This window comes from Aeromonas sp. PI_26 (genome assembly GCF_027854445.1).
Taxonomy (GTDB): Bacteria; Pseudomonadota; Gammaproteobacteria; order Enterobacterales; family Aeromonadaceae; genus Aeromonas; species Aeromonas veronii.
This window is the reverse complement of record NZ_JAJNOE010000001.1, coordinates 114377-172047: the sequence shown is the minus strand read 5'-3', so window position 1 is coordinate 172047 and position 57671 is coordinate 114377. Positions and strand designations below refer to the sequence as shown.

Annotated in this window: 48 protein-coding genes (1 of these 48 cut by a window edge); 17 read left to right on the top strand and 31 right to left on the bottom strand. The window is 59.8% G+C overall.

Annotated features, from left to right (window positions below):
• The 3 genes from LRL22_RS00760 to LRL22_RS00750 form a co-directional block, all read left to right on the top strand.
• Window positions 1-1045 carry the 3' portion of a methyl-accepting chemotaxis protein gene (locus tag LRL22_RS00760; protein WP_270904472.1) on the top strand. The gene continues 578 nt to the left of window position 1, outside the view, so 1045 of the gene's 1623 nt are visible here — the last part of the coding sequence; its start codon lies beyond the left edge, outside the window; it ends in the stop codon at window positions 1043-1045.
• Between the two features lie 175 nt (window positions 1046-1220).
• Window positions 1221-1751 carry a DUF1523 family protein gene (locus LRL22_RS00755; RefSeq protein WP_005350438.1) on the top strand — a complete coding sequence of 177 codons (531 nt, stop codon included), beginning with the start codon at window positions 1221-1223 and terminating at the stop codon, window positions 1749-1751.
• Complete coding sequence (locus LRL22_RS00750; protein WP_005344341.1) at window positions 1748-2044, top strand: winged helix-turn-helix domain-containing protein; 297 nt, start codon at window positions 1748-1750, stop codon at window positions 2042-2044. The genes LRL22_RS00755 and LRL22_RS00750 overlap by 4 nt, the downstream gene beginning before the upstream one ends.
• A gap of 185 nt (window positions 2045-2229) precedes the next feature.
• On the opposite strand, the gene LRL22_RS00745 is transcribed toward LRL22_RS00750, so the two are convergent.
• Together LRL22_RS00745 and rihA are read right to left on the bottom strand one after the other, a co-directional pair.
• The gene (locus LRL22_RS00745; RefSeq protein ID WP_270904471.1) at window positions 2230-2697 is read right to left on the bottom strand and encodes a hypothetical protein; all 468 of its coding nucleotides are present in this window, start codon (window positions 2695-2697) and stop codon (window positions 2230-2232) included.
• 34 nt (window positions 2698-2731) lie between these two features.
• Window positions 2732-3667, bottom strand: a complete 936-nt coding sequence (gene rihA, locus LRL22_RS00740; RefSeq protein WP_270904470.1) for a pyrimidine-specific ribonucleoside hydrolase RihA — start codon at window positions 3665-3667, stop codon at window positions 2732-2734.
• Window positions 3668-3889: 222 nt separating this feature from the next.
• On the opposite strand from rihA, the gene LRL22_RS00735 reads away from it, so the two are divergent.
• Entirely contained in the window at window positions 3890-4654 is a 765-nt protein-coding gene (locus tag LRL22_RS00735) for an RluA family pseudouridine synthase (RefSeq protein WP_270904469.1), read from the top strand.
• Window positions 4655-4771: 117 nt separating this feature from the next.
• Here LRL22_RS00735 and udp read toward each other — a convergent pair whose 3' ends face one another.
• Entirely contained in the window at window positions 4772-5527 is a 756-nt protein-coding gene (udp, locus tag LRL22_RS00730; protein ID WP_005337975.1) for a uridine phosphorylase, read from the bottom strand.
• Between the two features lie 382 nt (window positions 5528-5909).
• On the opposite strand from udp, the gene yiaY reads away from it, so the two are divergent.
• From yiaY to LRL22_RS00715, 3 genes are all read left to right on the top strand, one after another.
• Entirely contained in the window at window positions 5910-7061 is a 1152-nt protein-coding gene (yiaY, locus tag LRL22_RS00725; protein ID WP_058058016.1) for an L-threonine dehydrogenase, read from the top strand.
• A gap of 136 nt (window positions 7062-7197) precedes the next feature.
• On the top strand, window positions 7198-7536 hold the full coding sequence (gene bamE, locus LRL22_RS00720; protein ID WP_005337980.1) for an outer membrane protein assembly factor BamE: 339 nt from the start codon (window positions 7198-7200) through the stop codon (window positions 7534-7536).
• Window positions 7537-7707: 171 nt separating this feature from the next.
• Window positions 7708-8337, top strand: coding sequence for an NAD(P)H-binding protein (locus LRL22_RS00715; RefSeq protein ID WP_270904468.1), 630 nt, complete (start codon window positions 7708-7710; stop codon window positions 8335-8337).
• 157 nt (window positions 8338-8494) lie between these two features.
• Here the strand turns inward: LRL22_RS00715 and LRL22_RS00710 are convergent, their stop codons facing one another.
• Both LRL22_RS00710 and LRL22_RS00705 read right to left on the bottom strand, forming a co-directional pair.
• Window positions 8495-10189 carry a pyridoxal phosphate-dependent decarboxylase family protein gene (locus LRL22_RS00710; protein WP_270904467.1) on the bottom strand — a complete coding sequence of 565 codons (1695 nt, stop codon included), beginning with the start codon at window positions 10187-10189 and terminating at the stop codon, window positions 8495-8497.
• A 224-nt stretch (window positions 10190-10413) separates the two neighbouring features.
• A complete protein-coding gene (locus tag LRL22_RS00705; protein WP_270904466.1) occupies window positions 10414-11430 on the bottom strand; it encodes a lipoate--protein ligase A in 1017 nt (338 codons plus the stop codon).
• 430 nt (window positions 11431-11860) lie between these two features.
• Here LRL22_RS00705 and LRL22_RS00700 point away from each other — a divergent pair, with 430 nt between their 5' ends.
• A complete protein-coding gene (locus LRL22_RS00700; RefSeq protein WP_425292783.1) occupies window positions 11861-14323 on the top strand; it encodes a diguanylate cyclase domain-containing protein in 2463 nt (820 codons plus the stop codon).
• A gap of 50 nt (window positions 14324-14373) precedes the next feature.
• Here LRL22_RS00700 and LRL22_RS00695 read toward each other — a convergent pair whose 3' ends face one another.
• Genes LRL22_RS00695 through LRL22_RS00655 form a run of 9 tightly spaced genes read right to left on the bottom strand, consistent with a single transcriptional unit; the run spans window position 14374 to window position 24081 of the window.
• Window positions 14374-15573: an ABC transporter permease gene (locus LRL22_RS00695; RefSeq protein ID WP_270904464.1), complete on the bottom strand. Its 1200-nt coding sequence runs from the start codon at window positions 15571-15573 to the stop codon at window positions 14374-14376.
• A complete protein-coding gene (locus LRL22_RS00690) occupies window positions 15573-16787 on the bottom strand; it encodes an ABC transporter permease (protein WP_270904463.1) in 1215 nt (404 codons plus the stop codon). Before LRL22_RS00690 ends, LRL22_RS00695 begins: the two co-directional genes overlap by 1 nt.
• The gene (locus LRL22_RS00685) at window positions 16788-17477 is read right to left on the bottom strand and encodes an ABC transporter ATP-binding protein (RefSeq protein WP_216948278.1); all 690 of its coding nucleotides are present in this window, start codon (window positions 17475-17477) and stop codon (window positions 16788-16790) included.
• Entirely contained in the window at window positions 17470-18609 is a 1140-nt protein-coding gene (locus tag LRL22_RS00680; RefSeq protein ID WP_270904462.1) for an efflux RND transporter periplasmic adaptor subunit, read from the bottom strand. Before LRL22_RS00680 ends, LRL22_RS00685 begins: the two co-directional genes overlap by 8 nt.
• Before the next feature lie 27 nt (window positions 18610-18636).
• Entirely contained in the window at window positions 18637-21801 is a 3165-nt protein-coding gene (locus LRL22_RS00675) for an efflux RND transporter permease subunit (RefSeq protein WP_270904461.1), read from the bottom strand.
• Window positions 21794-22828 carry an efflux RND transporter periplasmic adaptor subunit gene (locus LRL22_RS00670; RefSeq protein WP_270904632.1) on the bottom strand — a complete coding sequence of 345 codons (1035 nt, stop codon included), beginning with the start codon at window positions 22826-22828 and terminating at the stop codon, window positions 21794-21796. Before LRL22_RS00670 ends, LRL22_RS00675 begins: the two co-directional genes overlap by 8 nt.
• A gap of 41 nt (window positions 22829-22869) precedes the next feature.
• Window positions 22870-23340, bottom strand: coding sequence for a YeeE/YedE family protein (locus LRL22_RS00665; protein ID WP_227340907.1), 471 nt, complete (start codon window positions 23338-23340; stop codon window positions 22870-22872).
• 13 nt (window positions 23341-23353) lie between these two features.
• Window positions 23354-23767 carry a YeeE/YedE family protein gene (locus LRL22_RS00660; RefSeq protein WP_270904460.1) on the bottom strand — a complete coding sequence of 138 codons (414 nt, stop codon included), beginning with the start codon at window positions 23765-23767 and terminating at the stop codon, window positions 23354-23356.
• Window positions 23767-24081, bottom strand: a complete 315-nt coding sequence (locus tag LRL22_RS00655) for an ArsR/SmtB family transcription factor (RefSeq protein WP_005338008.1) — start codon at window positions 24079-24081, stop codon at window positions 23767-23769. Before LRL22_RS00655 ends, LRL22_RS00660 begins: the two co-directional genes overlap by 1 nt.
• 88 nt (window positions 24082-24169) lie before the next feature.
• Between LRL22_RS00655 and LRL22_RS00650 the strand changes: the two genes are divergently transcribed.
• The 3 genes from LRL22_RS00650 (at window position 24170) to LRL22_RS00640 (ending at window position 26139) form a co-directional block, all read left to right on the top strand.
• The gene (locus LRL22_RS00650) at window positions 24170-24355 is read left to right on the top strand and encodes a YgaP family membrane protein (protein WP_201990468.1); all 186 of its coding nucleotides are present in this window, start codon (window positions 24170-24172) and stop codon (window positions 24353-24355) included.
• Between the two features lie 422 nt (window positions 24356-24777).
• A complete protein-coding gene (locus LRL22_RS00645; protein WP_227340909.1) occupies window positions 24778-25182 on the top strand; it encodes a hypothetical protein in 405 nt (134 codons plus the stop codon).
• 228 nt (window positions 25183-25410) lie between these two features.
• Window positions 25411-26139 (top strand): MgtC/SapB family protein, encoded by a 729-nt coding sequence (locus LRL22_RS00640; protein ID WP_201990472.1) that lies wholly within the window; start codon window positions 25411-25413, stop codon window positions 26137-26139.
• Window positions 26140-26229: 90 nt separating this feature from the next.
• Here the strand turns inward: LRL22_RS00640 and LRL22_RS00635 are convergent, their stop codons facing one another.
• The 8 genes from LRL22_RS00635 to grpE form a co-directional block, all read right to left on the bottom strand.
• Complete coding sequence (locus tag LRL22_RS00635) at window positions 26230-27240, bottom strand: substrate-binding domain-containing protein (protein ID WP_005359254.1); 1011 nt, start codon at window positions 27238-27240, stop codon at window positions 26230-26232.
• A gap of 27 nt (window positions 27241-27267) precedes the next feature.
• On the bottom strand, window positions 27268-28683 hold the full coding sequence (locus LRL22_RS00630; RefSeq protein ID WP_100646368.1) for a glycoside hydrolase family 32 protein: 1416 nt from the start codon (window positions 28681-28683) through the stop codon (window positions 27268-27270).
• Window positions 28683-30047, bottom strand: a complete 1365-nt coding sequence (locus LRL22_RS00625) for a sucrose-specific PTS transporter subunit IIBC (RefSeq protein ID WP_216954251.1) — start codon at window positions 30045-30047, stop codon at window positions 28683-28685. The genes LRL22_RS00630 and LRL22_RS00625 overlap by 1 nt, the downstream gene beginning before the upstream one ends.
• Before the next feature lie 83 nt (window positions 30048-30130).
• Window positions 30131-31087, bottom strand: a complete 957-nt coding sequence (locus LRL22_RS00620; protein ID WP_270904459.1) for an aminoimidazole riboside kinase — start codon at window positions 31085-31087, stop codon at window positions 30131-30133.
• A 115-nt stretch (window positions 31088-31202) separates the two neighbouring features.
• Window positions 31203-32708, bottom strand: a complete 1506-nt coding sequence (locus tag LRL22_RS00615) for a carbohydrate porin (protein ID WP_270904458.1) — start codon at window positions 32706-32708, stop codon at window positions 31203-31205.
• A 264-nt stretch (window positions 32709-32972) separates the two neighbouring features.
• A complete protein-coding gene (dnaJ, locus tag LRL22_RS00610; RefSeq protein ID WP_005338032.1) occupies window positions 32973-34115 on the bottom strand; it encodes a molecular chaperone DnaJ in 1143 nt (380 codons plus the stop codon).
• A 101-nt stretch (window positions 34116-34216) separates the two neighbouring features.
• On the bottom strand, window positions 34217-36145 hold the full coding sequence (dnaK, locus tag LRL22_RS00605) for a molecular chaperone DnaK (RefSeq protein ID WP_042053028.1): 1929 nt from the start codon (window positions 36143-36145) through the stop codon (window positions 34217-34219).
• Window positions 36146-36442: 297 nt separating this feature from the next.
• Window positions 36443-37018, bottom strand: a complete 576-nt coding sequence (gene grpE, locus LRL22_RS00600; protein ID WP_005338036.1) for a nucleotide exchange factor GrpE — start codon at window positions 37016-37018, stop codon at window positions 36443-36445.
• A 291-nt stretch (window positions 37019-37309) separates the two neighbouring features.
• Here grpE and nadK point away from each other — a divergent pair, with 291 nt between their 5' ends.
• The 6 genes from nadK to LRL22_RS00570 all read left to right on the top strand — a co-directional run bounded on the left by nadK (window position 37310) and on the right by LRL22_RS00570 (window position 46112).
• Window positions 37310-38194 carry an NAD(+) kinase gene (nadK, locus tag LRL22_RS00595; protein ID WP_005338038.1) on the top strand — a complete coding sequence of 295 codons (885 nt, stop codon included), beginning with the start codon at window positions 37310-37312 and terminating at the stop codon, window positions 38192-38194.
• A gap of 250 nt (window positions 38195-38444) precedes the next feature.
• Window positions 38445-40109 (top strand): DNA repair protein RecN, encoded by a 1665-nt coding sequence (gene recN / locus LRL22_RS00590; protein ID WP_270904457.1) that lies wholly within the window; start codon window positions 38445-38447, stop codon window positions 40107-40109.
• Window positions 40110-40472: 363 nt separating this feature from the next.
• Entirely contained in the window at window positions 40473-41363 is an 891-nt protein-coding gene (locus tag LRL22_RS00585) for a manganese-dependent inorganic pyrophosphatase (RefSeq protein ID WP_270904456.1), read from the top strand.
• 248 nt (window positions 41364-41611) lie between these two features.
• Window positions 41612-42775: a macrolide transporter subunit MacA gene (gene macA, locus LRL22_RS00580; RefSeq protein ID WP_047439138.1), complete on the top strand. Its 1164-nt coding sequence runs from the start codon at window positions 41612-41614 to the stop codon at window positions 42773-42775.
• A complete protein-coding gene (locus LRL22_RS00575; RefSeq protein WP_270904455.1) occupies window positions 42772-44745 on the top strand; it encodes a MacB family efflux pump subunit in 1974 nt (657 codons plus the stop codon). The genes macA and LRL22_RS00575 overlap by 4 nt, the downstream gene beginning before the upstream one ends.
• Before the next feature lie 2 nt (window positions 44746-44747).
• Complete coding sequence (locus tag LRL22_RS00570) at window positions 44748-46112, top strand: efflux transporter outer membrane subunit (RefSeq protein ID WP_270904454.1); 1365 nt, start codon at window positions 44748-44750, stop codon at window positions 46110-46112.
• A gap of 525 nt (window positions 46113-46637) precedes the next feature.
• On the opposite strand, the gene LRL22_RS00565 is transcribed toward LRL22_RS00570, so the two are convergent.
• The 9 genes from LRL22_RS00565 to LRL22_RS00525 form a co-directional block, all read right to left on the bottom strand.
• A complete protein-coding gene (locus LRL22_RS00565) occupies window positions 46638-47048 on the bottom strand; it encodes an H-NS family histone-like protein (RefSeq protein ID WP_005344269.1) in 411 nt (136 codons plus the stop codon).
• A 557-nt stretch (window positions 47049-47605) separates the two neighbouring features.
• Window positions 47606-49249 carry a PglL family O-oligosaccharyltransferase gene (locus tag LRL22_RS00560; RefSeq protein WP_270904631.1) on the bottom strand — a complete coding sequence of 548 codons (1644 nt, stop codon included), beginning with the start codon at window positions 49247-49249 and terminating at the stop codon, window positions 47606-47608.
• Between the two features lie 190 nt (window positions 49250-49439).
• A complete protein-coding gene (locus LRL22_RS00555; RefSeq protein ID WP_270904453.1) occupies window positions 49440-51551 on the bottom strand; it encodes a YjbH domain-containing protein in 2112 nt (703 codons plus the stop codon).
• Window positions 51551-52297, bottom strand: coding sequence for a capsule biosynthesis GfcC family protein (locus tag LRL22_RS00550; RefSeq protein ID WP_270904452.1), 747 nt, complete (start codon window positions 52295-52297; stop codon window positions 51551-51553). Before LRL22_RS00550 ends, LRL22_RS00555 begins: the two co-directional genes overlap by 1 nt.
• Complete coding sequence (locus LRL22_RS00545) at window positions 52294-52938, bottom strand: YjbF family lipoprotein (protein ID WP_216951356.1); 645 nt, start codon at window positions 52936-52938, stop codon at window positions 52294-52296. The genes LRL22_RS00550 and LRL22_RS00545 overlap by 4 nt, the downstream gene beginning before the upstream one ends.
• A gap of 57 nt (window positions 52939-52995) precedes the next feature.
• Entirely contained in the window at window positions 52996-53256 is a 261-nt protein-coding gene (locus tag LRL22_RS00540) for a hypothetical protein (protein WP_150388737.1), read from the bottom strand.
• A gap of 280 nt (window positions 53257-53536) precedes the next feature.
• Window positions 53537-55711 carry a polysaccharide biosynthesis tyrosine autokinase gene (locus LRL22_RS00535; RefSeq protein WP_252656461.1) on the bottom strand — a complete coding sequence of 725 codons (2175 nt, stop codon included), beginning with the start codon at window positions 55709-55711 and terminating at the stop codon, window positions 53537-53539.
• Window positions 55712-55773: 62 nt separating this feature from the next.
• Entirely contained in the window at window positions 55774-56202 is a 429-nt protein-coding gene (locus LRL22_RS00530; protein ID WP_201955495.1) for an arsenate reductase/protein-tyrosine-phosphatase family protein, read from the bottom strand.
• Between the two features lie 235 nt (window positions 56203-56437).
• Window positions 56438-57553: a polysaccharide export protein gene (locus tag LRL22_RS00525; RefSeq protein ID WP_270904451.1), complete on the bottom strand. Its 1116-nt coding sequence runs from the start codon at window positions 57551-57553 to the stop codon at window positions 56438-56440.
• Between the last annotated feature and the right edge of the window lie 118 nt (window positions 57554-57671).

Sequence of the window (57671 nt, the reverse complement as noted above, 5' to 3'; positions counted from 1 at the left end):
GCTCACCGCAGGTACCCTGCTAGCGGCGCTGATCTGTGGCTGGGTCCTCTCCGGGCGCATCGTCAGCCCCATCAGTCAGCTACAAGAGGTGATGCACGCCGTGGCGCAAGGGCGCTTCAACGTGCGCGCCAAAGCGGAGGGCAACAACGAGCTGACCCGTCTGGCCAAAGATATCAACCTCACTCTGGGGCAACTTGGTAGCACCATCGAGAACCTGACCGGGATCAGCAACAGCGTCGCCTCCGCCGCCACCGAGCTGGCGGCCGTGATGACCCAGTCCGAGGCCAATGCAAAGCAGCAGCACAGCGAGATCGAACAGGTCGCCTCCGCCGTAACCGAACTCTCCAGCACCGCAGACAATGTCAACCACAACGCCGCCATCGCCGACGAGCTGGCGCGGGATGCCAATGGCCGGGTCGAACAGGGGCTCGCCCTCTTTACCGAAAGCATCGCCGCCAACAGTCGGATGGCGGGCAGTCTGGAAGATGCCGCCGCCATCGTGGCCCAGCTCAAATCCCAGTCCGAGCAGATCGGCAAGGTAATTGAAGTGATTCAGGGGATCTCCGAGCAGACCAACCTGCTGGCGCTCAATGCCGCCATCGAAGCAGCCCGTGCCGGTGAAACGGGTCGTGGTTTTGCGGTGGTGGCCGACGAAGTGAGAATGCTGGCAGCCCGTACCCAAGACTCCACCAAGGAGATCCAGGCCATCATCGAGCGGCTGCAGAGCCAGTCCCAATCCGCCAACAACGGCGTACAGGAGACCCTGGAGATCCTCAGCCATAACCAGCGCTTGTCGGCTCAGGTGCAGGATCTGCTAAGCGGCATTACCGGTGCCGTACGCCAGATCAACGACGCCAACGCCCAGGTCGCCACCGCCGCCGAGGAGCAGTCCTGCGTCACTGCCGACATCAACCGCAACATCACCAATATTCACGAGATCGTGAGCCAGAGCTCCGCCGGCATCAGCCAGAGCGCCAGTGCCAGCAACGAACTCTCGCAGCTCGCCGAGCAGCAACGCAAGCAGCTGGCCCAATTCCAGCTGTAAGCGCACAAAGTGAACCAGACAAAAAGGCCCGCAAGGGCCTTTCTTGTTGATGGAGCAATGGCTTTGTCTCTGTTTTAAACGCCATTTTTTGGCTTGTGGCGCCATAAGGGGCTGGGCTGCCCTGTCAAATATCGGTATGGTAGAGGCACGTTACTCCCCCTCACGTGAGCACACCATGAGCCTGAGATTCAAGAAACCCGCTTTTATCGCCCTGGGGCTCATCGCCCTCATTTCCGCCGCCTGGCTCGACTACTACCTGCCGGAGCACACCATCGCCACCATCACCGGGGTCGAGGTGAAGCGCACCGACAAGGATGGCCCCATCAGCCAGAAAAACCCGGCTGACGGCCCCACCACCGACGTCTATTACATCTACACCGAGCGCCCCGGCGAGAAGATCCGGGTGTTTCGCAATGAAGATACCGAGTGGGGCTGGCCCTTCTACTTCAAATTCAACGCCGCCGACGTCCAGGCCAAGGCCAAGTCGATGGAGTTCGAGAAACGCCTGGCCATCATCACCTCCTACGGCTGGCGCGTGAACATGTTCTCCATGTTCCCCAACGTCACCAAGATTGAGAGCACTGAGCCTGACGCCTCCACCTGGAGCTTCTTCCGCTGGTTCTGGTTCGGCCTCTGGGCATTGGTGATGGGCAAAGCAGCGATTGCGACCTGGCGCTACTTCGATCGTCTTGAGGACGAGCTATGAGTGAGCCGAGCAAGACCCGCACCAGCTTCTACCGGCGGCTCTACGTGGCCTGGCTGATCAGCCAGGGCACAGATACGGTGCCTGCCATTATGGAGGCGACCGGCATGCCGCGCCGCACAGCGCAGGATACCCTGAGCGCGCTGGCCGAGCTCGACATCAGCTGCGCCTTCGAGCAGACCGAGGGGGCTCGCCACCTGCAGGGACACTACCGCATCAGCGACTGGGGCCCCATCAACCCAGCGTGGATCAAGGCTCAACTGCCGCTTATCAAAGAGACGTTGAGCTATCCCTGAAATGATGTCGAGTCAGGCCTGCGACTGGGGAACCTATTGCAATCCGGCATGGATCAAGGCCCAACTGCCGCTTATCAAGGAGACGCTGAGCTATCCCTGATCAGGGCGCTAAGCAACAATAAAAAAGAGGGGCCAGCCGGCAAGGCTGGCCCCTCTATTTCAGGCCGATAGCATGACAGGTAGTCCTACTCAGGCATGGCCGAATCCTCAAGTTCCCCATCAGACTCGCCGCGGGTGCAATCGATGATGGAGCGCTTGGGGTTGTTGGGATCGCGCAAAAGCAGAGGGGCTGAGCCCTCGTCATGCTTCTGCTCGTCGCCAAACTCGCTGCCGTAGGCGTTGTGGGTCAAGCGGCGGGCATTGGCGATGGGGGTATCGACAAACAGGGCGTGCACTTCGAAGCTGGAAGCGGGCACGATAAAGCCGACCACCGGCAGGCCGTGCAGCTCCTCGTGCACCTTGTACCAGGCAAAGCCGTCGCTCACCTTGTAGGGGGTGTAGTTGGCCAGTTGTAGATTGGCGGGCCTGCCCGTCTCATCCACATAGAGATCGGTAAATTCACAGGTCGCCAGCCCCTGCCACATCCGCTCGAATGGCGTCGCACAGCCTGTCAGTTGCAACCCGGCCAGCAGTGCCAAGCCTCTCTTCCACATTCCCTGCCCCTTCTTGCAAAAAGTGAATCGGCGCTCAGCCAAACGCCCGCAGCCGCGTCACCATCAGATCAATAAAGCCTGCCCGATCCAGCCCCAGCAACACCAGCGCATTGGCTGGTTTGCCAGTCAGACCGTAGCGGTCCACCACCGTCATCCCCACGGTATGCTCCCCCCGGGTCTCGATATCGACCCGGCACTCGACCCCGTGGAACAGCTCGGGAGCAAGCAACCAGGCAATGGTACAGGGGTCGTGGAGCGGTGCACCAGCAAATCCCCACTTGGGATCCCGATGGTAGATCATAAAAAAGTCGAGCAGCCCGGCCACGCACTGGGCCACCGGATTGGTGATGGCGCGCACCCGCTCGATATCCTCGTCCATCACCTGAGCCTCGTGGGTCACATCAAGGCCGCACATGGTGATAGGGATCCCCGACTTGAACACCATATCGGCCGCTTCCGGGTCCACATAAATATTGAATTCCGCCGCCGGCGTCCAGTTGCCAGCCCCTGCGGCGCCCCCCATCAGCACGATGCGAGCAATCCTGGGTTTGAGCTCGGGATGTGCCGCCAGCAGCAGGGCGATATTGGTCAGCGGCCCGGTCGGCACCAGGGTCACAGGTTCTAGGCTCTCGCGCAGACATTTGGCCATCAATTCAAGCCCAGTCATGGCCTGTGGCGCAAAGGCAGGATCAGGCAGTTTGGGGCCATCGAGGCCCGATTCGCCATGGACGTTGTCGGCGATAATCAGCTCGCGGGCCAGCGGTTTCGGCGCCCCCGCCGCCACCGGAATATCGTCGCGCCCCAGCAAGGTGAGGATGCGCAGGGCATTGTTGAGGGTCTTGTCCGGCGTCTGGTTGCCCGCACTGGTGGTGACCGCCAGCACGTTCAGTTCAGGGCTGGCCAACGCCAGAATGAGGGCGATGGCGTCGTCGTGGCCGGGATCACAATCGAGAATAACGGGCTGTGCCATGGGATGAGTCCTTACAACATAACAGGGAGCCATACCTTAACAAGCAAGCCTCGGATGAACTCGGGAAGGGGTCACAAAACGGGGCCTTGTTGCTGACCTGGGCGGTTTGCAATGTACACCGCCTCGCTCAACACGGCTCATTATCAATAGGTTGCATGACGTCATTCCGTTCATTTTCCGAGGCTGCGCACCACCCATTCGCCCGGCCGCGCCGGTTCGGGTATGATCGCACCCCGTTTCCAGCCTGTGCCACCTATGTCCGTTATCGTCGACACCTTTATCGCCCCGCCCTGCAATGCAGCCATCGAGATCCTGTTCAAGGATGAGCACCTGCTGCTCATCAACAAGCCGAGCGGCCTGCTGAGCCTCTCGGGCAAGAACCCGCAGAACCTCGACTCGGTGCACTATCGACTGGTGCAGGATTTCCCCGGCTGCACTCTGGTGCATCGCCTCGATTTTGGCACCTCAGGCATCATGGTGGTGGCCAGAAACAAGGCCATCAATGCCCTGCTCTGCCAGCAGTTCAGTCAGCGGGCAGTAAGCAAGGCCTACAGCGCCCTGCTCTGCGGTCATCTGATTGACGACGAAGGAGTTATCGACGCCCCCATCGCCAAGGATCCGGCCCTCTTTCCGCTGATGAAGATCTGCGCCGCCAGCGGCAAACCCGCCCGCTCCCGCTATCGGGTGATTGAGCGGCTGGCGCAGCAGATACAGGGGCAGACCGTGCCACTGACCCGGGTACGACTGGTGCCGGAGACCGGCCGCACCCATCAGCTGCGCATTCACAGCCAGCTGCTGGGCCACCCCATCCTCGGCTGCGATCTCTATGGTGGCCTGCTGCCGCCCGGCAGCGAACAGGCACCGCGGCTGATGCTGCACGCCAGTGAACTCGATTTTGTTCATCCGGTCAGCGGCGAACCGATGCAGATCCGCTGTGAGGCGCCCTTTGCACAGGCGCTGGCGACCATGACAAGGCAACCGGGGTAACCTGGAGTAGGGAAACAAGGGGCGGGCAAGCAGAAGAGGGGCAAAGCGGTAAACGGCGGATAAAGATAGGGGCCGCGCTTTCGCAACGGCCCCCACCCCCCACTCTTTGTGGTGCTATCAGATCAGCTTGCGGGCAGCGCCCAGTACGATCTTGATGGCATCAGATTCGGTCTTCGCCATGGTTTCGGCGTTCGGGATCTCTTGCTGGGTACGGTTGACGATAACGCCAGCCACCATACCGGCACGCAGGCCCTGGCTGGAGCACATGGTCAGCAGGGTTGCAGATTCCATTTCATAGTTCAGCACGCCCATGGCTTGCCACTCTTTCATGGAACCTTGGAAACGGCTCACTACGCGGCCGGATACGGTATCGTAACGCTCCTGACCCGGGTAGAAGGTGTCAGAGGAGGCGGTCACACCGATGTGCAGCTTGGAGCCCATCTCTTTGGCGGTGTTGACCAGCGCGGTGGTGCAGTCGAAGTCAGCAACAGCCGGGAACTCCATCGGAGCGAAGTGCAGGCTGGCACCGTCGAGGCGCACGGAACCGGTGGTCACGATCACGTCACCCACGTTCAGGTGCGGCTGGATGGCGCCGGTGGTGCCGATACGCAGGAAGGTGCGGATACCCAGCTGGGCCAGCTCTTCCACTGCGATGGAGGTGGACGGGCCACCGATACCGGTAGAGCAGATGATCACGGCCTTGCCGTCCATCTCGCCGCGCCAGGTAGTGAATTCACGATGACTGGCCAGGTGCACCGGGTTATCCAACAGCTCTGCGATACGCTTCACGCGCTCGGGGTCACCGGGGACGATCGCCAGGGTGGCGCCTTGCAGATCCGCTTTCTTCAAACCCAAGTGAAATACATCAGACATAGTGGACTCCTGGTTGCCCCCTGCCAGCATGGTCAGGGCACAAGTTAAGATGATTCTTTATGATACTTTCAAGCCTTTACCCCCCTCTTCGGGGAGGCGCCAACTATGGTCGAAAGCGCTTTCCAATTCCTTGAAGCGCCTCACACTTCCACGCATTGACAGTGACAAACATTGCGCAAAACGTTTGCTAACTCAATGAAATAATTGACAAACGTTTTTCTACTAATCGAGTCAGATGCGGGAAAGTCAAGCCTGGTTCAGCGCTTAATTAACGACTCGTGATCGACCCCGTAAAGTTGTAAATAAGATGCTTTTGTATCCCTTTCTAGATGGTAGCCTAACTCTCAACTACCACTTAATGGCTAACTATAGGAAGTCCATCATGGCTACATTCAAATTCTATATTCCCGCAATCAACCTGATGGGTGCCGGCTGTCTGCAAGAGGCCGCCGCCGATATCAAGGGTTACGGCTATCGCAAGGCGCTGATCGTCACCGACAAGATCCTCAACCAGATCGGTGTGGTCGCCAAGCTCACCACCCTGTTGGCTGAACATGGCATTGAAAGCGCTGTTTTCGATGAGACCAAACCCAACCCCACTACCAGCAACGTCGAAGCGGGTCTGGCGATGATCAAGGCCAACGGCTGTGATTGCGTCATCTCGCTGGGTGGCGGCTCGCCCCACGACTGCGCCAAGGGCATCGCGCTGGTCGCCGCCAACGGTGGCAGCATCAAGGATTACGAAGGGGTGGATCGCTCCGCCAAGCCGCAGTTGCCGCTTATCGCCATCAACACCACCGCCGGTACCGCCTCCGAGATGACCCGCTTTTGCATCATCACCGACGAAGCGCGCCACGTGAAAATGGCCATCATCGACAAGCACGTTACCCCGCTGATGTCGGTCAACGATCCCGAGCTGATGCTGGCCAAGCCAGCCGGTCTGACCGCCGCCACCGGTATGGATGCCCTGACCCACGCCATCGAAGCCTATGTCTCCACCATCGCCACCCCGGTGACCGATGCCAGCGCCGTGATGGCCATCGAGCTGATTGCCAAGCACCTGCGCACCGCCGTTCACCACGGCGATGACCTGCACGCCCGCGAGCAGATGGCCTATGCCCAGTTCCTGGCCGGCATGGCCTTCAACAACGCAAGCCTGGGCTACGTGCACGCCATGGCCCACCAGCTGGGCGGCTTCTATGACCTGCCCCACGGTGTCTGCAACGCCGTGCTGCTGCCCCACGTTCAGGCGTTCAACGCCCAGGTAAGCGCCGCTCGTCTGAAGGATGTGGCCCGCTACATGGGGGTGGACGTGAGTGCCATGAGCGATGAGCAGGGCGCTGCCGCTGCCATTGCCGCCATCAAGCAGCTGGCGCTGGATGTGAAGATCCCGGCCGGTCTGGAGCAGCTCGGCGTCAAGGCCGATGACTTCGATACCCTGGCCAGCAACGCCCTGAAAGATGCCTGCGGCTTCACCAACCCGAAACAGGCTAGCCACGACGAGATCGTGGCCATCTTCCGCGCGGCGATGTGACAGCAGCCGGATTGCCAGAAAGGGTCGCAGTGCGACCCTTTTTATTGGCTGATGGATCAATGGCTTTTTACTTCCGTGGAGGGAGTCGGTATGATTTGCCGAGCCAAAAAGACTGTATGGATGATCTGAACTCGATATGCGGATGAAACACCTGATTGCCGCGGCTTTGACCGCCCTCACCCTCTCCGGTTGCAGCCTGGTCTATCGTATCGATATTCCCCAGGGCAACTATGTGGAACAAAAACAGGTCGACAAACTGCGCCAGGGGATGACCCGCGAGCAGGTCAGCTATGTGCTGGGGACCCCCATGCTGCGTGACGGCTTTGACCCCAACACCTGGTACTACCTCTATGAATTCCAGCCGGGCCACGGCGACAAGGAGCGCAAAGAGCTCACCGTCACCTTCGCCAACGACAGGCTGACCACAGTGACGGGTGACTTCCCGCTGCCAGCAGCCTTCAATACCCCGCTCTGATATCCCGCAAAACCGGCCTCGCGCCGGTTTTGTTTTATCAAGCCCCGCGTAATTCATCCTGCCCGACAACACTGAGTCATTTCTCCCCATTGCAGCTACCCGCAAATTGCCTGATGCTGATGAGCAGCCACCATGGCATCAACACCATCGAATGACACAGGGAGAATCCCCATGAGCCGTATCCTGATTGCCGGGGCCAGCGGCCTGATCGGTCGCGAACTGGTGCAGCAACTGCCTGCCGAACATGAACTGACCCTGCTCTGTCGCAAGCCGGGCAAGGAGGCACACCACTGGCTGCCGGTCAATTTTGATGATCTGGCCAGCGTCACCCTCTCCCGCCCGGTGGATATCGCCTTCTGTGCCCTCGGTACCACCCGCAAGGAAGCAGGCTCTGCCGAGGCGTTTCGCCGGGTCGATCTCGACTATGTGATCGCCTTTGCCGAACTGGCCCGCCGCCACGGTTGTCAACGGCTCATCGTGGTCTCGAGCATGGGGGCCAGCGCATCGTCACCGGCTCTCTATCCGCGAACCAAGGGGGAGATGGAGCAGGCCCTGCTGGCCCAATCCTGGCCACGGCTCGCCATCGTACGGCCCGCTATGCTGCTCGGAGATCGCCAGCCACCGCGCCTCTCCGAGCAGATCTTTCAGACTATCTACCCGCTGTTTCGGCCGCTGCTGGTGGGCAAACTCGCCCGCTGGCGCGCCATCGAGGCCCGTCAGGTGGCTCGCGCCATGATCGCCCTCTCGAAACTGCCCGCCGGGTGCGAGATTGTCGAGAACGAGCAGTTGCTGACCCTCTGAACCCAGCCTTCCCCACTACTTATGCACAGTGCTGCAAAAACAGAGCCGCAAAAACAAAGGGCAAGCCAATTGGCTTGCCCTTTGTTTATCTGTTGGCGAGGTACCCTGACCGCCTCTTGCCATCACAGGCCGCGCTCGGCAGTCAGGGCAACCGCCCTCAACCGCGAATATGGTCGATAAAGGCGTCGATCTGCTCGCGAGTGCAGGCAGGATTCATAAAGACAGCCTTCTCCCCGGCGATATAGGAGTATTTGCCTCGGGCGTCGTAGTCGGAGTGGGCCACCGCCTCCACCCAGTTGGTGTAGAGCCCCACCTTGCCGCGCCCCTTGAACAGGCTGCGGTGGTAATCGGTATTGCGCTGCAGTCGCACCTTGTAGGCAGGGTCACTGGAGCGGGCCAGCTCGAAGGCGAATTCGGCTTCCGGATCGCTCACCCACTCGGGGTTGTAGATCTTGAAGCCGACGCTCGGCCCCTGATTCTCCTGCGCCACCAGCTTGACGTTGCCCAGCTGGCTTAACCTAAAGCGGAAGTAATTGGCATTTTGCAGGCAGTGGGCCAGCACGGTGCGATACCCCTCCACCCCCATATAGTTGAGCGCCGCATAGGCACCGAACAGGCCACTCGCGCCGCGGGAGCACTCGATGGTGGATTGCAGGTGGGTCTGGCCCTGAATATCCCGCTCGAAGTAGGAGAAGTTCTCCGGGTCATTCTCCATCGCCTTGAGGTCATCCTGCTCTTTAATCATCACCAGACTGGAGGTGTAGGGTACATAGCCCCACTTCTGGAAGTCGACGGTGAAGGAGTCGGCATATTTGAGCTCGGCAAAGCGCGCCACGTTGCGCTCGATCCCCGCCAGAGTGGCGCTGTTGATGGCGAGCGGGTTGGCGGCAAAGTCGTAACCCAGGAAGAAGATCATCGACCAGCCGATGGCGGCATCGACGTGGATATGGGGCTTGACCGCCACCTCGAACTGCTCGCAGAGGCGATTGCGCAGCTCGAACACGGGTTTCACCTGATCCACCCCGAAGGTGTCGGTGGTGCCCATGGTGAGCATGATGGTGGGCACCACGTGTTTCAGGGCAAAACAGGCGGTCAGGGTGCGCTCGAGGTGGTCGAGATCGATGTCATTATTCTCGCCGACCTGAATGCGGATGGTCTTGTTCTCGATGTCGACCCCGAGCAGGGAGAGGTTGGTGATGTTGGAGTAGTGACCGCCCTGGGAGTTGATGATGCGGTAATCCTGATAGTGGCCGAGCCCCTTGTGCTTGGCCTCCGGCAAGGTTTTGCGAATGCCGAGCAGGTAGCCGTAGAGGTTACAGAAGGTCCCCCCCTGGGTGAAGATGCCGGTGGCCCGCTCGGGGTCATAACCCGCCAGCAGCGCAATCTGGCGCACCACCTTCTTCTCCAGCTCCTCGGCCACCCCGGCATATTCGGAGTAGACCAGATTGGGGTTGGCCAGAATGCCCAGCTGGGCGCCGTAGATGGCGGGATCCGCCGACATGGTGATGACGTTCTCGACGCTGGAGGGGTTCTCCCAATCCTTCGACAGGGCGGCAGCAAACAGCAGCTCGGCCATCGGCTCGCCCGGGGTGCGCATGGTGGCGGGCACCGGCATGGTCTCGCAGAGATCGGCCAGGCGGGCACGGCCATCAGGCCAGGCGTTCAGGCGGGCATCCGGCGCCAGACCACGGGCCCGAAATTCGTTGAGGGTGGCAAATCCGGGTTCGCGAAAAACGGGCCAGAGATCGGGATTGCGCGAGAAAAAGTTGGCTTTGACTGTGGCGAAACGGGCGGAGAAATCGGGGTGGACGGCATTGACACTCTCGTCTTGAAGATAAACTAAGTCACTCATTTTTATACCATTAGTACAGCAAATGTGCGGCTGTTATACCCCTGTGTCAGCGGGGCCAACAGTGACAATATCTAATGGCCTACCCTACTTTTTGTCATGTATCAGCCATGACAAGGGCTGGCAAAAAGGCGTCTTTGAGGCGCCTCTTTATATTTCGTGATCTTGCTCCCATCCTGGCTGACAGAGTCCCTACTACCAGACCGCCATCAGTGCAGTGCCCCCCCTCAACGCAGGGAGGTCAACAGCCACTCGGCAAACTCCGCCAGCTCGCTCTGCTGCTGCGGAAAGGCCGCCAGCCAGGGCTGCAAGCGCGCGGCGACAGCGTCCGGCCGATAGCCGCAACCCGCCAGTTCGGCCGCCAGCAGATCAAACGGGGCCGGCTCCAGAGTATCGCTAAAGAGCTGCGCCCGGGTGATGACCCCTTTCTCCACATCAAAGTGCAGCTCCACCCCGCCCCAGCTGAACCGCTCCTCCAGCAGATGGCTGAACGCCGGGGCATGGCCATAGTTCCACTCCCAGCTACGCTGGCGGGCGAAGGTCTCGGCAAAGCCCGGCAGATCCGGCATCTGCTCCGGGGAGATATGCTCGGGCTCAACTCGCGCGCCGTAATGGTGGAAGAAGGCCTCCTGCAGCGCCTCGCTCACCTGTTGATGGTCGATCCCCGGCAGCAGTTCGCACAGATTGGCCACCCGGCTGCGCACCGAGGTGATCCCCTTGGCCGCCAGCTTCTTGGGGTCGGGGTTGAGATAGTTGGCAAGGCGGCCGAGATCGGCATCCAGCAGCAGGGTGCCGTGGTGAAAACCGCGATCCTGAGTCTCCCGATAGGCCGACCCCGATACCTTGCGCTCCCCGTCCGGGGTGGCCACCAGCAGATCGTTGCGACCAGAGGCAAACGCCTCGATCCCCAATCGCTTGAGCCCGTCCAGCACGATGGCGGTGGAGACGCTCTTGTCATACTCCGGCTTGCCCGCCATGAAGGTGAAGCAGCTGTTGCCAAGGTCGTGGAACACGGCGCCGCCACCGCTGCTGCGACGCGCCAGGGTCACCCCGTCCTCTTCCATGCGGCGGGTATTGCACTCCTTCCACGGGTTCTGGGCACGGCCAATCACCACGGTATTGGCATTGCGCCAGAGGAACAGCACCCGCTGGCCGGGGTCCATCTGGCGGAAGATGCACTCCTCGACGGCCAGATTGAACAGGGGATCGTGAGAGTCGGAGACAAGCAGACGCAAGCGGGACATAAAAAGACCTTATCCGGAACTGGGGGCAGCATGATAACACTGACGGGGTACCATCACTGAGCTGTCGCACATTAACCGGTGCGCAGCAGCCGCGACACATTTGCGTCACACCTGACCGCCCCCTAAAAGTATCTATTGATATAACGACACAGCTTGACGTGCAACCACGGAAAAAATGCAGTCAAGCCACAATGACAACGATAAAAACGGGAAAAAGTGGCTAGAATGCGACCACTTCGATAGGCCATATGACTCTCTTATTGGTCACATAACTTGCAAAAAAACGGCATGTATCCATCCCGTGTGATGAACGACACAAAAATGACTTTCCAACCCCCCTATACCCTATTGCAAACGCCTTTTCTCCCCTTGCAGGTGACACAAAATTGCTTGAATCTAGCCTAGACATCGCTCCCGAGAGAAACGTTGTATGACGGAGAACGCAGCCCCCCGCCAGCCCCTCAGCTGGTTTATGCCAATGCTGGTCGGTATGGTCATCGCGACCCTGACCTCTTCCCCCGTGCGAGCCGGCGAGCAGGTCATCGTCCAGTTGCCGTGGCAACACCAGTTCCAGTTTGCCGGTTACTACGCGGCTATCGCCAAAGGATTTTATCGGGAGGCCGGTCTGCATGTCACCCTGCGCGAAGCGGACTCCCGCACCGATGTGGTCAGCGAGGTGATCTCGGGAAAGGCCCAGTTTGGCATCAGCGGCAGTGATCTGCTGCTGGATCGGGCTGCCGGTCGTCCGGTGGTGGTGCTCGCCGCCCTGCTGCAGCACTCGCCGCTGGTTCTGCTCACGCTGGATAGGCCAGATATTCGCAACCCGGCCGATCTGGCCAACAAGCGACTGATGCTGGAGCCGGGCTCCAACGAGCTGCTGACCTACCTTTCCCACCATACCCGCAGCCGCGACTGGGTCACCCTTCCCTACAAACAGGGGATAGAGGCACTGCTGGCGGGCAAGGTGGATGCCATCAGCGCCTACAGCACTACCGAACCCTTCTATCTGCAGCAAAGAGGCATCCCCTATCGGGTCTTCAGTCCGCGCACCATCGACTTCGACTTCTACGGCGACAACCTGTTTACCTCCGAGCGGGAGCTGATCACCCGACAGGATCGGGTCTACGCCTTCCAGCAGGCCAGCCTCAAGGGGTGGCGCTATGCGATGGACCACCCCGAAGAGATGATCAACCTCATCATGGAGCAGTACCCGACCGGGGCTGGCCGTGAACAGCTGGAGTTCGAGGCTCGCGAAACCAGAGCGCTGATGCAGCCCGACCTTATCGAACCTGGCTACATGCAGCAGGAGCGCTGGCTGCAGATCGCCAAAACCTATCTGGAGGCGGGCATGCTCACGGTATTGCCCAACCTCGACCGCTTTATCTACGACCCGGCGCAGGAGCGGCTGCGCCAGCAACGGCAACTGCTCGACAAGAGCGTGGCGGTGGCCATGCTCATCACCTTTACCCTGATGACCCTACTCGGCATCTTCTTGCACCTCTATCTGCGCCTGCGCCAGGAGGCGCGGGATCGCCAGCGGCTGACCCGTGAACTGGCCCAGAGCGAGCAACACTACCGCTTCGTGGCGGAGAACAGTGCCGATGTGATCTGGACCATGGATGCCGCCAGCTTGCGCTTTCGCTACGTCAGCCCGGCCATCGCCCCCCTGAGCGGCTACGAGGCCCCCGAGCTGTTTGCCCTGCCCCTCAAACAGCTGCTGCCGGATGCCTCAAGGCAACTGCTGCGCGAGGAGATCTCTGCCACCCTGGAGGCCTGGCAGCGGGGAGAACATGACCAGACCCGCCGGGTCATTCGCACCCAGCTGCGCCACAAGGATGGCCATCTGGTGGCGACCGAGACCATCACCACCCTCCATGGCAACCACAATGCCCAGCCGGAGGCGATCCTCGGGGTCACCCGGGATATCACCGAGCGGGCAGCGCGGGAGGAGATGATGCGCCGCCTCGCCTTCTACGATCCCCTCACCGGGCTGCCCAATCGCCGCTTGCTGCAGCAACGGCTCAAGGAGCTGATGGAGCAGGAGACGCCCCGTCCGCTGGCGCTGATGTTTATCGATCTCGATCACTTCAAGCCGATCAACGACACCTTCGGCCATGAAACCGGGGATATTCTGCTCAATATGGTGGCCGAGCGGATGAGCCACTGCGTGCGCAAACAGGATCTGGTGGCACGGCTGGGGGGCGACGAGTTCGTTATCTTGCTGCCGGAGAGTGGCGACGAAGTGCTGGCGGTGGCCGACAAACTGCACCAGCAGCTGCGTCATCCCTTCCAGCTGGAGGGGCAGGAGTTGCTCATCTCCAGCAGTATCGGGCTGGCGCTCTATCCCGAGCACGGGGAGGATGCCAAAACCCTGATGCACCACGCCGATCAGGCCATGTATCAGGCGAAGAATCGCGGCCGCGGCCGGGTCTGCCTCTATACCGAAGGCCTTGATCCCGAGCAGGGCGCCCTGCTGTGGCAACCCGGCCACGAGTGCGGTCACCCGCGCATCGATGCCGAGCATCGCCAGCTCTTCGTATTGACCAACCGGCTGCTGGAGCGGATGAAAGATCAGCACGAGGATCCGGCCCCGTTTCTGGAGAGTCTGGAGAGCCTGTTCGACATGGCCCGCCATCACTTCGCCTTTGAAGAGCAGATGCTGGCGGAGATCGATTATCAGGAGCTCGTCAGCCACCGTCAGGATCACCTGCGCCTGCTCAACAAAGCGAGCCAACTGCTGCACGCCGCCAAAGCGGGGACATTGGGCAACGACGAGCTGCTCAACTTCATCATTCAGGAGCTGGTGGTCGGCCACATGAGTCAGGCGGATCGCCGCTACTTCCCCCTGTTCAGATCTGAGCGCAGCCTGTCGGTTGCGGAGGTGGTCACCTAGTCCCCCCTGTTCAGCCCCGAGCGTAATGCGCCTCTTGCGGAAGGGGCGACCTAGTCACCGCGCAGGGCAACCACGGGGTCGAGACGCACTGCCCGCAGCGCAGGAGCGACCCCAGCCAGCAGACCGACCAGGGCGCTGCAACCGAGCGCCAGCAGCAGATAGAGAGGATGGAGGGTGAGCGGCAAGCCGGCCGCCAGCAGGGTGAGCAGCAGCTTGAGCCCGCCGAGCAGGGCCAGTCCCATGGCTCCGCCCAGCAGCGCCAGCACCACGGCTTCGAGCAGGAACAGCAATAGAATGCGCCGCCGCGGACAGCCCAGCGCCATCAGTAAGCCCACTTCGGGGATCCGCTCCTGCTGGGCGATGCTCATGATGCTGAAGATGCCGACCGCCCCGATCAGCAGCGAGATAATGCCGAGCCCGCCAACCGCCAGCTTGATGATGGAGAGGATCTTGTCGAGGCTGGCCAGCATGTCCTGCTGGGAGGTGAGGGTAAAATCCTCGGCGCCGTGGCGGGCGATCAGCAGCCGCCTGATCTGGGCGGAGATGTCGGCCTCCGTCTGCCCGGCGCGATAGATGACGTCGATCTCCTGCAACCCCTCCTTGTTGAACAGCGCCTGGGCGTGGGCGGCGGGCAGATAGATCATGTCGTCCAGATCAAAGCCGAGAAACTGCCCCTTGGGCGCCAGCACCCCGGCCACCCGAAAACGGCGATCACCGGCGCGCAGCAGGTTCCCCGGTGCATCGCCACCGGGGAACAGCTCAGCTGCCACCTTGGCCCCCAGCACCGCATAGGCACGGGGCATGGCGCTGTCGTCCGCGGGCAGAAAACGTCCCTGCACCAGGGTGAGTCGCCAGCCGGAGAGCGCCGCCGGACCTGTGCCCAGAATGGCAGTGCTGCGGGTCAATCCGCGGCTGCGCACCTCCCCTTGCCCCTGCACCACAGGGAGCGCCGCCTCTACCCCTGCCAATCTGGCGAGGGCATCGGCATCCTCCAGCAACAGGGGACGGCTGCTGGAGAGGATGCCGGGCGGGCCGCCGGCGGTTTCGGTCTTGCCCGGGGTCACGGCGATCAACCGGGTGCCAAATTGGGAGAAGCTGTCGAGCAGATAGAGCCTGAGCCCCTCGCCGATGCCGGTGAGCAGGGTCACCGAGGCGATCCCGATGGCGATGCCGAGCGCAGACAGCAGGCTGCGACTGCGCCCCGCCAGCAAGGCGCGCCAGAGCCAGAACAGCAGATCGGCGGAGCGCATCAGCCACCACTCCATTGCCCGCTGCGCAGGCTGCTGACCGGATCTTGCCGTGCCGCCCGGGAGGCGGGCAGCCAGCTAAAAAACAGCCCGGTCAGCAGGGCCGCCGGTATGGTGCAGAAAGTAGCGATCAGAGGGACCGCCGCCGGAAATCCGGGCCAAATCACTCCGGCGAGGCCAACCAGGGCATAGCCCAACACAGTGCCAAACAGCGCGCCACTGCCGCTCAGCAACAGCGCCTCCCACAAAAACAGCTGGCGGATCTGGCGACTATCGGCCCCCAGCGCCTTGAGCAGGCCGATCTCGCCGGTGCGCTGGCGGGTGCTGATCAGCGCCAAATTCATCATCATGATGCCGGAGACCAGCAGGCTGATGGCGCCGATGCCGGCAACGGCCAGGGTGAGGGTCGAGAGAATGGTGGAGAAGGTGGCCAGCATGGCGTCACGGCGCACCACGGTCACATCGAGTACCCCATGGCGCGCCTGCATCAACTGCTCCAGTCGCTTGACCAGCGGGGGCACCGCTTGCCCCGCCAGCGGCTGGATCAACAGCCGAAACAGCCCCTCGGTGTTGAACAGCCGCATGGCGCTACCCACCGGGATCAGCGCGGCCTCGGCCATATCCATCCCCAGATTGCTGCTCTGGCTGGTGAAGACCCCCACTACCCGAAAGCGACGATTGTCAAAACGCAGCCACTGGCCGACCGGATCGGCCTGACCGAACAGCTCACGGGCCACCTTGGCCCCGAGCAGGACGGCCGAGCGATCCTCTGCGGCATCCCCCGGTAGCCAGCGGCCGGAGAGCAGCTCCAGCCCGTGGGTATCGCGCAGCCCGTTGCTGCTGCCAAGCAGCATGGTCTGGCGCAGCCGCGCCCCCTGTTTGGCCTCGGCAAAGCCCATCACCAGCGGCACCAGCCGCACGTTTGGCTGATGCTGGCCAAGGTAGTGCATATCATCGAGAGTGATCTGCCGCAGACTGTTTCCGGTGACCGGCGGCAGCCCGCCGGTGGTCTCCTTGCGGCCCGGGAACATCACCAGCAGATCCTTGCCAAGGGAGCTGAACTGGTCGGCCACATAGCGCCTCGCCCCCTCCCCCAGCGCGGTGAGCAGCAGCACCGAGGTAACGCTCAGACTCACCGCCAGGATCAGTACCAGCGCCCGTGAACGCTGACGCAGCAGGGCTACGGCGGCAAAGCGGATCACATCGGGGCGCCGCATTCAGCCACCGCCGCTATCAATGTTGATGCGGCCATCGTTCATCAGGATCCGCCTGCCTGCCCGTTCACCGAGGCGCGGATCGTGGGTTACCACCACAAGCGTGATCCCCTGCTCCCGGTTGAGCTCCTCCAGCAGGGTAATCACCTCCTCCCCAGAGCGGGAGTCGAGATTGCCGGTGGGCTCGTCGGCCAGTATCAGCCGCGGCGCCATTGCCATGGCCCGGGCGATGGCTACCCGCTGACGCTGACCGCCGGAGAGCTCGGCTGGGCGGTGTCCGGCCCGGTTTTCCAACCCCAGCTCCCCCAGCAACTGCTGGCTTCGGCGATGGCGCTCGGCGGGGGCGATCCCGCACAGCATCAGCGGCAGCTCGACGTTTTCACGGGCGGTGAGGCGGGAGATGAGGTGAAACGACTGGAACACGAAACCGATGCGATGGCCGCGCAGCTGGGCCAGCGCCGGCTCTGACAGGGTGGCGGTATCCTCCCCTCCCAGCCAGTAACGCCCCTCATCGGGCCGATCCAGCAGCCCCAGCACATTGAGCAGGGTCGATTTACCGGAGCCAGAGGGGCCCATCACCGCCAGATACTCCCCCTCGGCAACTCGCAGAGAGACGCGATCGAGGGCGGCCACTTCGCTCCCCCCCAGAGTGAAACGACGGCTGACGGCATCAAGGCGAATGAGATCACTCATCCGTCTGCTCCGTGGCGGCACTGAAAGGGCCCTCCCCGACAATCTGTCCGGGCTGGGCCGCCAGCCGATCACCGGCGGCGAGCCCCTCGGCGACTTCAATCCAGTTCCAGTTCTCCACGCCCCAACGGGGTACCACCCGCACCAGCTTATCCCCTTCCAGCCGCAGCACGCTGCCATCGTCGGCCCGGCTGCTGGCCGCTACCCGCAGCACATCGGTGGTGCGGGTCACCTCGACCTCAAGGTCGGCGCTGTAGCCGATAAGCAGGGGGGCATCGGTGGGCACAGCGGTGAGCGTCGCCTCCACCTCGACGGTGCGGGCCTGCTTCTCCAGCTCTTTCACATAGGGGGCGATGCGGGTGACGGTGGCGGCAAAATCGCGCCCGGGCATGGCGTCGAGCAGCACCCGAGCCTGCTGGCCCACCTTGAGGCGGGCGGCATCCACCTCATCGATAGGGGCGGAAACATAGAGACAGTTATCGTCGATGAGATCGATAACGGGAGGCATGGCTACCCCGGGGGGTGAGGGGGTCATGTACTCGCCCAGCTTGCTGTTGACCTCCGCCACCACTCCGGCAAACGGCGCCAGCAGACGGCGTTCGCTCAAGCGAGCCTCCACCTGAGCGACCTGCGCCTCGTCAACCCGCTCCTGCTGACGGGATGCGCGGCAGATATAGCGGCGAGTATCGGCCAGATTCTGGGCCTGCTCGGCGAGGGTGCGGGAGGTGAGGTTTTTGGCCAGCAAGGTGGCCAGCCGGTTAGCCTCCCGCTCGTAGTAGGCCGCCTCGCTACAACGCTCCTCACGCTGGGTCTTGCCGAGCGCCTGCTGGGCACGGGCACGGGCGAGATCGGCACGGATATCGTCACTCCAGAGGGTCAGCAGCAGATCTCCTTGGGCTACCCTATCCCCGGCCTTGACGGCGATCTGCTCCACCACGCCACCACCGGGCAGACTGAGCCCGGCCCGCTGACACGACTTGATGGTGCCAGCCCGGGTATTGACCACGGTGACCAGCACATCCCCCCGCCCGACCTCTGCCAGCCTGATCGGCGTCGGCTGCGGTCGCCACCACCATGCCAGAGCAGCCACCGCTACCACGGCGCCACTTCCCCACCACAACCAACCTCTCTTCATCGCGCATCCTTTCGCTAGTGACTCCCGTCATGAGCGTCGGGAGAGCAGGGCATAATAGAGCAAGGGTATCACCACCAGGGTGAGCAAAGTGGAGACCAGGATCCCGAAAATCAGGCTGATGGCCAGTCCGTTGAAGATGGGATCATCGAGGATAAACAGGGCTCCGATCATCGCCGCCAACGCCGTCAGCATGATGGGTTTGGCCCGCACCTGCGCCGCTTCGATCACCGCCTGCTCGAACGCCACTCCGGCGCTGCGCTGCTGCTCGATAAAATCCACCAACAGGATGCTGTTGCGTACGATGATCCCGGCCAGGGCGATCATCCCGATCATCGAGGTGGCGGTAAACTGGGCCCCCAACAGGGCGTGGCCCGGCATCACCCCTATGATGGTGAGCGGAATGGGGGCCATGATGATGAGCGGCACCAGATAGGAGCGGAACTGGGCCACCACCAACAGGTAGATGAGGATCATCCCCACGGCGTAGGCTAGCCCCATGTCGCGGAAGGTCTCGTAGGTGATCTTCCACTCCCCGTCCCACAACAGCGCCACCTCCCCCAGCTTGTCGGGCTGCTGCACGTAATATTGGGGCAGATCGATGTCGGCACCGGCGGCAAACATGCCGTAGAGCGGGCTGTCGGTATGGCCACCCATGTCGGCCACCACCATCACCATGGGCTGCATGTTCTTGTGCATGATATAGCTGGGGGCCACCTCATCACGGCGACTCACCAGCTCGGAGACCCGCACCAACTGGCCGCTCTGGCTGCGCACCTTGAGGGCCAGTACGCCCGCCAGATCCCGTTTGTCACCGGGAGCCAGTTCGATGCGGATCGGCACCGGATACTTGGCGCCATGCCCCTGCAGCCAGCTGGCATCCTGATAACCCACCCCGCCATTGAGGGTGTTCACCAGATCCCCGAGATCGACCCCGAGCAGGGCCGCCTTGCTGCGATCCACCACCAGCCGCCACTTGGGCTGCGGGTCGGTCAGATAGATATCCACGTCCACCAGATCCGCCGTGGCCACAAAACGGGCCTGTACGGCGCGAGCGGCCGCTTCACGGGCGGCAGGCGTCGGGCCATACACTTCCGCGACTATGGGTGACCAGACCGGCGGGCCGGGCGGCACCTCTACCACCTTGAGGTTGCCCCCTGCTGCACTGGCGATGGCCTGCAGCTCTGCCCGAACCGACTGTGCAATCTGGTGACTGCTGCGATCCCGCTCATGCTTGTCCACCAGATTGACCTGAATATCCCCCACGTTGGCGCCGCTGCGGATAAAGTAGTGACGCACCAACCCGTTGAAGTTGATGGGGGCCGCGGTACCGGCATAGATCTGGTAATCCTTCACCTCGGGCACCTTGGCAAGCTCCCGCCCGACCGCCAGCAGGGTGCGCTCGGTCTGCTCCAGGGTCGCCCCCTCCGGCATATCGAGCACCAGCTGAAATTCCGACTTGTTGTCAAAGGGGAGCATCTTGAGCACCACCCACTGCACCACCGGCATGGCGGTAGCCGCCCCGACCAGCAGCAACACCGCCAGCCAGAGCTTGCGTCTGGCGCGCTTGGCGCCATCACCGATCAGGAAAGGGGTCATCAGCCGGTGAAAAAGACCCGCCTTGGCCTCGCCGTGGGCACCGTGCGCCGAATCCTTGAGCAAATGGCTCGCCAGCCAGGGGGAGAAGATAAAGGCCACCAGCAGGGAGACAAGCATCCCCATGCTGGCATTGATGGGGATGGGGCTCATGTAGGGGCCCATCAGGCCACTGACAAAGGCCATCGGCAACAGGGCCGCGATGACGGTCAGGGTCGCCAGTATGGTCGGCCCCCCCACCTCGTCCACCGCCCCCGGAATCAGATCCTTGAGCGCCCCCTTGCCCAAACCGCGATGGCGGTGGATGTTCTCCACCACCACAATGGCGTCATCCACCAGAATGCCGATGGAGAAGATCAGCGCAAACAGCGACACCCGGTTGAGGGTAAAGCCCCAGGCCCAGCTGGCAAACAGGGTCAGCGCCAGGGTGATGACGATGGCAACGCCAACTACCAGCGCCTCGCGCCAACCCATGCTCACCAGTACCAGCAGCACCACCGCCGTGGTGGCAAAAATCAGCTTGCCGATCAGGGTGTTGGATTTGGTCTCGGCGGTAACGCCGTAGTCCCGGGTCACCGTCACCTTGACCCCGGCAGGGATCAGTCGGTTCTGCAAACTCTCGACCCGCGCCTCCACCCGCTTGGCCACATCAACCGCGTTCTGGCCCGGCTGTTTGCCGATGGCCAGGGTCACCGCCGGATAACTGGCCTGCCCCAGCCCCATCCAGCTGCGCTTGGTCGGAGTCTCCTGACCCAGAGAGACCTTGGCCACCTCTCCCAGATAGACCGGCTTGCCGTCGTGCAGCCCCACCACCAGTTCTCTAGCCTCCTGCTCACTTTGCAGGAACTGCCCGACCTGCACCTTGATCTCCCGGTTATCTTGCTCGATGGCCTGTGTCGGGCCCACCTGATTGGCGGCCGCAAGTCGCTGGCTCAGATCGCCCCAGCTGATGCCGTGGGCGCTGAGGGCCGCCGGATCCGGCATCACCCGCAACACGGCGCTCTGGCTGCCCAGCGTGTAAATATCGCGGGTACCGGGAATGCGCTTGAGTTCGGTCTCCAGCTCATGGGCGACCTGGGTCAACTCGGGAGCCCCCAGTTGCTTGCTCCCCTCTTTGCTCCATAAGGTCAAACTGACGATAGGGACATCATCGATCCCCCGGGGTTTCACCAGCGGCTGACCGACTCCGATCCCCTGTGGCAACCAGTCGCGGTTGGAGTCGAGCTGGTTGTTGAGATCGACGATGGCCTGTTCGCGGCTCACCCCTACCTTGAATACCACCACCAGCAGGGCGCCATCGGGTTGGGAAAAAGAGTAGAGGGTATCAATTCCCTTTATCTGGGAAACCACCTGCTCGGCAGGGGTGGTGACGAGAGAGGCCACTTCAGCCGGGCTGGCCCCCGGGAAGGGAATGTAGACATCGGCGAAGGTGACATCGATCTGCGGCTCCTCCTCCTTGGGAGTCACCAGCACTGCAAACAGGCCGAGCAGCAGCCCCACCAGTGCCAGCAGCGGAGTGATGGCCGAGCCCTGAAACAGCGCAGCCAGCCGACCGGCAGGCCCCAGCCTCTCCTTGTTGCTGTTCAGTTCGCTACTCATGGGCCATCTCCTGCTGCTGCGCCCAGCCATCGGGGGCCAGCTTGTCACCGGCTTGCAGACCGGCCAGGATCTCGCACTGTCCCTCGACGCAATGGCCTACCCGCACCGGCGTCAGGGCCCAGCCAGCGGGCTGTTGCAGATAGACACCGTTGAACTCCCCTTGCCGCAGCAGGGCGCGATCCGGCACCTGCAACACCTGACGTTCACCCTGCTTGAGCTGCACCTTGAGCCACATGCCGGGCAATACCCCGGTGGTTTGCGGCGGCAAGTCGAGGCGCAACCTGAAGGCGTGGCTCTGGCTGTCGGCATAGTTAAAGCGGGTCAATTTGACCGGGGTAACAGGCCGGCCATCCGGCAGCAGCACCTGCACATCCGCAGGCTCACGAGCCAGCGTCAGGGCGGATTGGGGCAACTCCACCTCCACCCGCAAGGTGTCGAGAGAGAAGCCGGAGAGCAGCGGGGTACCGGGGGCGACAGTCTCCCCCAACTCCACCAGCCGCTTGGTCACCACCCCAGCGTAGGGGGCCAGAATGCGGGTATAACCGTAGGCCTCGCGGGCCTGAGTGAGGGCCGCATCGGCCGCATTGACCTCGGCGCGGGCGGCGCGATCAGTCGCCTGGGCATTGTCGAGCTGGGCGCGGGTGATCACCCCTTTGGCAATCAGCGCCTGAAAGCGGGCGAGCTGGCGCTCTGCCTCCACCTGCTGGGCCTGCGCCCGCGCCAGCCGTGCCTGCGCCCCCGTGACGGCGGCAAACTGCTCCTTGCCGCTGATCTCCAGCAGCGGTTGCCCCGCCTGCACCTGATCGTTTACATCCACCAGCATGCGGGAGACCCGGCCGCTGGTCTGGGCCGCCACCGTCCCCTGATGGATGGCACTGACGGTGCCATCCAGCGTCAGCCAGTCGGTCACCGGCAGTGGCGCCACTGTCAGCAAGGGCTCTGGCTCCCCTTCCGCGGCCAGGGCGGATGTCATGGCCTGCGATGTCATCACCAACAAGGTGATCCCCAGCAACCGGATCTTTTCCATCATTACTCTCCTTCCCTGGCATCATCAGTCACTTCACGGGATCAGGCGGTATGGGACTGGCGCACCTTATCCTTTCCCCGAGCTGGCGCCTTGGTCAGCACCCTGGCCAGCCCTCTGTCAAACAGCAAGATCCCGGCCACCATGGCCGCGATAAACAACATTATCATGGGCTGCCCGCTGGAAATGAGACTCAGAGCAGGCCCAGGACAGATGCCCACCAATCCCCAGCCGATACCAAACAGCGCAGCCCCGCCAATCAGGCGGCGATCCAGCACGGGAGCGGGAACCCGGGCCATTGGTTCCCCCAGCAGGCTCAGGGGACGGGGTTTCACCAGCAGAAAATAACCCGGCATAAAGACCAGCAGGGCGCCCCCCATCACGAAGGCAAGGCTGGGATCCCAAGTGCCTGCCAGATCGAGAAAACCGGTGACCCGGGCGGGATCCACCATGTCGGAGATGGCCATCCCCAGTCCAAACAGCAGGCCCGCAAACAAACTTGTCAGCAACTTCATGGCGATCAGCCCCTTACAGCAGATGATGAGTGACGAAGACGGTGATAAAGCCTGCCGCCATAAAGGTGAGGGTGGCGACGATGGAGCGCAGGGAGAGCCGCCCCATGCCACAGATGCCGTGGCCGCTGGTGCAGCCATTGCCAAGACGGGTACCGATGCCGACCAGCAGACCGGCCAGCAGCACAACGGGCCAGCCGGGCAGCGTGGTGAATGTGGGCATGCGGGCCCAGCCCTGGTTCAGCGCCAACCAGGCACCCGCCCCGAGCCCCAGCAGAAACAGCACCCGCCACGGCGCACGGTGTTGCAGCGCACCGGCCAGAATACCGCTGATCCCGGCCACCCGGCCGTTGAACAACATCAGGATCAGGGCCGACAGCCCCGCCAGCATGCCACCGCCCAAAGAGAGCAGCCATTGGCTTTCCATCATCAAGATTCCTTATTTTCTGAGTGACAAAAATGGGTTTGCAGCGCGCCCAACACATCGGCGGCCGCCTCGCTCACCAGCGAGTAGTAGATCTGCTGGGAGACCTTGCGCGAACGGATCAGGCCGTAGCGCTTCAATACCGACAGTTGCTGGGAGAAGGCCGACTGCCCGAGTTGGCTATGGGCCAGCAGCTCCCCGACCCCCTTCTCCCCCTCCACCAGCTGGCAGAGCACCATCAGGCGTTCGGGATGAGCCAACGCCTTGAGCAGGGAGGCGGCGGCTGTCGCATGTCTGTTCATCTCGTCGAATTGGCTCATAAGAGTAAATTAGCAATTGCTGATATTTGTTCTATTGTATAAAACAACACTAAATTAGCAACATCTAAAGTAGATAAGGAGAAAGACCATGACAGTAGATAACGGCGTCAGAATCGTCGCGGGTTGCATGTTGCTGCTCTCGCTGATCCTTACCACCTGGGTTCATCCGGGCTTTGTCTGGTTGAGTGCCTTTGTCGGGGTCAACCTGATCCAGAGCGCATTCACCGGTTTCTGCCCGGCCGCCATGCTCCTCAAGCGCCTGGGGCTGAAGTAACAGGTCGCGCAAGACAGGGGCGGTCCTGCTAGCGGGGCGTCATCGCGCGGCGATGGCTATCGTCGCTCCCTGATGCTTATGGAGGTAGCCAGTCGGCCCCATTATTGACAAACTTGTATCTAAATGTTGCTGGAAGGCCGATAAGGCTTTACCTCACCGCTCTGGATGAGTACCATTTTGCCGTTCTTAACACAGCGGAGACCATCAGTGGGCAACTCATCAAGTGACAGTTGTAGACCGACCCTCATCGTCGGTACCAAGGTCGCGAGCTAGCCGCAGGTCTTTCTCTGCCGCATGCTCGCAACCCTGCGAGAAGCGGAAATCCACTCCCCTCTTCTCCCTTTTTACACTTGACGTCAGGTGATCTGGCTTTGCCATGACACCTTGCCTGCATAGTTTCTGCTTCCCACAAGGAGGCTGCTATGCGTTTTATCTCAATCAAACCGGCTGCGGATCGCGCGGTCGCAACAGGTTCTGTTGCACCCCGGGCTCACCCCCTGCTGAGCAAGCTGGGGCGCGGCATGTTGCCACGCTGGCTGGGCGGCAAACCGCGCCAGCACCACTATAGGCTGCAGATCCGCTGCGAGGATCGCGCCGATATGGAGCAGGTGCTGGATATGGTGAGCCACACCCTGCAACCGGCCGGACTGCAACCGATGCAATCGATGAAACCGGGTCGCAGCGGCGGGCGAGAGCTGGTGCTCAATGTGCACTGCACTCCACCCCAGCGCCGCTATCTGGTGCAGTTTGTTCATCAGGTCGGAGTAGCGCATCCGGTGCGCTGGGAGCTGCGTCCGCGCATCGACACGACTCCCGAACTCAACTGACGCGCATCCTGCTGCACTAACGACCGTTCAAGGGGCCAGCCACGCTGGCCCCACTTGTTGCGTCCTCTCCGAGCGTCAGGGCATCTGATGATGCTCGCGCCCCGGAAGCTAAACCCGGGACGCTGCGTTTTTCTGCTGGCCATCCGCTCAATCCCCCTCTGATCCATCCGCCACCCGGCGTTTCATCATGGATTGTGCCAAGCCAGCTTTCATAAGAAGGAGTACGCCATGAAGATGTGGCAACAACTAGACATGCTCTCACTGCTCGACACTCTGGCCAGCCTGCTGCTCGCCTTTGTGCTCGGCAGTCTGGTCGGGCTGGAGCGCCAGTACCGCCAACGTACCGCGGGCCTGCGCACCAACGTGCTGGTCGCCGTGGGAGCCGCCCTGTTCGTCAGCCTGGCCCAGCGAATCTATGACCTGCACGGCGGCAACTACAACGTGGTCCATGTGGTGGCCTATATTGTCTCCGGCATCGGCTTTCTCGGCGCCGGCGTCATCATGCGCGAGTCGGGCAATATCCGTGGCATCAACACCGCCGCCACCCTGTGGGGTGTCGCTGCGGTCGGCGCCGCCTGTGGCGCCGGGCTCGCCATGGAGGCCATTCTGGGCGCCCTGTTCGTGCTGGCCGCCAACACCCTGCTGAGACCGCTGGTCAACCAGATCAACCGTCGCCCGGTAGACAATCTGGATACTGAAGTCACCTACAAGGTGACTGCCCTGACCCCCCGTGAGCATCAAAAGGAGGTGCTGCACTGGCTCGAGGAGATGCTGGAGCAGGCCAACTATCCCATGAGCGAGCTCGACATCGAGCCATTTGGCGAGAGGGATCTGGAGATCTCGGCGGTGCTGCTGGCCACCTCCATTGATGGCGACGAACTGGATGCCCTGATGGTGAAACTCGGCATTCATCCCCATATCAAGCAGATATTCTGGCGCGCCAGTACCACCGACTGAGCTGCCGGCCAGAGGAACGAGCCACCCGCCCACAGCAAAAAGCCCCGCCAGCAATGGCGGGGCTTTTTCATATGGATGAGCGAAGAGTGGCTAGCGGCGGCTGCGCCAGCGCACCCTGGGGGTGATCACCTGGGCGGTCTGTGCGGGAGGACTGCCCGCTATCAGTTGCTGCATCAGCTCGAAAGCGGCGAGGGCCAGCGCCGGACAATCCTGCGCCACCGAGTCGATTCGCATGGGAATGCAGTCGAGCAGGTCGTGATCGTCGAAGGTGCACAGCCGCATCCCTGTCTCCATCAACCCCGCCTCGTTGAGGTAGCGCAGTACCCCTTCCAGCAGGGTAAAGGAGGCGGTAAAGAGCCCCTTGGGGGGCGCTCCCAGCTCGGCCACCAGCTCAGCCATCAGCTGATAACCGGAGCTCGGCTGGTAGTCGCGATGGCGCACCCGGGCGGCATCGGCTTCAAAACCGGCGCGATGGAGCCCCAGCTCATAGCCCGCCAGCCGGTGACGGCTGGGGGAGAGATCCAGCAAACCGCCGAAGTAGTAGATCTCCTCTCCGCACTCGCTGGCCATGTCCCGCACCAGCTCGGCTGTCGCCTTGCAGGCATCGGAGATCACCATGGGCAGGCGCGACTCGCCAATATGGCGGTCGAGCTGTACTACCGGCAGGCGGTCGTGGATGCGGGCATAGATGTCATCGCTGTGGCCGCTGGAGGCGACAATAAGCCCATCCACCTGACGGCTGATGAGGTTGTCCACCACCCGCTGCTCGAGGGCGGGATCATCCTCGGAGCAGGCGATCAGCAGCTGGATGCCCGCCTCCCGGCAGTAGGCCTCGAGGGCACGGGCAATGCGGGCAAAACCGAAGTTGGTGAGATCGGGGATCACCAACCCCCAGGTGTAGCTGCGGGTCTCGCGCAGGGAGCGGGCGTGAAAGCTCGGCAGGTAGTGACACTCCTCCGCCACCGCCTGAATGCGCTTGCGGGTATCGTCGGCAATCCGGTACTCCGCACTCTTCCCGTTGAGCACCAGACTGGCGGTCGCCTTGGACACCCCCGCCAGTTCGGCGATCTGGGCAATCGTGATCCGTTTCTTCTTCTCCACCTGGCCTCCCGGCTGACTAGAACCGGGCTATTGTACTAGGCACGCCGACAGCGACCAGTGATTGAGGCAAATTTTGCAGCCATCATCGCCGTTACCTGATGAAAGTTGCGGCTTTTCCCCGGGGAAGTAGCGCGCCGACAGGCTGTGCCGCCCCTCATCGATGAAACACTCGAGACTGGAGCGATCGCACAGGACGGTGATCCGCCCGCCAGCCCATGGGCTGCTGCGGGTCTCCCACGCTCCGCTCTGCCAGTTCTGGCGCCGTAAGGTGATGCGCCCCGGCTGCCACACCAGCTCGGCCACGGCACCGAACCAGAGGCTCCCCTCATCGCAGAGCTCCATATCGAGCCAGGCCGAGTCGATGGCCAGCCCCGGAAACTCGCCAAGCGTCCCCTCGAAACGGGTCAGTTCTCCCTTGAGCGCCGCAAGCTCCGCCACTGGCCGCTGGCAGAGCCACTCATCCTGCCAGAACAGCTCCCGCGGGCAGCTCATCTGGTGGATCCAGCCGTGAGCGATCGTAGGCTGGCTCATCTCGTTCTCCTCCGGCAGCCCCAGCCAGCCGAACAGGAGGCGGCGCCCCTGACTGTCTCGGGTGGTTTGCGGCGCATAGAACTCGAAGCCCCGATCCAGCTCGTGGAAAGCCCCGTGGGCGAAGCGCTCGCCATCAAAATCGCCCGCCAGCCAGCCGCACTGGTAGAGGTTGCGATAATCCTCGCCCGCCGGGGCAATCCCCTGCGGGCAGCTGATCAGCACATGGCGTTCCCCCAGCGGGAAGAGATCCGGGCACTCCCACATATAGCCAAACTCACCCAGCTCCCCTCGCCCGCTACCGGCGATGGGGCCCACCCGCTGCCAGCTTTGCAGGGTCTCGCCGCGATAGAGCAGCACTTCCCCCTTGTCATCCAGGGTGCGGGCTCCCAGCACCATCAGCCACTGTTTGCCGTCGTGCCACACCTTGGGGTCGCGCACGTGGCCGCTGTAGCCTGCGGGTAGATCCAGCACAGGCCCCAGCTTGGCAAAACCACCCTCACCGTCGGCGCGGGCCAGACACTGATAGGCGGTGCGGCTGCCATCCGGGTATTTGACATTGCCGGTGTAGATAAGGGTCAGACGCCCCTGCTCGTCGCTCACCGCAGAGCCCGAATAGCAGCCGTGGCTCTCATAGGCTTCGGTGGGCAACAGCGCCACCGGCTCGTGCTGCCAATGCAGCAGATCGGTGGAGGTGACATGGCCCCAGCCCTTGTTGCGGTGCTCGCAGCCCAGCGGATTCCACTGGTAGAAGAGGTGGTAGCGCCCGTCGTGCTCGATAAAGCCGTTGGGATCGTTGAGCAGCCCCACCGGGGCTGCCAGATGCCAGCGGGGCCGATGGGGATCGGCCGCCGCCTTGAGCTGTCCGGCCAGCAGCGACCGGACAATCTGGTTGAGAAGATCGCTTTCCTTCATCACTCCACCTTGTATTTGAGCAGGTAGGAAGCGGCGAAGGCGGCACCAAAGGCGATCACCAGCCCGATGATGTAGTGAATAAGGCTCATGGGCTGGACGATGGCCATGCCGGGAATACCGGTCAGCCCTACCGCCGTCATCCCCACCTTGGCCGCCACCACGTAGGCGCCGCCGCAGGCCCCGCCAAACAGACCGGCAAGGAAAGGTTTGATATAGCGCAGGTTCACCCCGAAGATGGCAGCCTCGGTGATGCCCAGCAGGCAGGACATGGCAGCCGGCACGGTAATGGCCTTGATCTTCACATCACGAGTCTTGAAGTAGACCGCGAGGCAAGCCCCACCCTGTGCCACGTTGGCCATGGCCCAGATGGGCAGCAGGAAGTTGACGCCAATTTGCGGATTGGCCAGCAATCCCGCCTCGATGGCATGGAAGCTGTGGTGGATGCCGGTGATGACGATAAGCGAGTAAGTGCCGCCAAACACCAGCCCCGCCAGCCAGCCCGCCTGCTCATAGAGGGCACTCAGACCGAACGAGATGCCATCCCCCAATACCCGACCCGCCGGGCCGATAAAGAGCAGCGCCACGAAACCGGTGATGATGACGGTCAGGAACGGCGTGAGGATCAGATCCAGCGCATCCGGGATGCGCTTGCGCAGCTGTTTCTCCAGATGGGACATAAACCAGACCGCCAAGAGCACCGGGAAGACGGTGCCCTGATAGCCGATCATGGCCACATCCAGCCCGAAGAAATCCATGGTCTTGAAGCCACCGGCCACGCCCCAGGCGTTGGTCAGCGCCGGGTGGGTGAGGATGCCGCCAAGGGTCGCCCCGAGGTACAGATTGCCGCCAAACTCCCGCGCCGCCGTAAAGCCGATGAGGATCGGCAGTATGATAAAGGCTGCCGAGCTGAACATGTCGAGCATCACAAACAGGGCGCTGTCGGCATTGACCCAACCGTAGGTGCGCACCATGCCCAGCAGCCCCATCAGCAAGCCCGAGGCGACGATGGCCGGAATGATCGGCACGAAGATGTTGGAAAGGGTTCGCGCCAACCGCTGGGCCACGTTGAGCTTGGCCGCCGCCATGTCGGTCAGCTCAGCCTTGCTGGCGGTGCCGGTACCGGTCAGCGCCACAAACTCCGCATAGACCTTGTTGACCAGACCGGTGCCGAAGATCACCTGAATTTGGCCCGCGTTGCTAAAGCACCCCTTGACCCCCTCCAGCTTGTCGATGGCGGCCTTGTTTACCTTGCTGTCATCGGCCAGCACCAACCGCAGCCGGGTGGCGCAGTGGGCAGCACTGACGATATTCTCCTTGCCCCCGAGCAGGGGCACCAGATCCTTGGCTATCGCACTGATATTCATATTCTTCCTCTTATGACCCGCCACGCTGGCGGGCCCTAGTCACATGAGAGTAGGGGCTGTCGAGCCGGGCTTCTAACCTCAGCTCAACAGCCGCTTGCGCCTGATCGCAAAAAGGCATCCAGTTCGGTGCGGGTCGGCAGCGCCGTCATCGCCCCCTTGGCGGTGGTGGCGAGCGCCCCGCAGCCGTGGGCCTGAGCCAGGATGGCGGGTAGCTCGGCCATGGTTGGCAGCGACGAGCGCCCGGCCAGCGCCGCCAGCAGCCCGGCGACGAAGGCATCCCCCGCCCCCGTGGTGTCGATGGGGGTCACTCTCTGCCCCACCCACTCCAGCAACTCGCCATCAAGGCGAGCCACCACCCCGGCCGCACCCTGGGTCACCAGCACCAGCGCCGGGCCAGAGAGCGTCGCAAGCCCGGCAGCCAGATCATCCTCGCCGCTCAGCAGTTGCAGCTCCTCGATGGAGAGCTTGACCACATCCGCCTGTGCAATTGCCTGACGCACCAGCGGCAGCATCTCGGCAGGGTTGCCCCATACCTCGGGGCGCAGGTTGGGGTCGAAGCAGACCCGCCCGCCTGCCGCCTTGATGTCCGCCATGGCCTGCAGGCAGCTGGTGCGTACCGGCTCGTTGGCGAGCGCGATGGAGCAGGTGAGCAGCCACTGACCGGCCTTGAAGCGGGGCAACTCATTTGGGGTGAGAAACTGGTCGGCGCTGGGGCGCACCATAAAGGTGAAGCTGCGCTCCCCCTCGTCATCCAGTTCTACCAGCACGGTAGAGGTGCGATGGTCAGGATCGAGCCGCAGCGCACCGATATCCACCCCCTCCCCGCTCAGGGTGTCGGCCATAAAGCGGCCGAACGGATCGGCACCAACCCGGCCGATAAAGGCCGCATCGCCCCCCAGCCGTGCCACACCAACCGCCACATTGGCGGGCGCGCCACCCGGACACTTGAGGTAGTGCAACGCCCCTTCCGGGATCAAGTCCACCACCGCATCCCCCATTACCCACACACGATTCGTCACCTTGCTACTCCACTGCTGCATCGGATCCACGGTCAAACCCGAACTCTGTTCTGTTGGCTGACATTATCAGCTAAACCGTTTTAGCCAACCAACAGATCTCGGCACCGGCTGCCATTTTTGTGATCGGGATAACGAACTAGAACCAGGTTTCCATCTGTACGCCAAAGTTCCACTCGCCACCGGCGGTGAAGTTGCTCTGACCCATGGCATCGTCGCTGGCGTAGTTGTCGAGCTCGGAGGACCAGTCCATCCAGGTGGCGAAGACCCTAAGCTCAGGCCGCTCGAAGAAACCGGCGGTCTGCGCCTTGAAGGTGGGGGCGAAGGTGAGCTTGGTGAAGTTGCCGTTCACCGCCTGGCGTCCCTTGTAGCCCTTGGGATCGAGATCCATGTACTGCCAGGCCACCTCGTAGACCAGCTCGACGTTCTGGCTCAGCACCTGCGCCACCCGGGTATTGAAGGTGAGCCAACGGTACTCGTCCCCTTTCACGTAGCGATCCTGACTCTGCTCGGCCAGCAGGGCCGGGGCAAAACGCCAGCGCGGATTAAGATCGGTAGCGCCAAACACGGCGACCCGCACCGCATCGGCGTCCGGCAACAGCTCGCTGTCAGAGCCCAGCCCCTTGACCTCGGCCCCCAGCCCATGACCGTACAGCACCGCCGCCTTGGCAAAACCGGGGTTGAGGCCAAAGAAGCTCTCGCCGTGGTAGGCCAGCAGGGTGTGGGCCCCCTTGTCCGCCGCCTCGCTGCCCGCCCCCTTGTCATTGATGCGGGCGTCATTGTCCTTGGCCGAGAGGCCGTTCACCATCCACTGCCAGTTGCCGACGCGGTTGTTCATGGTGAGGATGTAGCTCTCGATATCGGAAAGACCGCTGGCGCTGATGTCGCCGTAATCGCGGCCATAGAGAGAGAAGTTGGCCTTCCAGCTGTCGGCCAGTTGCACGTCGTAAACGCCGCCGCCGGTACCGGCCAGGAACACCACGTCGGAATCGAGCCAGTGGATGTCGAAGTTGTCGCGATCAAAGCGCTTCCCCGCCCACAGCACCGCATTCTTGAAGGGGCCGTCGAAGCTCGCCAGATTGCCGATCTCGGCAAACACCTGACGGGTATTGAGGCTCGAATCGCTGGCGGTCCAGTCGTTGCTGGTCTCCACCCCGTCTGCCAGCATCAGCTTGTAGCGGGCCCAGCTGCCATCCTCGAAGGTCTGGGTTTTCAGCAGGTTGGCCTCCATATAGGTGTCATCCTCATTGCCAAGGCGACCGACGGCCCCGCCCACCGAACCGGCTGGCGTGATGTAGGGGCCGCCGCGCCCGCCGTTGCCATTGCCGTTGACCAACAGGCCCGAGCGGGCGTAGCCGTGAAACTCGAAGCCCTGGGCACCTGCGGTCTTCTCATCCACCTGCTGGCTGCGGTTGTCGGCCACCTGAGCCTGCTCGCTCGCCGCGCTCGCCTTCACTTCCGCCTGACTGGCACGGCTCTCTGCCGCCTCGGCTCTCGCTTCGGCTGCCTGTACCCGCGCCTCCAGCGCCGCCAATCTGGCCTCGACACTCTCACCTGCAATACTCGCCTGCGCCGCCCACAGCGGGCTGCTCATCCCCAATCCCAGCGCTACCGCCAGCGCCAACTTGCTCTTGAACATCATCATCTTCCTCACCTGTCATCTGTGGCCCGGACGGGCGCTGTTGTTATCGACAGCCAGAGCATAGCTAAACCAATTTAGCTAACTCAATATGACAACTAAACCGTTTCAGCAACAGTGTGAGCGGGATAACATTTGTACAGCAGGAATTGGCGGGAGTTGTGAGGAGGATCCCTCATCAGGATCCACTCAATAGGGCGGCTCTTGGCTAAACGGCGGGCAAAAAAAGAGCCGGCACAAGGCCGGCTCTGTTTATTCGGGTCGCTGAAATCAGCTGGTCAGATCGTCGAAGAAGCGTTTCACCCCTTCGAAGAAGCCTTCCGATTTCGGCTTGTGGGTCTTGGCAGCGGCACCGCTGAACGACTCGTCCAGCTGGCGCAACAGCTCTTTCTGCTGCTCGGTGAGATTGACCGGAGTCTCGATCACCACCTTGCACATCAGATCCCCTACCTGGCCGGAGCGCACGGACTTCACGCCCTTGCCGCGCATGCGGAACATCTTGCCGGTCTGGGTCTCCGGAGTGACCTTGAGCTTGACGCGGCCATCCAGGGTCGGTACTTCAATCTCGCCACCGAGGGCTGCTGCGGTGAAGCTGATAGGCACTTCGCAGTAGAGGTTGTTGCCGTCACGCACAAAGATCTCGTGCTCTTTGACGTGCACCTGTACGTAGAGATCCCCTGCCGGAGCTCCCGCTTCCCCCGCTTCCCCTTCACCGGAGAGACGGATGCGATCGCCGGTATCGACGCCCGCCGGAATTTTCACCGACAGGGTCTTGGTGCGCTGGTAGCGACCTTCACCGTGGCACTTGCGGCACGGATCCTTGATGATCTTGCCGCGACCGTGACAGTGCGGACACGCCTGCTGCACCGCGAAGAAGCCCTGACGCATCTGCACCTGGCCGGAGCCGTGGCAGGTCGGGCAGGTCTGGGCACTGCTGCCGGTGTGGGCACCGGAGCCGTTACAGACTTCGCAGTGAACCAGAGTCGGCACCTTGATCTCCTTGGAGACCCCGCGTACCGCCTCTTCCAGCGTCAGCTCCATGGTGTAACGCAGGTCGGAGCCACGGGCCGGGCCACGACGGGCACCACCACGGCCACCGCCGAAGATGTCACCGAATACGTCACCAAACATGTCGGCGAAGTCGGCACCGCCGCCAAAGCCACCGTGGCCACCGCCACCCTGGCTCGGGTCGACACCGGCATGGCCGTACTGGTCGTAACGGGCACGCAGGTTGGCATCGGTCAGGACCTCGTAGGCTTCCTTGACCTCTTTGAACTTCTCTTCGGATGCGGCATCACCCTGGTTACGATCCGGGTGATACTTCATGGCCAGGCGCTTGTACGCCTTCTTGATCTCGCGATCGTCGGCATCTTTCGCCACACCCAGTACTTCGTAGAAATCGCGCTTCGACATACTCATCCTGTGGTTACGCAGACGGGCGTTGGTTACCCAACGCCCGTGAATTCATTGACCAAGCCGATGGGCGAAGTGGACTTCGCCCATCTGGGTAGGGCTTACTTCTTGTCGTCTTTCACTTCTTCGAACTCGGCGTCGACTACGTCGTCGTCAGCCTTGGCAGAAGAGGAGGACTGACCGGCATCAGCACCGGCTGCACCCTGGGCCTGAGCCTGCTGCTGGGCAATCTCCATCAGCTTCTGGGACGCTTCCAGCAGAGCCTGCTGTTTGGCTTCGATAGCAGCCTTGTCGTCACCCTTGATGGCAACTTCCAGCTCGCTCAGAGCAGCTTCAATCTTGGTCTTGTCGTCGGCAGGCAGGGCTTCACCGGCTTCGGTGATCTGCTTGCGTACGGAGTGGACCAGACCATCAGCCTGGTTGCGAGCCTGTACCAGCTCTTCAAACTTCTTGTCCTCGGCCGCATTGGCTTCGGCTTCGCGTACCATGCGCTCGATCTCGTCATCAGACAGACCAGAGGAGGCCTGGATGGTGATCTTCTGCTCTTTGTTGGTCTCTTTGTCTTTCGCGGAGACGTGCAGGATACCGTTGGCATCAATGTCGAAGGTCACTTCGATCTGCGGCAGACCGCGCGGTGCCGGACGGATGCCTTCCAGGTTGAACTGGCCCAGAGACTTGTTGTCGCTGGCGCGCTTGCGCTCACCCTGCAGCACGTGAATGGTCACGGCAGACTGGTTGTCTTCGGCAGTGGAGAACACCTGGGACTTCTTGGTCGGGATGGTGGTGTTCTTCTCGATCAGCGCAGTCATCACGCTACCCATGGTTTCGATACCCAGGGAGAGCGGGGTGACGTCCAGCAGCAGTACGTCGGTCTTGTCACCGGACAGTACGGCACCCTGGATGGCTGCACCCATGGCCACGGCTTCGTCCGGGTTGACGTCTTTACGCGGCTCTTTGCCAAAGAACTCGGCAACGGTCTTCTGAACCAGCGGCATACGGGTCTGACCACCAACCAGAATCACGTCGTCGATCTCGCCAACTGCCAGACCGGAATCTTTCAGGGCGACACGAACCGGCTCCAGAGAGTCTTTCACCATGTCTTCTACCAGGGATTCCAGCTTGGCGCGGGTCACCTTGATGTTCATGTGCTTCGGACCGGTGGCATCTGCAGTGATGTACGGCAGGTTGACGTCGGTCTGCTGGGCAGAAGAGAGCTCAATCTTGGCTTTCTCGGCGGCATCTTTCAGACGCTGCAGCGCCAGCTGGTCGTTGCGCAGGTCGATGCCCTGCTCACGCTTGAACTCGTCTACCAGATAGTTGATGACGCGGTTGTCAAAGTCTTCACCACCCAGGTGGGTGTTACCGTTGGTCGCCAGTACTTCGAAGGTGGTTTCGCCTTCCACTTCGTCGATCTCGATGATGGAGATATCGAAAGTACCGCCACCCAGGTCATATACGGCAACCTTGCGCTCGCCCTTGACCTTGTTCACGCCGTAGGCGAAAGCTGCTGCAGTCGGTTCGTTGATGATGCGTTTTACATCCAGACCGGCGATGCGACCGGCATCCTTGGTAGCCTGACGCTGGGCGTCATTGAAGTAGGCCGGAACAGTGATAACGGCTTCGGTTACCGGCTCGCCCAGATAGTCTTCAGCGGTCTTCTTCATCTTCTTCAGCACTTCGGCAGAGATCTGCGGCGGTGCCATTTTCTTGCCCTTCACTTCAACCCAGGCGTCGCCGTTGTCAGCTTTGGCGATGGCGTACGGCATGATTTTCAGGTCACGCTGCACTTCTTCATCTTCAAAACGACGACCGATCAGACGCTTGATGGCGAACAGGGTGTTTTTCGGGTTGGTGATGGCCTGACGCTTGGCCGGCTGACCAACCAGGATCTCGCCATCATCGGCATAGGCAATGATGGACGGAGTAGTACGATCGCCTTCTGCGTTCTCGATCACGCGAGCAGTGTCGCCATCCAGAATAGCGACGCAGGAGTTGGTAGTACCCAGGTCAATACCGATGATTTTACCCATTTGACGAATCTCCAAATACTTTGAATAAACTGGCGAGGAACTCGCCTTAATGCGTTAACGGCTAGGTGGGGGCTGCCAATCTGGCTTTCAAGCTCCCGGCATCAATTTTTTTGTGCCGCCGTGGCCTTGCTACCTATATGGGGTCGCCAGACGCAGCTTCAAGCCCCAACCCTAAAAAACCACACCCTTTGTCATGGTTGCGCGGTCACGTTGAGCCGTAAACCGGGCAAGATGAACAGGGGCTGCACTACGAAACAAAAAGCCCGCCACGGGGCGGGCTCGGGCACCCACAGCCAATCAGTCAACCGCTTTGGCGATCATCACCATGGCAGGACGGATCACCCGACCGTTGAGGTCATAGCCCTTCTGCATCACTGCAATGACGGTGTTCGGCGCCACATCGGCACTCGGCACCATGCTCATCGCCTGATGGGCGTTGGGGTCAAACGGCTGGTTGATCGGATCGAGCGCCACCAGACCAAACTTGGCCACGCCGCTCTGCATGGATTTCAGAGTCAGCTCGACACCTTCGATCATCGGCTTGAGGGCTTCGTTCTCCTTGTCGGCCAGTTCGATGGCACGCTCAAGGTTGTCCAGCACCGGCAGCAGTTCATTGGCGAACTTCTCCAGAGCGAATTTGTGCGCCTTCTCCACATCCAGCTCGGTACGACGGCGCAGGTTCTCCATCTCGGCGGCGGTACGCAGGGCGCGTTCACGCTCTTCCGCCGCTTTTTGGATGGCGGTTTCCAGCTGCGCTTCCAGTTCGGCAATGCGGGCCTGCTCGGCTGTCACTTCACTGTCTACATCGGTCGGCTCGACTGGCTGGGCTTCCACTTGCTCCATCGCTTCAACCTTTTGCTCTTCGTGGTTCATGACATCTCCAATTCCGGGGTTACTTATGAGGGCCCTGACGTCTGGTTGAGCGACCGGACGACAACAGACCGACTATGTTGGCGCTATTATGGGGATGCATCCCCGGCTTTCAAGGGGTAAAGGGCAATCAGGGTTGCTGAATAGCCGCAACCGGCGGTTTATCCGGGTTGCCGCTCACCGTTTAACCAGTAACCTCAAGGGGATAGCCGGCCCCGTCACACGGGAGAGCGTCACAAGCGCAGCAAAGCACTGTATACTGGCCCGCAATACCCATCCCAGATCTGACTGACTATGGATTCTCCGTTCAAAACCATCGCCCTGATTGGCAAACCCCACCATGAGGGGGCCAACCAGACGCTGACCGGCCTGCATCAATACCTGACCGCCCGCGGCTTTCGGGTACTGGTGGAGAGCCGGGTCGCCCAGACCCTGAGCATCCTCGATGAAAACGTGATGGATCTGGTGCAACTGGGCCAGCAGGCCGATCTCGCCATCGTGGTCGGCGGTGACGGCAACATGCTGGGGGCGGCGCGGGTACTGTCACGCTTTGATGTGGCGGTGATCGGGGTAAACCGGGGCAACCTCGGCTTTCTGACCGATCTCTCGCCACAAGATTACCTGCTGCCGCTGGAGCAGGTGCTCTCCGGCCACTACAAGAGCGAACACCGCTTCCTGCTGGAAGCCTCGGTCTATCGCCACGGCGAGCGCAAGTCGAGCAATCTGGCGGTCAACGAGGCTGTACTGCACCCGGGCAAGATCGCCCACATGATCGAGTTCGAGGTCTATATCGATGGCAGCTTTATGTATAGCCAGCGCTCGGACGGCATCATTGTGGCCACTCCGACCGGCTCCACCGCCTACTCACTGTCGGCAGGTGGCGCCATCCTCACCCCCAAGCTCAACGCCATCACGCTGGTGCCCATGTTTCCGCACACCCTGAGCAGTCGCCCCATCGTACTCGATGCCGACAGCGAAGTGCGGCTGCTGGTCTCGCCGGATAATCAGGACGATGCCATGCAGGTCAGCTGTGACGGTCAGGTGACCCTGGCGGTCCACCCGGGGGACGAGATCCTCATCAAGAAGAGCCACCACCAGCTTCATCTGGTGCATCCCCTCGACTACAGCTACTTCCACGTGCTGCGCAACAAGCTCGGCTGGGGCAGCAAGCTGTTCTAATCAGCTTTGACCGACAACGGCATTGCCAGAGAGGGCGCCTGAATTGGCGCCTTTCTCATTTCTGTCTTAGCAACGTCCCCTGCACTCTCATATCCGTACCGCGTCCCAATAGTCAGTACCGCATTCTCATAGCCATGGCGCACTGGCGCGGCTTTCCTTTGTTAAAAATGGCGGCGCCCTCTTTACTGTATATAAGACCAGTATATACTGGATACATAAACAGTAATGTTGACCTATACAGGATGAGACCATGCTGACCCAGCTGACCGTCAACAACTTCGCCATCGTCAAGTTTCTCGAACTCGATCTGCAACCGGGCATGACCTGCATCACAGGTGAGACCGGCGCCGGTAAATCCATCGCCATCGACGCTCTCGGTCTCTGCCTCGGAGAACGGGCCGAAGCGGGCATGGTGCGACCCGATAGCGATAAAAGCGAGGTCAGCGCCCGCTTCCTGCTGGACAACAACCCGGCCGCCCGCGCCTGGCTCGCCACCAACGAACTGGAAAACGAAGGTGAGTGTATCGTGCGGCGAGTCATCTCCGCCGAGGGTCGCTCCCGCAGCTATATCAACGGCGTGCCCGTCCCTCTTACCCAGCTCAAGAATCTGGGCCAGCTGCTGGTCAACGTGCACGGTCAACATGCCCACCAGATGCTGCTCAAACCCGATTACCAGCTCGCTCTGCTCGACGGTTATGCCGGTCACCATCTGCTGCTCGACGAGGTGCGCCAGCACTATCAGCAGTGGCGCCAACTGCAAAACGAGCTGAACCGGCTCAAGGCCGAGCAGCAACAGCGGGAGGCCCGCCGCCAGCTGATCGAGTACCAGGTGCAGGAGCTGGACGAATTTGCCCTGCAACCAGGGGAGTTCGAAGAGATAGAAGAGGAGCACCAGCGTCTCGCCAACGGCACAGAGCTGATGCAGGAGTGCGGCGCTTGCCTCGATCTGCTCTATGACAACGAAGAGACCACTATCGCAGGGCTGCTGCAATCGGCCGTCGATCGGGCCGAGGGGCTGGTCAGCATGGACAGCCGCCTCAACCCGGTACTGGAGATGCTGAATGAAGCGCTGATCGGGGTGCAGGAGAGCCACAGCGAACTGCGCAGCTACCTCGATCGGCTGGAGCTCGATCCCGAACGTTTCAACGAGCTGGAAGCCCGCCTCTCCAAAGCCATCAATCTGGCACGCAAGCACCACGTTAAACCGGCGGATCTGGCCCAACACCATCAGGAGCTTGCCTCTGATCTCGCCCGCCTCAACTCCGATGAGGAGCGGTTAGAGGGGATGGAAGATGAGCTGGCCGAGGCTCGTCAGGCTTTTGTCCAGGCCGCCGAGGCCCTGAGCCAGAGCCGTCAGCGTTACGCCCAGGAGCTGGGCGCCAAGGTAACCAGCAGCATGCACGAACTGGCGATGCCCGATGGCCGCTTTGCCATCGAGGTGCGCCCCGATGCCCAGAGCAGCCTCTCTCCGCTGGGTATAGATCGGGTCGAATTTATGGTCACCACCAACCCAGGTCAGCCCATCCAGCCGCTTGGCAAGGTAGCTTCGGGCGGTGAACTGTCGCGTATCAGCCTTGCCATCGTGGTGATCAGCGCTCGCAAGGTCTCCACTCCGACCCTGATTTTCGATGAAGTGGATGTGGGGATCAGCGGCCCGACTGCCGCCGTGGTGGGTCGCCTGCTGCGCCAGCTCGGCGAGTCCACTCAGGTGATGGTGGTCACTCACTTGCCTCAGGTGGCAGGCAACGGCCACCAGCATATGGTGGTGAGCAAGCATACCGATGGCAAAACCACCGAAACCCAAATGAGTGCCCTTGATGAGGCTGCCCGTCTCAATGAGCTGGCACGCCTGCTTGGAGGCGACCAGATCACCGACAACACTTTGGCCAATGCCCGCGAGCTGCTGCGTCGATGAATCAGGTGATAAAGCCGATTTGCAGCGATGGCGACTGATAGCGCTGACAGAACATGCTGACTTCGCAGGTACGGACGAGTGCCATGGCCTGCACAGTCAGCAATAGCCAATAGCCAATAGCCAATAGCCAATAGCCAATAGCCAATAGCCAATAGCCAATAGCCAATAGCCAATAGCCAATAGCCAATAGCCAATAGCCAACTGTGATAACTGAACTCGCGTCAGGATTACCGACCCAGATCAATAAAATGGCGAGTTAGGCGAAGCTGGCAGCAACATGGGCGTGGATCCGGTTGCCTTCATGTGGCGGATTTCGCATAGTGTTGCCCCCCTTTATGGGTATCCAATTGTGAGGCTTTGTCTATGATCCACGTTTTTGGTCACAAGAATCCTGATAGCGACAGTATCTGCAGTGCGCTGGTTATCACCGACTGGCTCAATGGCCAGGGCCGTCAGGCCACCCCATGGCGTCTGGGTGACCTGCGCACCGAAACCCGTTTTATTCTGGAGCAGGCTGGCGTCAGCGAACCCGAGTTGCTGACCAAAGATCTGACCGGTGAAGATGTCTGGCTGGTGGATTTCAGTGATCTGGAACAGGGCCCCGCCACACTGGCACAAGCCAATGTATTGGGTCTGGTGGATCACCACCGTCTCGGTACCCTGGTCACCCAGTCTCCGCTGGATGCCTGGATCCGGGCCGTCGGCTGCACCTGCACCATCGCCTTCGATCTGCTGAGCCAGCAAGGCACCGTGACCCGCAGCCAGGCTCGCCTGATGCTGGGTGCTATCATGAGCGACACCCTCTGTCTCACCTCGCCGACCACCACCGAGCAGGACAAAATCGCCTGTGAGCGTCTGGCACCGCTGGCCGAAGTACCGCTGGCCGAATTCGGCCAAAAACTGCTGATGGCGAAAACCGACCTGAGCGGCCTGACTCCGGCTCAACTGCTGCAGCAGGATGAGAAAGCGTTCCAGGCGGAAGGTTGCAGCTTCATCATGAGCCAGATCGAAGTGGGCAGCGAACAGCAGCTGGCCGAGCACCTGCCAGCCCTGCAGCAGGAGATGGCCCAGCGCGTGGCGAGCGAAGGGCTCGACTTCTTCGTGTTGATGGTGACTGACCTGACTGCGGCTGCCAGCCGAATCTACTTTACCGAACACGCCAAAGTACCGGCAGAGTCCAGCTACCACCCGGGCTTTGTCAGCCGCAAGAAGCAGGGGCTGCCCTGGGTGATGGATCTGCTGGCCAAGGCCTGACCTTCCCTCGCCATAACCTATTCCAAAGCCCTGCCTCTGCGCAGGGCTTTTTCATCGCCACCGCCAGCCGCACTCCCCCCTCTTGCTGATCATGTTGCTCACGACTGCGGCCTCTCGCTTACTCCTTTCTCGGCTTATTGACAGTTAACGCCATAACTTTGCTTACATATTTGCGGCTGTTATTTATCAGGGCTTTGCTGCAGGATAATCGCCGCGCACAACCTTTTCCGTTTCCATTCAGGTGATCGATGAACATAACCCCCAAGCAGAGAACACTGGCCATCACCATGCTGATCGCCGTGGTGCTCCTCGGCTGGCTGCTCTGGCCCAGTCAACCACCCAAGGCGATGCTGACCGCTCAGGTGACCCGCGAGGATATTGCCCAGACCGTGCTGGCCAGTGGTGTGCTGCAGGCCGTAGAGCAGGTGGATGTGGGGGCCCAAGTCTCCGGTCAGGTTACCAAGCTGGCCGTCGAGGCCGGAGATCAGGTCAAGCAGGGAGACCTGCTGGCCGAGATCGATCCCCTGATTGCCCAGAACAACCTCAAGACGGCCGAGGCGGAGCTTGCCAGCAACCGCGCCCAGCTCAAGATCAAGCAGGCACAACTCAAACAGAACGAGCTCGCCTGGCGGCGCCAGCAGCAGATGTTCAAACAGGAGGCGAGCTCACGGGCCGATCTGGAAAGTGCCGAGGCACTGCTGGCAGTCACCCGCGCCGAACTGCAAAACAGCCAGGCCAATATCGACAACGCCCTGATCAAGGTTGATAGGGCCAAGACCGAGCTGGGCTACACCAAGATCCTGGCGCCGATGGATGGCACCGTCATCAGCATTGTGACCCGTCAGGGCCAGACCCTGGCTGCCAGCCAGACGGTGCCGACCGTGCTCAAGCTGGCCAACCTCGAGACCATGACGGTCAAGGCGCAGATCTCCGAAGCCGATGTCACCAAGGTAAAAGCCGGCATGCCGGTCTACTTCACCCTGATCGGCGATCCGGATACCCGCTATCAGGGTACGCTTCGCGCCGTGGAGTTAGCGCCTACCAACATCAACGATCAGGCCACCACAGGCACCACCACCAACAATGCGGCTGTCTACTACTACGCCCTGTTCGATGTGCCCAATCCCGACCATACCCTGCGGGTGGCAATGACCACCCAGGTGACCATAGTGCTCGGCGAGCGCAAGCAGGTGCTCACTGTGCCGCAAACCGCCCTCGGCAAGTCGCTGGGTGACAACGAGTATGAAGTCACCGTGATCAAGGACGATGAAACAACCGAAACCCGCCATATCAAGACTGGTATGAAGGACGAGATCCGCATTGAGGTGATCAGCGGGCTAAGCGAGAAGGAGGAGGTGCAGCTCAATCACGGAGCCCCCGCCGACAATGATGAGATGGCGGTGATGCTATGAGTGAGCCCCTGAACCAGCTGCCGTTGATCCAGCTGAAAGGGGTCGAGCGACGCTACCAGAGCGGCGACAGCGAAGTCACCGTGCTCCACCCTATTGATCTCACCATCTCGGCAGGAGAGATGATCGCCATTGTCGGCGCGTCCGGCTCCGGCAAGTCGACCCTGATGAACCTGCTGGGTTGTCTCGATAGCCCGAGCAGCGGCCAGTACCTGTTTCGCGGTCAGGACACCGCCACCATGGATGCGTTGGCGCTGGCCCGACTACGCTGCCACCACTTCGGCTTTATCTTTCAGCGCTACCACCTGCTGCCCCACCTCGATGCCGCCGCCAACGTGGAGATCCCGGCCGTCTATGCCGGCACCACTCGCCCGGATCGCCAGGCGCGTGCGCGTCAGCTGCTGGGTAGACTGGGTCTGGCCGATCGCAGCCACCATACCCCGGGCCAGCTCTCCGGCGGTCAGCAGCAGCGGGTCAGTATCGCCCGGGCGCTGGCCAATGGCGGCGAAGTGATCCTCGCCGATGAACCGACCGGCGCACTGGATAGCCAGAGCGGCAAGGAGGTGATGGCAATCCTCAAGGAGCTGCACGCTCAGGGCCACACCATCATTCTGGTCACCCACGATATGAACGTGGCCAGCCATGCCGACCGGATCATCACTCTCAAAGATGGTCGGATTGAACAAGATAGTGGCCCCAGCCAAACGGCCGTGTTGGCTCCAGCCACCGCCACACCCCCTCAAAAAATAGTGTCCACTAAAGGTGCCATGGGTCACGACTGGGATCGCTATCGGGAAGCGGGACGGATGGCGATGCATGCCATGCTCGCCCACCGGATGCGCACCTTCCTCACCATGCTCGGCATCATCATCGGCATCGCCGCCGTGGTGAGCGTGGTGGCGCTGGGGCAAGGGGCGCGCGCCAAGGTGATCGACCAGATCAATGCGATGGGCACCAACACCATCGAAATCTTCCCGGGCAAGGGATGGGGCGATGAGAAGATGGCCAGCATCCAGACCCTCAACAAGGGGGATCTCGATGCTCTGCTGGGGCAACCCTATCTTGCGGGCGCCAGCCCCGAGATTGGCAGCTCCGGCCAGTTGCGCTATCGCAACAAGACCAACAGCGGCAATGTGACCGGGGTTGGTAACGACTATTTCAAGGTGAAGGGGATGACGCTGGTCAGTGGTCGCTTACTGGAGTGGCAAGATATCCAGCAGCGGGCAGCCGTTGCCGTAGTGGACAAGAAGAGCATCACCAGCCTGCTTGGCAAAGAGGAACCGGTCGGCAAGGTGGTACTGGTCGGCACCTTGCCGGTGCGGATTGTCGGTGTGGTTTCGCAGGAGACCGGCTTTGGCCCCACCAGCCAGTCGGTCAATATCTGGCTGCCCTACAGCGCGGTGATGAGTCGCCTCATCTCGCAGCACCACTTCAGCCAGATCACCATCCGGGTCAAAGACGGGGTACAACCGGCACTGGCCGAGCAGGCGGTGATCGAGCTGATCACCAAGCGCCACGGGGTGAAGGATTTCTTCACCTTCAGCAGCGACAGCATCATCAAATCGGTGGAAAAAACCACCGCCACCATGACCCTGATGGTCTCGGCCATCGCAGTGATCTCGCTGATCGTCGGTGGGGTGGGCGTGATGAACATCATGCTGGTGTCGGTGGTGGAGCGCACCCGCGAGATCGGCATTCGCATGGCAGTAGGCGCCCGCCAGTCGGATATTCTGCAGCAGTTCCTGATTGAAGCCGTGATGGTGAGCCTGCTGGGGGGGATCTTCGGCGTCGGCCTCTCGCTCGGTATTGGCGCGCTCTTTTCACTGCTGGTGGACTCCATCAAGATGCAGTTCTCGCTCTTCTCCATCCTGATGGCCTTTGGCTGCTCGTCACTCATCGGGATCCTGTTTGGTTACCTGCCGGCACGCAATGCGGCGCGGCTCGACCCTGTTGTCGCACTGGCGAGGGAATAACAATGCACAAACTCTCCTGGCTGGCTCTCTGCATGGCCCTCAGCGGCTGCAGTCAGCACAGCACCTATCAAAGACCCGAACTGGCGATCGCCCCCACATGGCAACAGGCAGAGGGCACCCAATTGGCTACGCAGGCTGGTCCCTGGTGGCGGGAATTTCATGATCCCCAGCTCGACAAACTGGTCGAGGCGGTTCTGGCCGCCAACCCGGACATGCGTGTGGCGGCCCTCAAGCTCAAAAGCGCACGACTGGGCGCCGAGCAAGCCGATACCAACCTCACCCCCTCGGTCAATGGCACTATCGCAGCCAGTGGCAACAAGGATCTGAAAACCGGCAAAGACACCAACAGTCTGGGTCCCTCGCTGAGCCTCAGTTACGAAGTGGATTTGTGGGGCAAGCTTGCCTCGGTGCGGGATCAGGCAAGCTGGGAGGCGGCGGCAAGCGAGCAGGATCTCGCCAGCACCCGACTGCTGCTGATCGGCAATACCCTGGAGCAGTATTGGCAGCTCGGCTATCTCGGCTCTGCCATCACCCTTGGGGAACAGCAGCTGGCCAACCTAACCCGTACCGAGCAACTGACCCAGACCAAATACCAGGAAGGCGCCATCACCCGGCTCGATCTGGCGCAGGCACGCCAACAGTTGGCCGGAAAACAGGCTGAGCTGGCCTCCCTCAAGGCGCAGCAGGAGCAGGCCCGCAATGCCCTGCGTCTGCTGCTGGGCCGCAGCAGCGGACCGCTGGAGTATGCACCCGCGTCCCTTGCAAAGCAGACCATTCCTGAACTTGCGGTGGGTATTCCAACCGATGTGCTGGCTCGCCGCCCCGATGTCAAAGCGGCCGAATTGCGGCTGCGCAAGACGCTGGCAAAGGGGGACGAGATCCGCACCAGCTTCTACCCCAGCCTGACCCTAACCGGCAGCGCCAGCACCGCATCCGATAGATTGGCGCAGGTGCTGCAAAATCCGGTAGGTACGCTGGGAGCCAGCCTCGCCCTCCCCTTCCTTGAATACAACCGCACCCAGCTTACCATCGAAAGCTCAGAGCTGGATTACCAGATCGCTGAAACCGAGTTTCGCAAACAGCTCTACACCGCACTGGTGGAGGTGGAAGACAATCTGGCCGCACGCCACTATGGCCGACAGCGACTCGATTATCTGCAGGAGCAGCTGAGTTATGCCCGGGAGGCCGAACGGCTGGCCAAAGCTCGCTTCCAGGCGGGTGCAACCGGCGTGCAAGCTTGGCTTGATGAGCAGAACCGACTGTGGGATGCCCAGCAGAGCCTGCTGGCACAGCAAAAAGAGCAGCTCACCACCACCGCCAAAATCTATCGCGCCCTGGGTGGCAGCGATAGCGTGGCGCCCCGATAACGCCTCCCCCCAATATTCCCCACTCTGCCTGTAGAGTGGGGAATGCCATCGCCATCGACCGCACCGAATTCCCTCGCCCACACGGCAACCGAACGCCATTGCCCATCATCAGGGGCAGGTATGACAGCGCAGACAGTTACATGCATCGGCTACCCTGACTATCCCGGCGATATCTTGCGGCTCTCTATCCCTCACGCACCCTGACCAGAGATAACGGTTACCGGATATTCCGCTAGGATCTTGCAGAGCGGAGCCCTGTGAATCGTGAGAGGCATTTCCGAAACACGTATCTGCACGACCGATACAAATAGCGATATCACGCAGTTAATCCTGCACGACAAAATTAATCGCAAACAGCGAGTGATATTGAGCAAAGTAACAGTGAAGTGAAACGACGGTAAAAAAGGATACAAGCGAGGATGTAGATAACAGTGGGGCGGAAGGCGGATTGGATAACCACGAGTAAAACGGCAAAAAAATAATGCCGCCCAAGGGCGGCATTATTCAATCTCTGAACCTGACGAATTAGATCAGGAAATCGTTCAGGTCTTTACCCAGTGCTACTTGAGCAGCAATGGCTTTCGGCATACGGCCTTGACCGGTCCAGGTTTTTTCCTGACCATCTTCTTCGTACTTGTATTTAGCCGGACGCGGAGCACGCTTGCTCTTGGCAGCGCCAGTCGCAGCAGCCGGAGCAGCGGCAGTCGCCAACAGCTCGCGAGGATCAATACCAGCCTGCTGCAGCATTTCGGTGAATTCATTCAGCTTGCGCTGACGCTCTTCCTGTTCAGCACGCTCCTGTTCCACAGAATCGGCGCGCTCTTGGTAAACCAGGTCAAACTTCTCTTTAGCTTCCAGCAGTTGCTCAAACGGCAGCTCACGAATAGCCGCACGCAGACTGCGAATGTTCAGCAGAACTTTCAGAAACTCGTTCATTATTTCCTCACAAAAAAGTCGGTTACAGGGATAACTGTTTCAGAATAGCATGGACAATTCATAACTACATGCAATTTTTACTATCAGGGCATACTTGGAAAGAATATGAAAATAAACTTGCCAACAAACTCACGCTTTCACCCATTAAACCTATCTCGCCTAGACATCTCTTTTGATATCACCACCAAATCGAACATACACATCTGAAACTATTAATATGAGGTTCAGGGTAATTGCCATCAACATTTTTCAGAAAATGCAACTAGTGCGTCAAACGATTCCTGAGCAATACCTGCATAAAAAAATAGAACGATGCCTGCTCGCATCATGAGCAGATTAAGACCATGCGTCATATTACCCAATCAATCGCACCAGGGATTAAAACCACTTAAAAACAACAAGTTAAAAACAACCCAATGAACATAAAAAAGGCGTGCGACTAAAGATACATTTCCCCTCCAACTTACCTCTTGCACAGAAACCACAGATTCATTCCTACAGCTATAACGGGATAGAGCCAAGCCGCTATGATTGCCTCATATCCCATTTTCCACGCCTTAGTTGGCTGCTCCAGTAGGTAACGTATCCACACCACTGACCATTGGTTTAGAGGTTGCCTCAATCAGCAATGGTTCTTTTGGATACCAACGGAGCGCTTCGGCTCTTAAATTACGAGCCTCGTCAGGGCGCCCCAACGCATTCAATGCAACAACCATGTTCGCGTAGATATTTGCTCTGGGTGTATGGCGAACAAAATCTTGCCCCCATGCCAGGTAAGCTTCCAGTTCGGTCTTATTCTGAGTCTGTAAACCCACCATCAATCGTACCGCATTTACATCAAACTCAACCCGCGTCAACCAAGCCATTGGATTAATAATATCCAGCAACAATGCTGGCTCCTTATACCCTCCCCGTTCGTATTTGGTGACGACCCAGGCCGTATGAAGCGCAGTCAACATGAATGGTACGATAAACAAGGGGATGGAAACCGCCAGAAAGCGTAACAACAACTTATGGGGGTAACGGTATACGGCTATCCCTCTGGCTGCGTCTGCCCCACAGGTTTCATCGATATACCAGACCAACATCAATAAAAAAATCCAGTGAGCAATGGAGTGATAGAGGGGATATTCGACCTGGGTATGAAGTGTAATGGGTACGACTAATGCCAATAAGGCCAATCCATGCGACCTGGATTGACCCGCTACACGCCATATCACAGCGGCCCCCATCACCAAGAGCCCGATGACAGGCAAGATACCCCCTTCAACAGCCCAATAGAGCAACTCATTATGAGGATGATCAAGGTTGTACTCAATCTGTGGCATTGCCGGATTCAATAACTTGTCTGCCATATAGTTATGCAGGAATACAGATTCGAAAGAACCATACCCCCATCCGGTAAAAGGATGCTGTGACAGCAGGTGCAATGCATACGACCAATAAATCGTACGATACCCCCCCGACTGATAGACAGAAAGACCCCGCTTGACCCCTTCCACACCATACAGAGATGCGAGTCCGAACAGCACGCCCAATAAGACACATGAAAGAGTCACCTTCAAAGCGTGGTTTCTCTTCAACCAGGGAAGCATCATCAGCAAAGCCAATATTCCACCCAATTGCCCAACTCTGGATTGAAGAACAATCAGCAACACCACTGAACCAACGATCACATAACCCTGAAGTGCCTTCAGCCATCGATGTTGGTTGAGGGTATTTAGCCAAGCAGCCAGAGACAAACCGGTGGCCATAAAACTGGCCATCACGTTGGGTTGCTGAAAAATGCCATATGGACGATTTGCTTTGGTGTCATAGCCAAGCCAATTGCCCGGTGTTAGCAGGTAATACTGCACCAGACCCAAAGTCATTTCGATAGCTATCGCAACCAGCATAAGCGTCAATAGCTGTTGACGCGCCTTCTGTGCAAGATGGAACTGATAGAGCGAGAAGAGAAATAATCCGCCGCCAACAAGACCTCCGAGGCGAGGAAGTGCGTAATCACGCAAGGTGGCGTCAGACCACGCCATGGGTAGCAGCATCAATACAATCGCGCCCCCCCAAACTTGCAAGAGCCTGCTGGACACCAATTCGCCTTTCGACGTGATATGCCACAACCCCAGACAGATCATCAAAGAAGCAAATATCCATCCCCATGCGTTGAAAGGAAGATAGAGACCTGCCCCACCCGGGTTATGCATGAAAAAATGCATTCCAAGTCCCAGCCAAAGTATGCTTATCCCCCAAAAGAGAAAAAACACTCGCTTTTCCCGATGGGCTGATGGCACTGATGACCCGGTGGACGGAAATGTAGGCATAAAAAAAGCGCTCTGAAAAAATGGTGTTTCATACAACCATATTCAGAGCGCTTTACTCAAGCTATAGCATTAATTAGTCAGGGAATGACGCGTTGCTACTCAAACTGTAAAGACTGTATTTTCTGGCCAACATCTGGCCCCCATCTCTGGTCAATGGCATCCAGCCAATCGAACCTTTGCTGGTTGTCGGGCGAAGCAGCATCAAGTCGAAGGGAATCGTCACATAGATACCTTTAGTGAAACTCCCCTCTCCATACTCATCAGCAGACACATCAGTCAACGTTGCAAACACCCCTGCCACAACGCCGGATGAGAAGCGTTTGGACAGATCCAGTGTCGCCCCGACATCCCCTGCCAGATAACGGCCAATAGAGAGCTGGGCAGTCACATCATCAACATAGGGCAGTTGCCAATAACCGGTCACATGGCCTGTTGCCACATCGTAATCGGCCATCCGCAAGGTATTGTTCCAATCCCGTTGCTTGACCCAGTTCACATCAGCCGCAATTGCCCATGAACGACCAAAAGGACGATACAGCAGTTCGGCACCACCACCGGCGTACATCATCTCCAGATAACCGGCATAAGCCTGACCATACCACTCAGGTGAGAACTGCTCGAAATGGGTCGCTTGCAGGTTGTTAAGCAATACATCGGAGGAGCTGACATATTCCCGGATCCAGGTTCTCACCCTGGGCAAAGCATCCCCGTCCAGCGGTGGATTCTTATAATTGAACTTGTCGTAGTTATTGGCCAGGTTCACAAATACCGTGCCCCCCAGCCAGTTCTTCTCGGTCACCCGCCAATCACCATTGAAGTTGAGACCAAGCTGATACATGTAGAAAGACTCCGGCCCCCCAACAGACTGGTTCAACACAGGATCCACGCTGTAACTCAGCGCCGAGCTGCGACTTTCATGGCGAACAGGTGCCGACGGTGCATTGGCTGCGATGACATCCGACTTATAAGTAGTCTCTTGTCCCAATGGGAGGTCACTGTTTGCCAACCGTACAGAGTCCATGTCCACTACAGTCTCACGGATATCGAGCCCTTTCTTCTGCTCAACGATATGCAGAGAGTGAACGGAAGCGGGCAACGCATTCGCGGCCAATAATGACATTCGATCTTCGGCTTCATCTGGCTTGCGATACTTCAGCTGCTCACCGCTGACAAAAACACGATCGTCCGTGCCATACCAGACCAGATCACGATATCCGGCATTGCTTTTCGTCTGCGCACTGAGTGCAGCCCAATCGACATCATCCAGTTGGGCCGGACTCTTTTCCGGTTGATACTCAGGCCGGGGCTCATCCAGATGGGCCTGCTGCAACTCATTAAAGTTGGTCCGCATAGTAATACCCCACATCAGGGTATTCCCGCGCTGATAGCTGAGATGAGTATCCATATTATCGAAAATACGATACACGGCACCTATGTTGACAGGTGAGCTATGCGGCAAGGCTCCATAGCCGCCTTTGCTGTTACGGGCCGCATACTCGCGGCTGTAATCATTACCGTCATATTCCAGTTTCAGACGCAAAGGGCGCCATGGTGTCTGATACTCGATACCGCCAAATAAGGCCGCCGGGCCGTGGAACAGACTATCGACCTCAAATTTGCCGCCATTGCCCGCATAACCATCATTACGCTGGCACCAACTCTCTTTGTATTCACAGAAGGGGTTCTTGATATTGCCGCTCTCGGCCATATTCCCCCAGCCCATTCCAAGGGTGAAATCAAAGGGGCCATAACGTTTACTGGCAACAACGTACTCGCTATCGAACAGGCCAGTCCCCATCAAGTCTCTGAAGCCCAATGATACTTGGGGTAAATAATCAGACTCTTGCCAAAGTCGGAATTTAAAATCCATCGACTTGTCTTTGTAAGTCTGATCCCCGCTGAACTGCTCGTAAGGGCTATACAGGCGAGTTCTGACATCGGTATAACGCAGCGTGGCCTCAAACCAGTCAAAGGGCTGCATGGAGATCGACCAGCGTCGATACTCCTCGTTATCCATGTAGTTGAAACTGAACTCGCCTTCTGCGGCCATTCTGGCGCTGGGCATCTGCAGCAGACCTGCCCCACCGAAATCACTTTGCGATGGGCCATAGGGATCATTCACCCCGGGTGCAGCAACACAAACGGTCGAGACGGCCAGGGCAATATATGAAAGTTTTGGAATCATTAATGAGGCACCCTGTTTGCAATTATCTCGGCGATCCGCTGATTTATTCCGGTAAATGAAGAGGGCAACAGGTCAGGATCAAACCCGACCAGCAGTGCAGCCCCAGCCATGGGTTCACGATGAAGCTTGTTCCAGACGGCAACGGGGACCATATCGATATCACCGGTTGGCTGGATCAACAGCAGATGAGCCGAGTCGGCCCCCTCCAGCAGCGCATCACGCTTCCAATATTCATCGACACCGGCACCGGGTATCAGAGGCAGCGTGGGGAGCGCTTCCATCAGGCCAAACATGGCAACCTGAGGCTGGCGGGCAGCAACAAACAGCCGGTAGTTGCCTTCCAGGCGAGGGTTATCCTGCGGGGAGCGCTGGGCATTGTCAGGATCAACTATCACAGGCAAGCGGCCGGTAACGGTGATGCCTTCGAGTTGATGTGCAAGACGAGCCGCAGAAGAGGCACGTTGAGCCTCACCTTCACTACGCCATATGCTCGCCAGACTCTCCAACTCACGGATCACCGCCGTTTGCTTGAGCTCAAACTCATGTTGACGGGCTGGCGTCGTAATCTGGGCAGAGCGCCAATAGATGGGTGATGGCAGCAGCTTGTTTCTCAGCAAGGCGTCAAGGCGTGCCCCTTCACTCAAGGTGATGGGATCTTGAAGACGCCCCTGATAGTAAATGCTGACACTGGTATCCGCGAAGCAAGCACCGGACAGCAATAAAAGAGATAGGGTCAGTTTTTTCATGACGAGAATGGCTTCAAAATGGTGAGTTCAATGACCGGCAGATCAGGGCCGAGATGTTGCTGGGTTTTTACTACCTGTCCATTAACCGGATCTCGCCAGAAAACATTGGTCCAGGATTTCCCCCCCGGGAACATTGAAACCGTCTCTTCAAAACGCGTAGCTGAAACTCGGCGCGTGACCAGGTCCAGCTCATCCTGTCCGGCACGGACCATCTTCCCTTCAAGACGATAGCCGCTGAGATAGCGCTGTTCCCACTCTGACAAGGCACTCCAGTTGGCAGATGAGGTAGCAGCCATCGACAGTGGGTCGGCAGAAGCACTCTCGCTCATGACCAGGTCATTTTCCATACCGACAGTTTTAATGACCCGACCGTGGCGGGTAATAATCATGACCCGATCGGCTGTCAGCCAGGAGAGTTCATCTCCATTGACATAAGCCAATACCACGAAGATCCGCGGGTTATCACCGATTTTCAGATAAGCGCTTGCATAAGGCAGTTTATTGACATGCTCGGCACTGACGGTCACATCATCAGCCCCCAACACGGCATATTTGATAGTTTCGCTCGTCACAGAAGCAGTATTTGAACAACCGGTGAGAGATAACAAACCAAGAAAAACAAGATTGCGCGATAAAGACATAGAGTGACCACAGTGACATATAAAAAAATAAGGCTGCCAAAGCAGCCCTATATCATATTAACGAGTACTGGTTGTGGTTCCGGTACCACGGCCGGCATCATCGTTGGAGTTGGCATTTGCAATGGCAACACCAGCAACAACCGCAGCACCTACACCAACGGCAACAATGGTGCCAGTCCCGATGGCAGCAGCACTGGCAGCACCAGCACCTGCGGCACCGGCAGAACCGGTGGATGCGGCAGCAGCAGCTTCTTCAGCAGCCATCACACCATGAGAGAATGCCATGGCAGCAGCCAGAATCAGGGCGGTTTTTTTCATTTCATCTTTCCTTGTTTATTGTCTACTTGTGGCTCGGAGAAAATATGGCATGACAACAATGCTATTACCATATATCCCTTTACCAGCGCATTGCCATGTTCACAAAAAGTTAAGTAACTCATTGTAAACATAGATAATTGCAATAATAGCATACCATCGGGACGCTATTATTGCACTGAAATACAGGTTGCATTCGAAAACTATTTTATGGTGGTCATAAAAAAGGTGCGCCATGAAGACGCACCCTGCATTCACCTATTGCGGTTATCCAAACAGAATGTCAGGCTTTTTCCTTGCTGCCATAACTGTATTGATAATATCCGTAGTTACCGTAATAACTGCTCGCCTTCTTCTCGACCGCGTTGAGCAAGATCCCCTTGATAGCGACCCCGTTTTGCTCAAAGCGGCGAATGGCCACCTCCACCTCTTTGACCGCAGTCTTGGCGAAGCGGGCAACCAGCAAGGATGCGCCCACATGCTGACCAACAATGGCAGCATCGGTGACCGCCAGGATGGGAGGGGAGTCAACGATGACAAAATCGTAGTGCTCGCTCGCCCAATCCAGCAGCGCTTTGAAACGAGGATGCATCAACAGCTCGGAAGGGTTGGGTGGCACAGCCCCACGACAGACAAAATCAAGGCCATCAAACCCGGTCTGGCTCACAACGTGCGCCAGCTCTGTCTGACCTGCCAGATAGGCACTCAGACCGGCGCCCATCTCCTGCCCCATTACCTTCTGCATATAGCCTTTGCGCAAGTCGGCATCGATAACCAGCACCTTCTTGCCACCCAGAGCTAACGTGGCAGCGAAGTTGGTCGACACAAAGGTTTTGCCAAGACCTGGGCCGGGGCCAGAGATCATCACTATGTTGTTTTTGGCTTCCATCATGGCGAAATGGAGGCTGGTTCGCAGGCTACGCAGTGACTCCATCGCCAAATCGGCCGGATTTCGCGCAGCCAGCAAGGCCTCGTTGAGAGGCATTGCCTGCCGCCGCTTTTTCTGCTGCTGCTCGATGGTGGCCTGCTCAGAGGAGTAGGGGATGGTGGCATAGACCGACAGCCCCATCTCTTCCAACTGTTCCGGGCTTTCCACACCACGGTGGAAGGCTGCGCGCACCAGGATCAACCCCACTGACAGCATGCCACCAAGCAGTGTCGCCAGTACCACGATCAGTGGCTTCTTCGGCTTGACGGCACGGGTTTCAACAGCGGCATCATCGATGATCCGCACATTGCCGATAGTGCCCGCCTTCATGATGTTGAGCTCCTGCTGCTTGTTGAGCAGCTGGACGAAGATCTCCTGACCGACCTGTACATCACGGGTCAGACGCAAAATCTCCTGCTGGGTTTTTGGCAGACGCTTGATCGACTTGTTGATCGCATTTTTGGTATTCATCAAGGTCTGGCGCTTTTCCATCAGGGCGATGTAAGCGGGGTGCTGGCGGGTATAGAGCTGCTGCAACTCCGCTTCCCGGAAGGTCAGCTCATTGAGCTGCTTCTCGAGGCCCACCATGGTATCCAGTGCGGCTTTCGCTTCCAGCGACAGATCGACCGACTCATTCTGCTGGCGATAAACATTTAACTGCTCTTCAGAACGATTCAGCTCCTCCTTAACCTGAGGCAGATGAGTCTGCAAGAAATCCAGGCTCTTCTGGGCCTCTTCGGTCTTACGTACCACATTCTGCTGCAGATAGTTCTGGCTGATGTTGTCGAGCACCGCACGAATGCGGCCCTTGTCATCCCCTTCCAGCGCCAGCGAGATGATCCCGGTATTTTTGCCCTTCTCACTGACCTGAAGATCGCGCTGCAACTCGGCAATCACATCCAGAGCCGGTTGTTTGACCAGCGTGAAGACCTGCCCCTCATCGGCTGCCACATCAGACAACAGCAGGGTGACATCCTCTTTCTCAAGCAGCTTGCCTACCTGACCTTCCAGCACCCGCCCCTCAACCTCAAGGGTAAAGTGTTTGTCTGCGTCAACCGTCAGCGTCAGCGGCGTCCCCAGCAATTCAGGCGCCACCTCAAAGCGGCTTACCGCCATCTTGGGATAGGGGTGCCCCATCAGCCGTGACAGACCACGGCCAACCAGCGGGAAGAAATTAGGAGTCACTACGGTATCGAGGTGAAGCTCTTGTACCGTACGGCCAAGCACCATACGAGAAGTCAGCAGCTCAATCTCGGCGGCGGCATCGGGCTGTTCACCGCCCAATACGTCAGCCATATCTCCGAGCAGCGCGGCACCACTGGCTTTTTTCTCCACCTGCAGCAAGGCGTTTGCCTTGAAGACCGGGGTCGCCAACAGAGCGTATGCAACGCCAAGAACCATAAACAGAGCGGTGATCGTCACAATCCACCAACGGCCATCGATCAGGTAACCCAGCAGGCGTCCCAGATCGATCTCGTCATTCTCCACCGCGGCACTGCTCTGCCGGGACGAAACAGAAGAAGTCGTCATTAAACACAATCCATTTTTATAGTCAGATACAACCCAAACACCACCAGACGCTGCGGATGTCGTTACAGTTTTTTCACCCACCCATCAGCGCTACGCACCAACAGCTGGTAAACATGTTCGTAAGCTTCCCGGCTCAGACGATAGGGATCGGGCACTTCACTCTCACCCTGCCAGTGGCCAAACAGCATGGTTTTGCCACGGGCCCCCGGATCGATAGCCGTGACGGCAGAGATATGCCCTTTCTCCATCACCAGGATCAGATCGGCATCCTGACAGAGCTCGCGGGTCAGTTGGCGCGCCGAATGTCCTTCAAGGGAAAGACCATGCTGCTGTGCCACCTCGCTCGCGACCTTGTCGGCCGGCTTGTCAACCAGGGCACTGACCCCGGCAGAACTGACCTGACGGCCGGGCAAACGCTCGCGAAGCAGTCGTTCACCGGTTGGGGAGCGGCAAATATTGCCCACACACACCACAAGAATTTTTTCAAACATATCGCTGTCGCTCTTAAAAAATAAAATCTGCAGCCACCGCCCCTCACTAAGTGCATCTTCCTGAAGGAAGGCGGGTAGAGGGTATAGCCCCCTGCCCTATCCTCCCCGTTTGTCACCGTATCAAGGCAACAAACAACCGGAGATAAGGGAGGCATCAGCCCCCCTCAATGCCGTCTCCCTGAGGAAGTACAGCTACACGTCAACCCAGCGGGAGAGGTTAAGCAACATCACCGCCTTACCAGTTACGAACCCGCAGCATGCCTTCGGTCAGCTCGTTAAAGCCGTTGATAGAGGGCACCAGCTGACTCAACACGCGATTCCAGCGCGTCACCGGCGCCGTGGTGACATAGACCACGTCGTAAGGTTGCAATGCAAACTCGGTCCCCATCACCAGCGCGGTGGCATCACTCAGGTCGAGCTGATAAATGGCGGCTTTCTCTTGGGCTTTCGCGGCGGGGCGCAATACGAAAATGCCGGTCGCATTGGCGGCATTCTGGTTAAGGCCCTCGGCACTGCTCAGTGCTTCGGTCAGGCTCATCCCCTCACGACCAATGGTCAGGGTCGATGCCTTGTTAACCTCACCCATCACAAAAACTTTCTGGGCATCGTTGCGCGGCACATAGAGCATGTCGCCGTCACGCATCAGCTGATTGTGAGAGAGATCCCCATACTGCAGCAGATCCTGCAGGGAGAGCGGGAACTCCTTGCCCTGGCGGGTCAACACCACATGGTGCCAATCTGCGGTCGGGGTCAGCCCGCCAGCCAGATTGAAGGCATCGAGCAGGGTCATCGGCACATTGGTGATAGGCTGGGCGCCCGGCTTGGTCACCTCACCGGAGATATAAACCTTCTGGGAGCGGAACGCCGCAATGCTCACATCCACCTGCGGGCTCTCGATATACTGGGCCAGACGCTTGGCGATATCGGTACGGATCTGTGCGACAGTTTTACCCACCACGTCCACCTTGCCGATATAGGGGTAGAAGATGGTGCCATCGGCATGCACCCAGTTGCCCGCTTCGCTGGCACTGCGGTAAGAACCGGCCGGAATGGTCAACTCGGGGTGATCCCACACGGTGACATTGAGGATGTCACCCACACCAATCCGGTACTCGTAACGGCTGATCTCGCTATTGAGCTCAGGGTTGGCCTTGCCCACCACCGGTGCCTTGCGCAGTTGGCTGATCAACGCCGGTGTAACCGGATAGACATCTGCCAGCTGATCAACATCAACGGAACCTGTAGCCACCTCGGTTTTGCCACTGGTGGAAAGATTGGTACCGGGCACCACAGTGCACGCACTGAGCAGGGCCACGGCCGACAACAGAGGAATGAGCTGAATCCTTTTCACTACCACACCTTATTAAGCTTGCCATCAAGAACTGAACGGAAAAATCGCCGTATGATAGCGGAAAACACGGAGAATTCTGAGATAAATTTACGGATAAAATCACAGCAACAATGGAACC

Bases quoted from the DNA above. Each gene is read 5' to 3' on its own strand.
- LRL22_RS00650 (WP_201990468.1), top strand. From the start codon at position 24,170: ATGACAGTAGATAACGGCGTCAGAATCGTCGCGGGTTGCATGTTGCTG.
- yiaY (WP_058058016.1), top strand. From the start codon at position 5,910: ATGGCTACATTCAAATTCTATATTCCCGCAATCAACCTGATGGGTGCC.
- LRL22_RS00540 (WP_150388737.1), bottom strand. From the start codon at position 53,256: ATGAAAAAAACCGCCCTGATTCTGGCTGCTGCCATGGCATTCTCTCAT.
- LRL22_RS00710 (WP_270904467.1), bottom strand. From the start codon at position 10,189: ATGAGTGACTTAGTTTATCTTCAAGACGAGAGTGTCAATGCCGTCCAC.
- LRL22_RS00620 (WP_270904459.1), bottom strand. From the start codon at position 31,087: ATGCAGCAGTGGAGTAGCAAGGTGACGAATCGTGTGTGGGTAATGGGG.
- dnaK (WP_042053028.1), bottom strand. From the start codon at position 36,145: ATGGGTAAAATCATCGGTATTGACCTGGGTACTACCAACTCCTGCGTC.
- nadK (WP_005338038.1), top strand. From the start codon at position 37,310: ATGGATTCTCCGTTCAAAACCATCGCCCTGATTGGCAAACCCCACCAT.
- LRL22_RS00535 (WP_252656461.1), bottom strand. From the start codon at position 55,711: ATGACGACTTCTTCTGTTTCGTCCCGGCAGAGCAGTGCCGCGGTGGAG.
- grpE (WP_005338036.1), bottom strand. From the start codon at position 37,018: ATGAACCACGAAGAGCAAAAGGTTGAAGCGATGGAGCAAGTGGAAGCC.
- LRL22_RS00660 (WP_270904460.1), bottom strand. From the start codon at position 23,767: ATGATGGAAAGCCAATGGCTGCTCTCTTTGGGCGGTGGCATGCTGGCG.
- rihA (WP_270904470.1), bottom strand. From the start codon at position 3,667: ATGGCACAGCCCGTTATTCTCGATTGTGATCCCGGCCACGACGACGCC.
- LRL22_RS00700 (WP_425292783.1), top strand. From the start codon at position 11,861: ATGACGGAGAACGCAGCCCCCCGCCAGCCCCTCAGCTGGTTTATGCCA.
- LRL22_RS00645 (WP_227340909.1), top strand. From the start codon at position 24,778: ATGCGTTTTATCTCAATCAAACCGGCTGCGGATCGCGCGGTCGCAACA.
- LRL22_RS00550 (WP_270904452.1), bottom strand. From the start codon at position 52,297: ATGAAAAAACTGACCCTATCTCTTTTATTGCTGTCCGGTGCTTGCTTC.
- LRL22_RS00755 (WP_005350438.1), top strand. From the start codon at position 1,221: ATGAGCCTGAGATTCAAGAAACCCGCTTTTATCGCCCTGGGGCTCATC.
- LRL22_RS00705 (WP_270904466.1), bottom strand. From the start codon at position 11,430: ATGTCCCGCTTGCGTCTGCTTGTCTCCGACTCTCACGATCCCCTGTTC.
- LRL22_RS00575 (WP_270904455.1), top strand. From the start codon at position 42,772: ATGAGTGAGCCCCTGAACCAGCTGCCGTTGATCCAGCTGAAAGGGGTC.
- LRL22_RS00560 (WP_270904631.1), bottom strand. From the start codon at position 49,249: ATGCATAACCCGGGTGGGGCAGGTCTCTATCTTCCTTTCAACGCATGG.
- LRL22_RS00655 (WP_005338008.1), bottom strand. From the start codon at position 24,081: ATGAGCCAATTCGACGAGATGAACAGACATGCGACAGCCGCCGCCTCC.
- LRL22_RS00715 (WP_270904468.1), top strand. From the start codon at position 7,708: ATGAGCCGTATCCTGATTGCCGGGGCCAGCGGCCTGATCGGTCGCGAA.
- LRL22_RS00685 (WP_216948278.1), bottom strand. From the start codon at position 17,477: ATGAGTGATCTCATTCGCCTTGATGCCGTCAGCCGTCGTTTCACTCTG.
- LRL22_RS00570 (WP_270904454.1), top strand. From the start codon at position 44,748: ATGCACAAACTCTCCTGGCTGGCTCTCTGCATGGCCCTCAGCGGCTGC.
- udp (WP_005337975.1), bottom strand. From the start codon at position 5,527: ATGTCTGATGTATTTCACTTGGGTTTGAAGAAAGCGGATCTGCAAGGC.
- LRL22_RS00615 (WP_270904458.1), bottom strand. From the start codon at position 32,708: ATGATGATGTTCAAGAGCAAGTTGGCGCTGGCGGTAGCGCTGGGATTG.
- recN (WP_270904457.1), top strand. From the start codon at position 38,445: ATGCTGACCCAGCTGACCGTCAACAACTTCGCCATCGTCAAGTTTCTC.
- LRL22_RS00750 (WP_005344341.1), top strand. From the start codon at position 1,748: ATGAGTGAGCCGAGCAAGACCCGCACCAGCTTCTACCGGCGGCTCTAC.
- dnaJ (WP_005338032.1), bottom strand. From the start codon at position 34,115: ATGTCGAAGCGCGATTTCTACGAAGTACTGGGTGTGGCGAAAGATGCC.
- LRL22_RS00665 (WP_227340907.1), bottom strand. From the start codon at position 23,340: ATGAAGTTGCTGACAAGTTTGTTTGCGGGCCTGCTGTTTGGACTGGGG.
- LRL22_RS00555 (WP_270904453.1), bottom strand. From the start codon at position 51,551: ATGATTCCAAAACTTTCATATATTGCCCTGGCCGTCTCGACCGTTTGT.
- LRL22_RS00690 (WP_270904463.1), bottom strand. From the start codon at position 16,787: ATGCGGCGCCCCGATGTGATCCGCTTTGCCGCCGTAGCCCTGCTGCGT.
- LRL22_RS00545 (WP_216951356.1), bottom strand. From the start codon at position 52,938: ATGTCTTTATCGCGCAATCTTGTTTTTCTTGGTTTGTTATCTCTCACC.
- LRL22_RS00530 (WP_201955495.1), bottom strand. From the start codon at position 56,202: ATGTTTGAAAAAATTCTTGTGGTGTGTGTGGGCAATATTTGCCGCTCC.
- LRL22_RS00670 (WP_270904632.1), bottom strand. From the start codon at position 22,828: ATGGAAAAGATCCGGTTGCTGGGGATCACCTTGTTGGTGATGACATCG.
- LRL22_RS00675 (WP_270904461.1), bottom strand. From the start codon at position 21,801: ATGAGTAGCGAACTGAACAGCAACAAGGAGAGGCTGGGGCCTGCCGGT.
- bamE (WP_005337980.1), top strand. From the start codon at position 7,198: ATGCGGATGAAACACCTGATTGCCGCGGCTTTGACCGCCCTCACCCTC.
- LRL22_RS00695 (WP_270904464.1), bottom strand. From the start codon at position 15,573: ATGCGCTCCGCCGATCTGCTGTTCTGGCTCTGGCGCGCCTTGCTGGCG.
- LRL22_RS00735 (WP_270904469.1), top strand. From the start codon at position 3,890: ATGATCGCACCCCGTTTCCAGCCTGTGCCACCTATGTCCGTTATCGTC.
- macA (WP_047439138.1), top strand. From the start codon at position 41,612: ATGAACATAACCCCCAAGCAGAGAACACTGGCCATCACCATGCTGATC.
- LRL22_RS00565 (WP_005344269.1), bottom strand. From the start codon at position 47,048: ATGAACGAGTTTCTGAAAGTTCTGCTGAACATTCGCAGTCTGCGTGCG.
- LRL22_RS00640 (WP_201990472.1), top strand. From the start codon at position 25,411: ATGAAGATGTGGCAACAACTAGACATGCTCTCACTGCTCGACACTCTG.
- LRL22_RS00745 (WP_270904471.1), bottom strand. From the start codon at position 2,697: ATGTGGAAGAGAGGCTTGGCACTGCTGGCCGGGTTGCAACTGACAGGC.
- LRL22_RS00585 (WP_270904456.1), top strand. From the start codon at position 40,473: ATGATCCACGTTTTTGGTCACAAGAATCCTGATAGCGACAGTATCTGC.
- LRL22_RS00680 (WP_270904462.1), bottom strand. From the start codon at position 18,609: ATGAAGAGAGGTTGGTTGTGGTGGGGAAGTGGCGCCGTGGTAGCGGTG.
- LRL22_RS00630 (WP_100646368.1), bottom strand. From the start codon at position 28,683: ATGAAGGAAAGCGATCTTCTCAACCAGATTGTCCGGTCGCTGCTGGCC.
- LRL22_RS00625 (WP_216954251.1), bottom strand. From the start codon at position 30,047: ATGAATATCAGTGCGATAGCCAAGGATCTGGTGCCCCTGCTCGGGGGC.